Source organism: Paraburkholderia fungorum (assembly GCF_046027605.1).
GTDB lineage: Bacteria > Pseudomonadota > Gammaproteobacteria > Burkholderiales > Burkholderiaceae > Paraburkholderia > Paraburkholderia fungorum_F.
Window position 1 is genome coordinate 517,392 of the sequence record NZ_JAQQEF010000002.1, and the last position, 57,671, is coordinate 575,062.

Here is a 57,671-nt window from a genome sequence, read left to right on the forward strand (position 1 = left end):
TTGCGCCATAGCGATTGCTGCCGCCGACATTGATGACGTTGCGGCAATTAGCGGGCTCGAAATTGGTTGCGCTGGTCTGATCGTTGCCCGCTGCCGCGGTCACCACGGCGCCCTGACTGACGGCATAGTCGATCGCGTTCTGGAATGTCGTTTCGCAGATTCCGTTGCCGCCCAGGCTCACATTGATGATTCTCGCCGGGTGGGCGTTGGCGGGCACGCCCGGAATACTGCCGCCCGCGGCCCAGACGATGCCGTCGGCGATATCGGACGTATAGCCTTTCCCGCACCCGTTCATCACCCGGACCGGCACGAGCTTCGCGGCGGAAGCAATGCCGGCGATACCGAGGCCGTTGTTGGCCTGCGCGGCCATGATGCCCGCGACATGCGTGCCGTGCCACTGCACCGAACACGTCTCTGTTGTGATGCCCGGATTGCTGCCGTTGCCGCCGCGGTTGTTAGCGGTGAAATCGTAGCCGGGCAGGATGTTGGCATCCAGGTCGGCATGACTCGTTACGCCGTTGTCCACTAACGCGATCACGGACCCGGACCCGCTGGCAATATCCCACGCACCCTCAGCCCGAATTCCCGGATAGGGCGTGGAAGGTTTCAGGTTCGAGGCCAGACTCCACTGCCTGAAATACTCCGGATCGGTCGGAACCATGGTTGTCGACATTTCCGTATCGGGTTCGACATAGTCGACGTTGGGGTCCGATGCGATAGCGCGCATGAACGACCTGGCCTCTTTCGCCGTCAGCTTGCGTTCCGTTGTCAACACGTCGGCGCCGGTGCCCAGGCGGCGCATGTGGCGCGCCTTCGACGGGAAAGCGTTTGCCAGCCGGTCAAGTTTTGACTGGACCGCCGACGCCGCGCCGCGTTCGGCGGTGCCGGTTTTGTACTTGACAATAAAGCGGTCGCTGGACGCCTCTGGCGACAGGCTGGTCATATTCATCTTCAGCGCCGTTTCCAGTGGAAGGGTGTCCGAACTGACGCTGCTCGCCGCCGCCGCGACTGCCTCTTGAGCGGCGGGAGCCGTATCGCTGGCGCTGCTCGCACCGCACGCCGCGAGTGCGAGCGCAAGCGAAATACAGGCCGCGCCGGCTAATACACCGCGCGCGCCTGCTTTGGAGCACAGCATGCCCATGTAGGCCGTTGTTCTACGAGAGCCGTTCCGCACGCTCTCATCTCTCTTGTGTTTCACGTTTTATTCCTGGTACGACATACAGAAATGATTGCCCCTGTTTGATGAAGTAGTCGTACTGCGGTCATCAGTGGTGTCACAGCCCTGAGCCGCCATCTGATCAGACGGCGCAGACTGTTTTTAGACGGGATTAAGATTCCTAACTAATGACCGTTGGTGACGGCTGCGTGGTACGTGACCTTCTACGGCTGTTAGTCAGCCAGTCAGGTTCTTGTGTTTGGATGGGTGCAGGATAGCTTGACTAGGATCATAAATATCCTGATTGATTTAAACAATCAGGAGTTTCTATTTGTCCGTCAGATAACTTACTTGTCGCGTCAGACTATCGACGTGTGCGCACGCCAGCCAACGAATCAAATCGGTCGGGCGACTAAGGCGGGAAGGGGGAATGGCCGGAATGGCCGAGGGAATCGCGTGCAGTCGCGTGGAATTGCGCGTATGCGCACTGGGTGGCACGCGTTGCGCCGGCGAGGGCTAAACGAAGGCTTGCTCGCTGCCGCGTCCGCAAGCGAGCATCAAAGCAAAGTCCGTCCCATTCAATGCCATTTCGCGTAACTGCGTGGCGAAAAGAAGAGACTCACCATGATCATGGCGGCAATGCTAACGGCCAGCATGACCCAGGCGGCTCCGAACCCGCCCGTCCAGCTCCGGACCATGCCGGCAAAAACGGGCGCAATGGCCGCAACAACAAAGCCGACCCCTTGCGTAAACGCGACGAGTTTTCCGGCCACGCCGGGGTGCGTCGAATGGTCCATGGCAGTCACCAGCGTCAGGGAGAAGGTTCCGCCAAGTCCGGCGCCGGCAACCCCGACCCACACCAACGGCGCGGTATCGGGCCAGAAGATCAAGCCGAGCAAGCCGACCAGCTGCGCCGACAATCCGACGATTAACCAGGGGCGCCGGTCGCGAAACGGTGCGGCGGCAAGCGGCAGCAATAAGGCCGCAGCGGCCTGAAACACCGTCATGCCGGCAAGTAGCGAACCGCTATCCGCGACACTCGCGCCATGCTGTTGATAGAACGCCGGCAACCACGCGACGAGCGTCGTATAACCGCCGTTGACGATGCCAAAATACAAGCCAAGCGTCCACGCGCGCCGCTTGCGCCAAAGCGAAAAAGCCATCGTGTCTGCCGAAGCGGGCTGTGCCACGGGGCCATGCGAAGGTCCGCGGTTCAAACGCAGCCAGCACAGCAACGCCGCGACAGCGGGAAGTGCCCAGACCGCAAGCCCCGCATGCCACGACCCCAGCGCTGCGCTCACCCACGGACTCAGGCGCGCCCCGAGGCCACCACCGCCCATGATCGATGCCGAGAACACCCCCATCGCGAGCGGTACGCGTGCAGGGAAGCGCTGCTTCATGACGGCGGGCAGCAGCGCCTGGATCGCCGCGACACCGACGCCCGCGAGCACAGCCGTCGCGAGAAGCGCTGCGCCGCTGTCGGTCGACCAGCGGGCGCCGCAGGCCAGCGCGATCGCCAGCAAGCCGAGCGCAACGCCGCGCGTTTCACCGATTGACCGCCTGAGCGCGCCGGCGCCGAATGCACCGATACCCATCGCGACGACCGGCAAGCTGGTCAGCAACGACGCGCCGTAAAAGCTGAGCCCGGTGGCGTCGCGGATCGTCGTCATCAACGGGCTGATCGACGTCAGCAGGGGCCGCAGATTGACGCCGATCACGACAATCGCGGAGAGCCACAACGCGTCCCGCCACGTGAGCGCGCGAGATGCGTCGTTGGCGTGGGTTCGGGTCGGGCTGGCGCTGGAGTGCGAATTCACAATGATCCTGAATGCGGGAGTAAGCGATGTCTTGCCTGCGGAAGAAGGGCGCTGCGCGACCGGCGGCGGCAAGACGGTAACGAGGCTCGGACAGGTGGGAAAAAGCCTGTGTGAGTCCGTTTTGGTCAACCATAATAACTTAAAATGGTTAACCATTTTTCTGATGTCCGGTATAAGTCCCGGCACCTGCGGATGGCGTCCGCCACCTCGCGTCGCTACAATGCCGGGCGATATCTCCCTGTTCTCCGTCACTGAATTCATGGCAACCCGTTCCTCGTGTCCGCCGTCCGTCGATAGCGGCGCACCCATCCACAGCGCGCCAGGCGACGACTCGATCAGCGTCGAGGAGCGCATTTATGCGTCGATCACCGGCGCGTTGTTGCAAGGCCGTTTGCGGCCGGGCGCGCAACTGGTGGAGCGCGATCTCGCCGCGGCGTTCGGTTGCACACGCGGCGCACTGCGAAAAGTGCTGGCGCGGCTGGGCTTTGAGGGCAAGCTGGTGCTCGAGGCGAATCGCGGCGCGTTTGTGCCGTCGCCATCGGAAGAGGACATTCGCCAGGTGTATCGCGCCCGGCAGATTGTCGAGGCGGGCATCGTCGCGGCTTTATGCGGGAGTTTGAGTGCGGCGCACAAGCGGCGCCTGCGCGCTCATGTGCGCAGCGAAGAGAAGGCGTCGCACGCCGGCGCGCTAGAGGAATCCGTGCGGCTTGCCGGCCAGTTTCATGTGTTGTTGACGGAACTGGCAGGCGGCACGGAATTGCTGGGCCTTGTTGGGCAACTGGTCGCGAAGACCGAGTTGTACAAGGCGTTATTCGATCCGTCGAAGGGTTCGACCTGCTCTGCGGACGAGCACATGCAGATCGTGGAAGCGCTCGACGCCGGCGACCTGCATGCGGCACTGGCGGCGATGCGCGAGCACCTGTCGGAGTTGGAGGCGCGCGTGGTCGCGCAGGTACGCAAGCGTGCCGCCGAAGAGGATCTCGGTGCGGTGTTCGGGGTGTAAAGAAGGACGAAGCGAAGAGACGCAGCGAAGAGACGCAGCGAAGAGACGCAGCGAAGAGACGCAGCGAAGAGACGCAGCGCGGTGCGCGAGGGTGCGCAACTCATGCGACGCCGCAGCGCGCCGCTCAGGCTCGAGTCAACGAGTCCAGCCGGAGGAGGCGCGCGAAAGGCTTCGCGAACAACAAACCCACGATGGGCCACGCAAAAACCGATCAGAAATCTGTTAGATGAGCAGCTAAATCAGCAGCTCAATGAGCGGTCAGCGTGCCGCCAGCCTTAACGGCGACGGAATTGCGTATTGCGTGCGCCGCCGCCACCGGTGGCGCGCTCGTCTTTGTGACGGAAATTGATCCGGCCTTTGGTCAGATCGTAAACCGACAGTTCCAGCGTCACGCGGTCGCCCGCGAGAATACGGATATGGTTCTTGCGCATGCGTCCGGACGCGTAAGCGCCAACTACGACGCCGTTGTCGAGCGTCACACGGTAACGGCTATCCGGAAGTACTTCGTCGACGATACCGTCAAGTTCAAGCAGTTCTTCTTTCGCCATGCATAACTCCTGGTCGATGGGATAAGGGGTGTTGCGTCGTTTGGCGAGGCCGCCCGGCACAACATCTGATACGGTGGGCAGTTGGCTTTCAGGCCAGCTGCGTTGCGGTAACAGCCGATTCGCTGATATTACCGCTCAAAGATCGGCAACGGACTGGCCGTCTACACGGCCGTCGATCAATTGCTCGGCGTGGGCCATGCACGCAATGCGCGCCTTGCCCGTGCCGTCGAACGGAAACAGGTACTGCAGACGGAACACACGGCCGTCGGCCGCCGGATTGGCGCCTACGCGGCAGATGCGCACCGAAGCGTCGTAACCGGCGTCCGGATTGCGGCTCGTCTGGCCGTCCGCCGGGCGGCGCGGATAGACGAGCGGGTGAATTTCATAACCTTTGTACGTTTTGACCACTGAATTCATGAAGCACGTGTCCTGTATTACGTGGCCCTCGTGTCACGCGTGTTACGCGCGGCACGACGGGCCCGGCGGCGCAGCACCCTGGGGCGCGCCGCCATGGAAAAAGGTTGGCACAGGCCCGATGGCAAGGGCATGAGCGCGGCCGCGCAAAATCGCGGATTCGATGGAGAAGAAACACGCTGATGTCGCGCAGACATCGGGCGCGTAAAAGCTGAACAACTCAGCTGCACAACTCGCGACGGCGAATGCAGGCGGCGCATTGCCGGAGTGACGGGATCGCTGACAGGCAGCGGTCGAACAGTCGGGGGTGGTGCGGAGACGCCGATTGATACTGTGCTTGGTACTGCCGCTTGTATGGGCCGCGTATTGCTGATAGTACGGATGCGGAATACAGCTATTCCAATATGATGCACTAAATAGGGCTAATTGGATAGCAAAAAGTTCGACGGGCGGGCAAATCGCCCAGCCGGCGGGCTTTGGGCAAGAAACGGGCGCCGCGCGCGGCACCCCGGAGTATGACTGTCACGCCGCGTGGGAGGTCGCGCGTGAATGCAACGCGAACGCGAGGCACGAGTTTACCGCCAACACGGACGCTGAGGTGCGGATCGAGCTGCGCTGCAAAGGTGGAAGGAAACGCCCAGGCGGCCTTCAGCGGGCGGTTTCGGCGACGCGCTTCTGCAGCTCGCGTGAAGCGGCGAGCGGAATGCGCGCATCGTCCCAGCCGGCCAGCCACTCGACTTCCTTCGACGTAAAAATCTGCCCGTGATTGCGCAGCGTGTATTGCAACGAATCGATGATGTGATTGCGGATGATTTCCGGCGTGCCTTTGTCATCGAGCACGGCACGAAACGCTTCGAGCGTGGCCATCTTTTGCTCCGTGGAAGAGTAGGTTCTTTATCGCACGAAAAAAAATGGCTCGCCAAGCGGACAAAAATCGCCGGGTGCGGACGCAACAACTGGAACGTGTGAGCAGCATGCCGTCGAGCACCCATCAAAGCCCCGCGCGCGATGCGGCCCCGCAATAAAATAGCCGCCGCGCGTGTCAGGATGCCATCGCGGTCGCTGCCACCGATTGGGGTCGTTACAATGGCGAGTTGCCGCGCTTAGGCGCCCGGTATCGTTGTGCTTGTCCCTTGTGCTTGTCCCGTTTGCCGGCCATGATTTCGGCGCGCCGGTTGGACCGACCCGAGTTGCGTTTGGCTCATAGGTCAAAACCAGCGCCGCATCCCTCGAACACTGCGATTTCTCAATGCGCAAGACAACCGTCCCTTCTGTGAAAGACCTGCTGCTGGACCGCTACGCACCCATTGCGGATGGCATCGCGGCGTTGTTCTATCCGTGCGCCGAAGTCGTGATTCACGACCTGCGCGACCAGACCATCGCGTATCTCGTGAACAACCTGTCGAAGCTCGAAGTCGGCGGCCCCTCGGTGCTCGATGAAGTCCACTACGCGGCGCGCGGCCGGACCATCGGGCCGTATGAGAAGCTCAATTGGGACGGCCGCCGCATGCGCTGCGTGAGCAACATCCTGTTCGACGACGACGGCAAGCCGGCCGGCATGTTGTGCATCAACTTCAACATCGCGGTGTTCGAGGATGTGCGCTCCACGCTCGATCTGTTCATCAAGGGCGGCAATCTGACGGACGCGCCCGCGGAGGAACTGTTCCGCGATGATTGGCAAGACCGCATCAACACCTTCCTGCATACGTGGCTGCGCGAGCGGCAGATCGGCATCAATGCGCTCACGCGCGAACACAAGCGTGAAATCGTCGAGGCGCTGCACGGGCAAGGCGCGTTTCGCGGCCGCAGTTCCGCCAACTATGTGGCCGCCGTGCTGACAATGGGGCGTGCCACCGTCTACAAGATTCTGAAGCAGATGAAAGAGGGCGGCTGACGGCCCTCGAATCGCGGTGGCAATCGTCCATTGCCCCGCGCATTATCGCGGCTGGTTCGCCCCGCCTTCGGTCTGAGCGCGTAGACGCTCTTCCTGGGCCCGCAACTCCGGCGTCAGTTCCGTGCCGAAATCATCGGCATCGAACACCGGCCGGATTTCGATCTCGCTCTCGCCCTCCATTGGATTGGGGCAGCGCCTGACCCAAGCGACGGCTTCTTCCATCGACTCGACCTGCCACAGCCAGAATCCTGCGATGAGCTCCTTCGTTTCCGCGAACGGACCATCGATCACGCTCCGCTGGCTGCCTGAGAAGCGCACCCGCTTGCCTCTCGCACTGGGGTGCAAACCCTCGCCGGCGAGCATCACGCCGGCCTTGACGAGTTCCTCATTGAAATTGCCCATTGCCGCAAGCAGCTCCGTGCTGGGCATTTTGCCGGCCTCTGATTCGCTTGTAGCCTTCACGATCACCATGACGCGCATTGTCGTTTCTCCTTGAGTGAGTTGTGGGAGCCGCTCGGACCCGGAATCGAATCAGGATCATAGCGGCCCTTACTGCTACGACGAACTGGAACGTCTGAAATCGACGTCGTCCAGCACGCTTTCTGGATTTCATGAACAAGGTGAGCGCGCGGGAATACCGCCGGTGCCTGTAACCAGAGGTGCTTTTCATGGCCCAGGCAGCCATGCATCGCCGCTGTGAATGGCGTGAGCGCAAGCCTGCCTCAATGATCTTTCTCGCGCCGGCACGGGTTTAAAATGACGGTCCCAACAAAACCACGTGCTCTGTTCAGAGGACGTCGGTCCGTTCAGGAAATTCCGTTGATCAGGACAGGAGTAGTTAAATGGTGCGTTATCGACACTACAAAGGCGGCATTTACGAGCTGGTTTGCGAAGCCACGCTGGAGTCCGATCCGACGGTCACGATGATCGTCTACAAAGCGAGCAATGATACGATCTGGACGCGTCCGGCTTCGGTGTTTTTCGAGCTGGTTGAAATCGACGGCGTCAAGGTGCCGCGTTTTGCACCAATCAATTAGGCGGGCTCGTTCGAGCGATTTTTCAAGGGAAATCGGATCCGGAGAACGCGCACCGTCAGCTCAATACAAACAGGAAATCTGAATGCGTCTATTGCTTGCCATCATTCTGCCGTGGTTTCAGTTCTTCACGATTGGCCGGCCGTTCGCCGGCATCATCTGCCTGATCCTGCAGATCACACTGATCGGCTGGATTCCGGCCGCGATCTGGTCGGTGTACGCGTTGAGCCAATACAACACCGACAAGAAAATCGCCCGGGCAATGGGCAACGGCCGTTAAGGCTGAATGCGATGCGCCTGGCCGCGCTGCTGTCATTCAATCGCGTCCGGCGCTTCGATCACCACGTCGGTTTCCGCAATCGCCACGCACGGCAGGATATAGCCTTCCGCTTTTTCTTCGCGACTCAGTCCCGGCCACTCGATCGTGTAGCGCACCCGCCCCATCGTCATTTTGCACAGGCACGTGCGGCACGTGCCGTTGCGGCATGAGCGCGGCAGACGCAGGTTCGCAAAACCGGCGGCTTCGAGGATCGTGAGCGAATCGGGCGCTTCGAAGTTTTTGCCGAGGGGCTCGACGCGAACTGAAAAAGCGCGTGGGCTGTCAGTCATGAGTGAAATCGATAAGAATGCGCGAAAGGTCGGACTTCGACTGTACACGGTGGCGGGCAGTCGTGCGATGCGCCGGTACTGTGGTCGAAGCTGCAAGACGGCAACTGGTCAGCGCTGAGCGAACGCCAGGATCGACCGGTCAGCCGCGCAGACGCTTCTCGACGTGACCACGTCAATGCAAAACGGCGATCGTTGCGAATCGCCGTTTTTATTGCATGCAGGTTTTAACCCTTTATCGTCGGCGGCGCTGCCCGGCTCGCAGTGGTAATGGCCGATCCAGCCACCCACGCGGGACGCGCGTGCGCACCCATTCAATGCGCGCCGCTACGCCGTAAGTACTTGTACACCGTGTTGCGCGCCAGTCCCAATTCGCGTGCTGCCGCCGACACGTTGCCGCTATGCCTGGCGAGCGTTTGCGCGATCAGCGTGGATTGCCATTCATCCATACGGGCGGGCGTTGCAGGCCTATCGAGCGCGCGTGGCGCGCCGTCATTCGCACGTGCCGCACCGAACCGCGAAGCATTGCCGCCTGCTTCGGATGCACCGCTCGTGCCGCCGTGACTGACACAATCCTGCAGAAAATCCTCCGGCAAATCCTCGAGTTCGATCTGTCCCGTGCCTTCAGCCATGATGCTCGCGGTGCGCAGCACGTTGGCCAATTGCCGCAGATTGCCTGGCCAGCGGCATTGCGCAAAGCGTTCCAGCACCTCATCGGACACCCGGCGCGGCAAACGCTCGCCATCCGGCTGCAACGCCAGCATGCGCTCGACGAGCGCCGCCAGATCGCTGCGCTCGCGCAGCGCCGGCAAGGTGACCGCCAGGCCGTTGATCCGGTAATACAGATCTTCGCGGAAGGTGCCGCCCTCGATCATCGTGCGCAGATTGCGGTGGGTCGCGCAGACGATGCGCAGATCGACCGGAATCGCACGCGTCCCACCGAGCGGCACGACGGTACGCTCCTGCAGCACGCGCATCAGGCGTACTTGCTGGGCGAGCGGCATATCGCCGATTTCGTCGAGGAACAGGGTGCCGCCATCGGCCTGCACGATCTTGCCGACGCTGCCGCGTTTTTTTGCCCCGGTGAACGCGCCGTCCTCGTAGCCGAACAACTCGGCCTCGATCAGCGTTTCGGGCAACGATGCGCAATTCAGCGCGACGAAGGGCGCGGCTCGCCGCGGCGAATCGTGATGGATCGCGCGGGCAAGCCACTCCTTGCCGGTGCCGGTTTTGCCCAGGACGAGAATCGGAATATCGCGTCCGCGCAGTTTGGCGACGCGCCGCAGGATTGCGGAAACTTGCGCGTCGCCGGTATCGAGCGTTTCGAGTGTGGCGAGCGGCGTGGGTTCGCCGGGCCGGGTCGCGGCACGCGTGCCGCGGGACGTGGCCGTACGCGCCGCGTCGGAAAAGCTTTCTGCCGAGGCAACCGAACCCACATAGCGCGGCGCGGCGAATTCGCCGCGCGCGACCACGCGCACACCGCTCGGCAGCGTCAGCAGAATATTTTCGCCTGGCGCGCGCGCAATCTGCTGCAACAACCTGGATAACGCCACGCCGAACAGTGCGTCGAACGGCTGCCGTGTCAGCTCGGCGAGCGGCTGCCCGAATTGAAACAGTGCGCTGCGATTCGCCGACAGGAACGTGCCGTCCGACGCGAACGCGGCGAGCCCTTCGTACAGCGTGCCGATGAATTCCGCGCGCGCGTGAAAGTGGATGCGAATGGCGTCGACGAATTGATTGGAGAACAGATGATTTTCGATCATCTGCGCCGACATCCGCACCAGCGCGAGCGTGTGCTTGTGAAAGCCGCGTGTGTCGCCGCTGACGTCGAGCGCACCGATGGTGCGCCCGAACGGATCCGCAATGGGCGCGCACGAACAGGTGAGGATGCGGTTTGCGTGCAGGAAGTGCTCGCCGGCGTGCACGACAGTCGGCTGGCCGTCGACGAGCGCGGTGCCGATCGCGTTCGTGCCGCGATCCGCTTCGGCCCATGACACGCCCGGACACAACGCGACGCGATTGGCTTTTTCGACGAAGTCGCTGTCACCGAGACTGTGGAGAATCACGCCATGATTGTCAGTGAGCAGCACCATGCTTTGCGTGTCGACGATCTGCGCGTGCAGCGTCTCCATCACGGGGAGAGCATGGGTATAGAGCGACTGGTTGCGATCGACGAGCTCGCGCAGCGCGGGGCGGCGCAGCGGATGAAAGTCCGGCGTTTCCGACGCCCGCAGGCCGACTTCGAGCGAGCGTGCATGAGCTTGCGCGATGACATCTGGCCGACCGATGGTGGGCGGCGTGGCAGGACGATGGCTCAAGACATGTCTCCGGTTATCGGACCCGGCGGGTGCGTTGCCCGCCGTAGCGTTGCGCAGTGCAGCATAGGTGCGTGCGGCCGAACACCGATATTACAGGACGAAACAGGACCCTGGCGAAAGCCGCCCGGCGGGGACCAGCCGCGTCGCCCCGCAGGGGAGCGGTGCCTCAAAAGACCACGTCGGGCACCAAAATCAAGCAAACGAAAAGGAAAACTTGCGCCGCGCCCGAACTCGTCTACAGTGAATCAAATCACCTCCGCGGGGCGCGAAGTACGGCGGCTCGCACTGGGGGGTGACGGACCCGCGCCACCGGCATTCGACAGGGAGGAAAAAACGCCGCAGGTGCGACCAGACGCAACCAGCGTGCGCAGTACCCATCAACCCATGCGCAGCACCCAACCCATCAGGTGAACTCCCATGCAGATCCTATTCCCGAACGAAACTCCTGAATATTCAGGTCGCGAACTTACCTTGGCGTTCCCGGCGATGGTGGATGGGCAAAGGGTGGAGTGCATGATCACCGCGGAAGCGCTGGAAGATCACTTCGGCGCGGCCTCGCCGCGTCTGGAGGACATGGTCGGCGCGTTCGACGCGCACCGCGCGCGGATCGAAGCCGCGACGCGGCGTCTGCTATCGGAAACGCGGGCGCAATGTCTGGTGCTGAGGAGCGGCTACGTGCGTTTCTATGAAGCGAACTGGCGCAACTGAGCGAAGTCGCGCCGCCTGAGTCGCTACCCCGCGCGGCGGTGTGTTCCAGGTGCTGCGGCACAAGACCGGAAGCGGATCAAACCATCCGCCGCAGCGTCCGGTCCTTGAACACCACATGATGCGCAATCGCCGCCAGCGCGTGCAATCCGATCACCCAGTAAAACGCATTGCCAAGCCACACATGCGCCGTCTTGAGCAATGGCCGCGCAATCGGATCCGCGCCGATCAGGGTGTAATTGAAATTGATCCAGGCCAGCGTCACCGGATGTCCGCCGGCATTGGTCATCAGGATGCCGAGTAGCGGCTGCGCGAAGATAAAGACGTACAACGCGAGATGCGCGGCCCGCGCCAGAAACGCGAGCAGGCGATTACCTTCGATTTCCGCGGGCGCGCCGGCCCACAGTCGCCATAGCAGACGCAGGACCGCCAATCCCAGCACGAGGGTGCCGGCCCAGAAATGCACGCTGCTCCAGAAAGCCCGGCTGTCGGAGCCTTTCGGCCCGCGTATTTCGATTGCCAGATAGGCGAGTGCGACCAGCAGAAAGATCGCCCAGTGGAAGAAGATGGCAGGCGTCGAGTAGCGGGCCGAGGTGCGGTCCGCGGCGCGGTTGTAGGACATGCAGGGAACTCCTGTGACCAGTTCGTTGGTTTTTATCAATCATCAGATGATAAAGGGTGCCCGACCAGAACGGGCGCCTTCAATAAAACGATTGTTGATCCAGACCGAACCACTACCCATCACAGTGCCCCTGCCGCGATGCTTTGCGGCAGGCTGCGCCGCGTTGCACGGCGCCGCGCTTATTCGCTGCCGAGGTAGAAATACCGGAACAGGAAAATCGCCGCGATGATCCACACCACCAGTTTCACTTTGCGCGCCTGTCCGGTCAGCAGTTTCAGGCCGGCATACGAGATGAAACCGAACGCGACGCCATTGGCGATCGAGTAGGTGAACGGCATCAGCAGGGCCGTCAGGGCGGCTGGCACGACTTCGGTGGCGTCGTCCCACGGCAGGTCGAGCATTTCGCGCAGCATCAGGCACGACACGTACAGCAGGGCCGGCGCCGTCGCGTAGCCGGGCACCACGCCCGCCAGCGGCGCGAAAAACAGCGCCGCGAGGAACAGGATGGCGACGGTAATCGCCGTCACACCCGTGCGGCCGCCGGCCTGCACACCCGACGCGCTTTCGATATACGCCGTGGTCGACGAGGTGCCCAGCATCGAGCCGGCCAGAATCGCCGTGCTGTCGGCGAGCAAGGCGCGGTTCAGCCGGTGCATCTTGCCCTCGACCAGCAGCCCGGCGCGATTGGCCACGCCCATCAGCGTGCCGGTCGCGTCGAACAGTTCGACGAGGAAGAACACCAGGATCACGTTCAGCACACCGCCGGAGAGCGCGCCGCGAATGTCGAGCTGGAACAGCGTCGGGGTAATGGACGGCGGCGCGGAGACGATGCCGTGGAACTGATTGCCGCCGAAGAAAAAGCTCAGCACCGTCACGCCGACAATGCCGATCAGGATCGCACCGCGCACCCGCAGATAGTCGAGCGTGACAATTGCAAAGAAGCCGATCACCGCGAGGATCACATGCGGGTTGTGCAGATCGCCGAGCGTGACCAGCGTGGCCGGATTGCCGACCACCACACCGGCCGACTTCAGCGAAATGATCGCGAGAAACAGGCCGATGCCGCCAGTAATCGCGATGCGGATCGAATGCGGAATGCCGTTCACGATGACCTCACGCACACGAAACAGCGTGACGATCAGGAACAGGCAGCCGGAGATGAATACTGCGCCGAGCGCGGCCTGCCATGTGAAACCCATGCCTTTCACGACGGTGTAGGCGAAATAGGCGTTCAGGCCCATGCCCGGCGCGAGCGCGATCGGGTAGTTCGCGTAAAGGCCCATGATCAGCGAGGCCAGCGCGGCCACGAGGCAGGTGGCGACGAACACCGCGTCCTTCGGCATGCCGGCGTCGCCGAGAATCGCCGGGTTGACGAAGATGATGTAGGCCATCGTCAGGAAGGTGGTCAGCCCGGCGAGCACTTCGGTGCGCAGGTTGGTGCCGGCGGCTTCGAAGCCGAAGTATCGTTTTATGGAGTCCATGAGGCGGGTCTCTCGTTGTTCAAAAAGCGTTTCTTGTGGTTGATACGGCGATGCGCAGCAAACAGGCAGGCGACTGGTCCGTCCCGCTCCGCACGATACGGAATGGCATGGCGCCGAAGTGCCGCGCAGCCAGGCCTACCGGCGGATTGTAATCACGATTGACGGCGGTGCCCCTATCGCGTCACCGGGAGCCTGGCTGAAGGGGCGAGATGATACCTTGCCAGCGCGCGGGTCGGCGCGGCAAGCGAATTTACGATGTTGCGGCTGGGAACGGTGGGTTTTTTTCAGGGAAACGCCAAGCGGCAGAGCTTGGCTTGACAGCGCAGCTTGAAAAGATTCGGGCAGAAGCTAACCGCGCAAATCGTGCGGAAGGCGGGAGGGGCGCGAGAGGCAGACTAGTGATGCGCAGACGCGCGGGGCATGCAGAACCCACGGCGCCGGCGACCCTTGTGGTCGCGGGCGGCCCGACCTGCCGCTTCAGGACAACGATGAGACTGCTGCTTACTGCGTCATGCTCCCGCCCGCCTGCTGCGCCCGGCGCGCGGCGACGATGCGGCCCGCGCGTTGCGCATTCTCCGGATAGTCGATCCAGTCGAGCGGATCGTAGCCGGCGGCGCGCCATTCGGCCAGATCGGCTTTCACCTGAGCGCGTGTTTTCGGCCCGGACGGGTCGTAAGGCCGCGAAGTCTGCGCAAACGCGCTGTTCATGCCAACGACGGCCAACAGCGCGCCGAGTCCAACGAGAGAAGCGATTTTCATGATGAGCTCCCATGGAGCGGTTAAAAACGACCCCGACATTTTATTTTTCGTCAACCTTTCGAGTAAGGCGGTTGAAGGTAATGCACCGTTTCATCCAGCGATTCAATGCGGCCCCCTTGACCGCGCGCGCGATCCCGATTCAGGAGGGCGACGGTTTGCTGAAGCGATCCAGCACCGCGCTCAGCAGATCGATCGGCAGCGGAAACACGATCGTCGAATTCTTGTCGGCGGCAATCGTCGTGAGGGTTTGCAGGTAACGCAACTGCATGGCCTGCGGCTGCTTCGCGAGCGTCTGCGCCGCCTCCAGCAGATGCTGCGAGGCTTGCAATTCACCTTCCGCATGAATCACCTTGGCGCGCCGTTCGCGCTCGGCTTCGGCCTGACGGGCAATGGCGCGGATCATCGTTTCGTTGATGTCCACATGCTTGATCTCGACGATCGACACCTTGATCCCCCACGCGTCCGTTTGCGCATCGAGCACCTTCTGAATATCGGCGTTCAGTTGTTCGCGATCCGCCAGCAGTTCATCGAGTTCGTGCTTGCCGAGCACCGCGCGCAGCGTGGTTTGCGATAGCTGGCTGGTCGCCTCGAAATAACGCGCTACCTGGATCACGGCCTTCTCCGGATCGACGACGCGGAAATACACCACCGCGTTGACCTTCACCGAAACGTTGTCGCGCGTGATCACGTCTTGTGGCGGCACGTCGAACACGATGGTGCGCAAATCCATGCGCACCGCCTGTTGCACGATCGGGATGATCAGGACGAGGCCGGGCCCCTTGACCTTCCAGAAGCGCCCGAGCATGAACACCACGCCGCGTTCGTACTCGCGAAAAATCCGTATCGATGAAGCAATCAGCGCGATCACCAGCAGAATCAGAATGCTGCTGAAGCCGAATGTGAAACCGATCATGAGCGTTCTCCTTGTTGTCGTGTTTCCGCGGGCACCACGGTCAGCGTCAGTCCGCGACGCGCCGTGACGCGCACCGCGTGACCGGCCGCGACCGGGGCCGTGCTGGACACCCGCCAGCGTTCACCGTGCACCTGCGCCCAGCCGGCCAGCGTGGCGCCCGCTGGTGCGTCGACCGTTGCGTTGGCTGTTGCGTGCGCCGTAGCATCCCCCGACAACAGCGCACCTTCCGGCAGCAGGCCGCCGTCGAGCACGACGCCGACACTGCCGATCAGCCCTTCCGAACCGGTCACCACCGGCTGGCGCCGCGCCCGCAACGCAAGCCTCGAGACGCCGAACACAAACGCGACGCTGAACACGACCACGGCCGCGATCAGGGGCAGCGGAATGCCGTAGCCGGGCACGTCGGTATCGATCAGCATCAGCGCGCCGATCACGAAGGCGGCCACTCCGCCGAAGCCGAGCGAGCCGAAAGTCGGCAGAAACGCCTCGCCGATCAGGAAGGCGATGCCGAGAAAGATCAGGCCGAGCCCGACGTAATTGACCGGCAGCATCTGCATCGCGAAGAGCCCCATCAGCAGACTGATGGCGCCGACTACGCCCGGCAACACGAAGCCCGGATTGGCGAACTCGAAGAAGAGGCCGTACATGCCGATCATCAGCAGAACCAGCGCGACGTTCGGGTCGGTGATGACCGCGAGGAACTGGCTGCGCCAGTCGGCTTCGAGCGTGACCACCGCTGCGTTGGTGGTGCTGAGTTTGACGTCGCCGTGGCTCGTGCTGATCGTGCGGCCGTCCACCTGGCGCAACAGGTCGGGAATGTCGCGCGCGTTCAGATCGACCACGTGCTGCGCGAGGGCTTCGCTCGCCGACAGGCTGACGGCTTCGCGCACGGCGCGTTCGGCCCAGTCGGCGTTGCGTCCGCGCATTTGCGCGAGGCCGCGGATGTAGGCGGCCGCGTCATGGACCTGCTTGCGCAGTTCGGTCGATTGGGTGTCGAGTGGGAGGGCGGTGGTGGCGCTGGCTGAGTTGGCCGGATCGGTCGAGCTGGCTGACTTGGCTGCGTTCGCGGAGTTCGCCGACGCTGGCGCGCCAGGCCCGCTCTTTTGCGCGCCGCTTCCCGCTCCCGTTCCAGTGCCGGGCAATCCGGGCATGCCGCCGCCAGCAGGCGGCTCCGCACCGCCGATGCCCATCTGGATCGGCGTTGCCGCACCGAGGTTTGTACCTGGCGCCATCGCCGCAATGTGGCTGGCGTAAACGATGTAGGTGCCGGCGCTCGCCGCACGCGCACCGCTCGGGGCGATGAAGGTGGCGACCGGCACAGGCGAGCCGAGAATCGCCTTGATGATCTGCCGCATTGACGTATCCAACCCGCCGGGCGTATCGAGTTGCAGCACGGCGAGTTGCGCGCGTTCTTCGGTGGCGCGCTGCAGGCTGCGTACGATGAAGTCGGCACTCGCAGGACCGATCGCGCCGTTCACGGGGATCACGACCACGCTATTCGGCGCCACGGCGGCCTGAGCGGCTTCGGCGACCCAGCCACGCGGCGCGTTTTCGCACAATGCGAACCCGAGCGCCAAAACTACGCCGAACGCGGTCATGCCGCGCATCAACCGGCCCACGACTGTGCCACGGATAAGCGCAAGGCGCGGACCAGACTGCCGGAACGGGAGACGCGGATACGTGCTCATCGCTGACGGCTGCCGCGCTACGCCGATGGGTATCGGCCGGCGCGGGCCGATACCCCAAATAGGCTGGCCTGCTCCTTACAGCTTAGTCCGATTCCAGGCGATGCGTGAAATCCGCGCGCGCCGGCCGGTAATCGGTCGGCCGCATGCCGGTCCACTTGCGAAACGCGCGATGAAACGCGCTCGGCTCGGCGAAACCCACGGCGGAGGCGATGTCGGCGATCGTGCGGTCGGTGTCCTGCAATTCGCCGATAGCGACGTCGCGCCGCAAGTCGTCCTTGATCGACTGATACGTATAGCCTTCCTGCTTCAGACGTCGCCGCATGGTGGCCTCGGCGACGTGCAGGCGCTCGGCCATCTGATCGGCGGCGGGCCAGCCGGCCATCGGCAGCGCGCGCAGCATCTTGCGCACGCGCGCGGCGAGCGAGCCGGGATTGCGGTATTTGACGATGAAACTGCCTGGTGCATCACGCAGGAACGGCTTGACCGACTTGGCGGTCTGGATCACCGGCAGTTCGAGAAATGCCGGCGACAGGTCGACATACGATCCGGCCTGATCGAAGGTCATGTCGTCGCAGAACATCAGACGGTATTCATGCGCGGCAGGCGGCTCGGCGCAGCGAAAGCGCGCCTCGAGCAACGGAATGCGCCGCCCGACCAGCCAGCACAACAGGCCATAGACAAGGATGAAGTAAGTCGCATAGGCGAACATCGCGGGCGGCCGGGTGCCTTCGCGTTCCACGAACCTGAGCCGTACACGCTCGCCATCGGTTTCAATTTGCGCGCTGAGATCGTCCAGCACCAGGCGCATGAAACGGACCGCACGCGCGAGCGCCTGTGCGCCGTTGCGCGCGGTCAGCGCCGTTTGGGTCATCGCGATGAAGCTGCCGCTCTTCATGCGATGCGAGTCCTGGCCGAAGAACTCGTCGTCCAGCGCGCGGGCGATGCCGGCCCACAGCGCGCCGTACTGCGCCGACGACACGCGGCTCTTCGGCGACGCCAGCAGCGGCCCCGCAATGCCGGCGGCTTCGGCGAGCGGCAACGCATCGAAACCGCGCGCGCGTGCCAGCGCCAGGGTCTCCTCGACCAGACTGACGGAAATCGTGCCTTTATCGTTCTTGAGGTTCTTCATCTCTTCGTGACGTGCTGGCAAATGCGCTCAACATTTTCCTTGTGACGATCCGCTAAGCCTTTGAAAATGCGGCCCGAACCGGGTTTGTATGATACCTCCATGGCAAATGCGCTCAACCAGAATGATCGGGCTGAGCATCGAACATGGCCGGCGGCTTCCCTACACTTGGTGCGAACCGATCGCGGGCCGCATCGCCCGGAGGCATACGGCGAGGCCACGGAGAGGTCGCGGCGAGGTCGCGGCGAGGTCGATCAAGCCCCCGCAACGAGCCGCGGATGATGAGGCGACGCCACCGCGAGTCGATGCGTATGCGCTTCGTCGCCACGACCTGCTGCCGCACCGCGCCGCCGCGACTCGCCGCACCTAACAGGACCGAGCCCATGGACAGCTTCTACACCGACGAACAACGGATGATCCGCGACGCCGCCCGCGACTTCGCCACCGAACGCCTCGCGCCGAACGCCGGGCAGTGGGATCGCGACGCGAAGCTGCCGGCGGAAGTCGTCACGCAAATGGGCGAGCTCGGCTTTCTCGGCATGATCGTGCCGTCCGAGTGGGGCGGCTCCTATACCGACTACGTGGCCTATGCGCTCGCGCTCGAAGAGATCGCCGCGGGCTGCGCCGCCTGCGCCACGCTGATGAGCGTGCACAACTCGGTCGGCTGCGGGCCGATCCTGAACTTCGGCACCGACGCGCAAAAAGACCGCTATCTGCAAGACCTCGCCACGGGCCGACGGATCGGCGCGTTCTGTCTGACCGAGCCGCAAGCCGGCTCCGAGGCGAACAATTTGCGCACCCGAGCGGTGCTGCGCGACGGCAAATGGATTCTTAACGGCAACAAGCAGTTCGTGACCAATGGCGCGCGCGCCAATATTGCGATCGTGTTTGCCGTCACCGATCCTGACCGCGGCAAGCGTGGCCTGTCAGCCTTCATCGTGCCGACCGATACGCCCGGCTTCAACGTCGGCAAACCCGAGCACAAGCTTGGCATTCGCGCCTCCGACACCTGCCCGATCTCGCTCGACGATTGCACGGTGCCCGAAGCCAATCTGCTCGGCGAACCAGGCGAAGGTCTGCGGATCGCGTTGTCGAATCTCGAGGGTGGCCGCATCGGTATCGCGGCGCAGGCGGTGGGCATCGCGCGCGCCGCATTCGACGCCGCACGCCTCTACGCGAACGAACGCATTCAATTCGGCAAGGCGCTGAAGGATCACCAGACCATCGCCAACATGCTCGCCGACATGGCGACTCGGCTGAACGCCGCGCGTCTTCTGGTGCATCACGCGGCGCGGCTGCGCACGGCGGGCAGGCCGTGTTTGTCGGAGGCTTCGCAGGCCAAACTGTTTGCGTCGGAACTCGCCGAGGAAATCTGCTCGAACGCGATCCAGATCCACGGCGGCTACGGCTATCTTGAGGACTACGCGGTGGAGCGCCACTATCGCGACGCTCGTATCACCCAGATTTACGAAGGAACCAGTGAAGTGCAGCGGATGGTTATTGCACGCCACGTTTAAACGCGAGTTGGACGGCGTTTGAGCGCAAAATGGCGTGCTAGTAGTACAAAGCAGAAGCGAAAAACAGAGCGCATGCCGCGCCACCAGTACAGGAGACGACGATGACTGCAGCGAAGGGCTTTCTGGAAGCGCGCGATCTGTTATTGCGCCATCGAACCGACTACGAGCGCGCCTACCGCGAATTCGCGTGGCCGGCGCCGGGCGAGTTCAACTGGGCGCTCGACTACTTCGACGTGATCGCGCGAAACAACGACAACCCCGCGCTGTGGATCGTCGACGATCCGGCCAGCGAAGGCTTGCGCCTCTCCTACGCGCAGATGTCGGAGCGCTCGGCGCGCATGGCGAACTTCCTGCGCGGCCTCGGCGTGGGGCGCGGCGACAAAGTGCTGCTGATGCTGCCGAACCGGGTCGAACTCTGGGACGTGATGCTCGCGGCCATGAAGCTCGGCGCGATCGTGTTGCCCGCCACCACCCAGCTTTCCGCCGACGACGTGCGCGACCGCGTGCAGATTGGCGGCGCGACGTTCGTGGTCGTGGATAGCGCGGAGCTGGCCAAGTTCGATGCACTCGACGTGCCGCTCACCCGCATCTCCGTAGGCGCGCCGCGCGACGGCTGGATCGATCTTGCCGCGGCCTATGACGCATCACCCCAATTCACGCCTGAGGGCGTCACGCATTCCACCGATCCGCTGCTGCTGTATTTCACTTCGGGCACGACGTCCAAACCGAAGCTGGTCGAGCATACGCACCAGAGCTACCCGGTCGGGCATCTATCCACGATGTACTGGATCGGCCTGCAACCGAACGACATCCACTGGAACATCAGTTCGCCGGGCTGGGCCAAGCACGCGTGGAGCTGCTTCTACGCGCCGTGGAATGCGCAGGCCTGCGTGTTCGTTTTCAACTTTCCGCGCTTCGTGCCGAAAGAAACGCTCGACGTGCTGGTGCGTTTCAACGTCACCACGTTATGCGCGCCGCCGACCGTCTGGCGCATGCTGGTGCAGGAGCACCTCACCGACTATCCGGTGAAGCTGCGCGAGATCGTTGGCGCGGGCGAGCCGTTGAATCCCGAGATCATCGAACGCGTCAGGCACGCGTGGGGCATCACGATTCGCGACGGTTTCGGTCAGACCGAAACGACCTGCCAGATCGGCAACCCGCCGGGGCAACCGGTGGTGCCGGGCTCGATGGGCCGTCCGCTGCCGGGCTATAAAATCGAACTCCTCGATGCCGACGATCAAGCCGTCACCGAGGGCGAAATTTCGCTGCCCTTAGCCGAACGTCCGCTCGGTTTGATGACCGGCTACGCGAACAATCCCAACGCCACCGCGCAAGCCATGCGCAACGGTTTCTACCACACCTCCGACGTCGCGATGCGCCGTGAGGACGGCTACTACGTCTACGTCGGCCGCGCCGATGACGTTTTCAAATCGTCCGATTACCGGCTGAGTCCGTTCGAACTCGAAAGCGTGTTGATCGAGCACGAGGCGATTGGCGAGGCGGCCGTGGTGCCGAGTGCCGACGCGGTGCGTTTGTCGGTGCCCAAGGCGTTCGTCACCGTCCGTCAGGGTTACGAAGCGAGTCCCGAACTCGCCCGCGCGGTGTTCGCGTTCTCGCGCGAAAAACTCGCACCGTATAAGCGGATTCGCCGCCTGCAATTCAGCGAGCTGCCGAAAACCATCTCCGGCAAGATTCGCCGCGTCGAATTGCGGCGCCGCGAAATGGAGCGCGAGGCCGAGCCCGCGCGCCTGCCCGGTGAGTATTGGGAAGAAGATTTCCCGGACCTGCGTTGATTATTTTTATTTCCCGTCACTGTTCGGCCGCCGAGCGGCCACTGCACAGGAGTTCCAGCATGAGCGCAATTGCTTCGAACGATGCCGCCACCGTCAAACTGCTGATCAACGGCGAGTTCGTCGAATCCAAGACCACCGAATGGCGCGACATCGTCAACCCGGCCACGCAGGAAGTGCTGGCGCGCGTACCGTTCGCCACCGCCGACGAAGTGAACGAAGCGATCCGTTGCGCGCACGCCGCGTTCAAAACGTGGAAGGACACGCCGATCGGCGCGCGCATGCGCATCATGCTGAAGTTCCAGGCACTGATTCGCGAGCATTCGCCGCGCATCGCGAAGACCCTCAGCGCTGAGCAGGGCAAGACGATTCCGGATGCGGAAGGCGACATCTTCCGTGGGCTGGAAGTGGTCGAACATGCGTGCTCGATCGGCACCTTGCAGCAGGGTGAATTCGCGGAAAACGTGGCGGGCGGTGTGGACACGTATACGCTGCGTCAACCGATCGGCGTATGCGCCGGCATCACGCCGTTCAATTTCCCCGCCATGATTCCGCTGTGGATGTTTCCGATGGCGATCGTCTGCGGCAATACGTTTGTGCTGAAACCGTCCGAGCAGGATCCGATGTCGACCATGCAACTGGTCGAACTGGCGCTCGAAGCCGGTGTGCCGAAGGGCGTGCTGAATGTCGTGCACGGCGGCAAGGACGTGGTCGACGCGCTCTGCACGCACGATCTGGTGAAGGCGGTTTCGTTCGTCGGCTCGACGGCGGTTGGCACGCACGTCTATCGCCTCGGCAGCGAACATGGCAAACGCGTGCAATCGATGATGGGCGCGAAGAATCACGCGGTCGTGCTGCCCGATGCGAATCGTGAGCAGACCTTGAACGCGCTGGCCGGTGCCGGTTTCGGCGCAGCGGGACAGCGTTGCATGGCGACCTCGGTGGTCGTGCTGGTGGGCGCCGCGCAGCAATGGCTGCCCGACCTGGTCGCGAAGGCGAAGACGCTGAAGGTCAACGCGGGCCACGAGCCGAATACGGACATTGGCCCGGTGGTCTCACGCGCGGCGAAGCAACGGATTCTCGGCCTGATCGAGACGGGCGTGAAAGAGGGCGCCACGCTGGCGCTCGACGGCCGCGGCGTGACGGTGCCGGGCTATGAGCAAGGCAACTTCATCGGCCCGACGGTCTTTACCGATGTCACCACCGACATGGAGATCTACCGCCAGGAAATCTTCGGCCCGGTGCTGGTGGTGCTGAATGCCGCGACGCTCGATGACGCGATCGCGCTCGTCAACAGCAATCCGTTCGGCAACGGCGTGGGCCTGTTCACGCAGAGCGGCGCGGCGGCGCGCAAATTCCAGAGCGAGATCGATATCGGCCAGGTCGGCATCAACATTCCGATTCCGGTGCCCGTGCCGTTCTTTAGCTTCACCGGCTCGCGTGGCTCGAAACTCGGCGACCTCGGACCCTATGGTAAGCAGGTCGTGCAGTTCTACACGCAGACTAAAACCGTCACCGCCCGCTGGTTCGACGACGACACCGTCAACGACGGCGTCAACACGACGATCAGCCTGCGCTGATCCCCAAGGTCGATTGCTTTGCATGGAATGGGAGTACGCGCTATGAAAATAGGTTTTATCGGACTCGGCAACATGGGCGCGCCAATGGCGCTCAACCTGCTCAAGGCGGGCCACGCGGTCAATGTATTCGACCTCAACGCGCAGGCGGTACAGGCGCTGGTCGACGCCGGCGCCAAAGCGGGGGCTTCGCCGAAAGCGGCAGTAACCGACGTCGAGTGCGTCGTGACGATGCTGCCCGCTGCCGCGCACGTGCGCAGCGTGCTGACAGCGGACGACGGCGTGTTCGCCGGCATTGCGAAAGGTGTCACGATCATCGATTCGAGCACCATCGACCCGGCAAGCGTGAACGCGTTCGCCGAACTGGCCGCGCTGCACGGCAACACCTTCGTCGATGCGCCCGTCTCGGGCGGCACCGGCGGCGCGGCGGCGGGCACGCTGACTTTCATGGTCGGCGGCAGCGCGGCGGCTTATGAGCAGGTGAAACCGGTGTTGTCGTCGATGGGCAAGAACATCGTGCATTGCGGTGAGACCGGCACGGGCCAGGTCGCGAAGATCTGCAACAACCTCGTGCTCGGCATCACGATGGCCGGCGTGGCCGAGGCGATGTCGCTGGGCGAGGCGCTCGGTATCGATTCGAAAGTGCTGGGCGGCATCATCAATACCTCGACGGGCCGCTGCTGGAGTTCGGACACGTATAACCCGATGCCCGGCGTGATCGAAACCGCGCCGTCCACGCGCGGCTATACCGGTGGCTTCGGCACGGATCTGATGCTCAAGGACCTGGGCCTCGCCACCGACGCCGCGAAATCCGCGCGTCAACCGGTGTATCTCGGCGCGCTCGCGCAGCAGCTTTATCAGACGATGAGCACGAAGGGCGCGGGACGTCTGGACTTCTCGGCGGTGATCAAGCTGTATCGCCAGGACGGCAAGGACCGAGGCGCGTGATGATCGAGCTCGACTACGCACACGACGGCGCCGTCGCGCTGCTGACGCTCAAACGACCGCCCGCGAACGCGTTCACGCCGGAGGGTTTGCTGCAGTTACAGCAGACCGTCGAGCGTCTGAACGGTGAAGCGCGCGTGCGGGCTATCGTGATCACGGGCGATGGCCCCAGGTTCTTCAGCGCGGGCGCCGACCTGAACACCTTCGCCGACGGCAATCGCGAAGTCGCGCGCACGGTGGCGACGCGCTTCGGCGCGGCGTTCGAAACCTTGCAGAACGCGCGGCCGGTGGTCATCGCGGCGATCAACGGCTATGCGATGGGGGGTGGACTCGAATGCGCGTTGGCCTGCGATATCCGCATCGCCGAGCAGCATGCAACGATGGCCTTGCCTGAAACCGCGGTTGGCTTGCTGCCCTGCGGCTGCGGCACGCAAACGCTGCCGTGGCTGGTCGGCGAAGGCTGGGCCAAGCGGATGATCCTGACGGGCGAACGCGTCGATGCCTCTACCGCATTGCGTATCGGTCTCGTCGAAGAAGTGGTGGAGAAGGGCGCCGCGCGCGAGGCCGCGTTGACGATGGCAGCGCGTGTCGGAACGTTGAGTCCGCAAGCGGTCGGCTTCAGCAAGACGTTGATTCATCAGGGCCGTAACGGCGTGCCACGCGCGGCGGCTCTCGCGGTGGAACGCGAACGCTTTGTCGATCTGTTCGACGGCGCCGACCAGCGCGAAGGCGTCAACGCGTTTCTTGAGAAGCGCGCGCCACGCTGGCAGGTGACGCAAACTGGACGGGCGGAGCATGCAGCGCACGCCGGGCAGGTTGCAAACCCCGCGCAGGAGATTCATCGATGAGCACGTTGCCAGGCGTCGCGCTAGATACCAGCGTCGAAGCGGAGCGCGAGATTCTGTTTCGCGTCGTCAACCGGGTGGCGATCATCACGCTGAACCGGCCCGCGGTGCTCAATGCGCTATCACACGCGATGGTGCGTGAACTTGCCGTGCTGGTCGAACATTGCCGTACCGACGACGGCATTGTTGCGCTCGTGCTGAAAGGCGCGGGCGACAAGGGTTTTTGCGCCGGCGGCGACGTGCGCGAGGTGTACCGGCTCGCGAAGAATGGCGACAGCCGGTGGCTGGCGTTCTTTGTCGACGAATACCGGCTCGACTATGCGCTGCACACGTTTCCGAAGCCGGTGGTTGCCTTGCTCGACGGTATCTCGATGGGCGGCGGCATGGGGCTCGGTCAGGCGGCGCGGCTGCGCATCGTCACCGAACGCAGCAAGATCGCGATGCCGGAGACCCGGATCGGCTTTCTGCCGGACGTCGGCGCGACGCGTTTCCTGAGCGTGATGCCGGCGGAGGTCGAACTGTACGTCGGGCTGACCGGCGTGAGCTTATCCGGTGCTGATGCGCTGCGCCTGCAACTGGCGGATCTGTGTGTGCCGGCCGAATGGCTTGGCTCTTTCGAAGAGCGCCTGCAGCGCATGTCGCACGCGGGGGATTTGATGGCTGCATTGCGTGGGGTGTTCGAGCCGCCGTGCAATGTGATTCCGCATGCTGCGTTGGGGCCTTTTACCCCGTTGATTCTGAGGCATTTTGACTGGCGTTCGAGTGTCGAGCGGATTGTGGCGACGTTGCGTCATGATCTGGAGCGTGAGCCGCCGCGCGAGGTTAAGCAGTGGCTGCAGGCTACTTACGATGCGATGGTTGGGCATTCGCCCACGATGTTGTATGTTGCGCGCGAGGCGCTGTTGCGTGGTCGGCAGATGAGTTTGGCCGAGTGCTTCCGGATGGAGTTGGGAATCGTCAAGCGGGTGATCGAGGAGGGCGATTTTTGCGAGGGTGTCAGGGCGCAGTTGATCGACAAGGACCGTAGATGTCGGTGGGCGCCGGCGACGCTCGCTGAAGTTAGGCCCGAAAGAGTTCGGTGGTTTTTGGCTTCGCCGTGGGGGAGGGGGGCGCATCCGCTTGGTGGGTTGGGGTGATTGGTGGGGTTCTGGATTGCCTACGGTGTTGGCCTTTCCTTGATCTGACTCTTTGGCCTTTCCTTGAGTTGATATTGGTCTATTAGTGTCGCCCCTGTGCGGGGCGGCACTTACTTTCTTTGCCGCGGCAAAGAAAGATAAGCAAAGAAAGCCGCTCACACCGCCAGCTCACAAGCGGGACCCCCGCACAGCCACGGTAGTGGTGCATCTGGAATCCGCGTTCTCGCACATTCGGCGCGAGTGACAAGGCAGTCATGCTTCCCGCCTCGCACTGCGTGCTCGCCGGAAGGGTTCATCGAGAACCCACGGTTTTCGTGACGCGTGATGGGGACCGTCGGCTTCGCCTCGCCTAGACGCCCAGGTAACATGTGACGAAGCCGCCGGCGAATGAACGCGGCCAGCGAATGAACGTGGCAAACACGAACCAAACGAAACGGGCACATTGAGGCTGCGGAGGTGGCAATCGCGCTAACGGTAGTAAGGCCTGTGACGATTCGATGCGAGCGACGGTACTGAGCATGAACGCGAGTGTGAAAACGCGGCGATCGGTTTGTGCGGTACCTTCGGCGCGCGGAGCGCCGCCGGAAGTATGACGGCGTTGCGAAGAGACAGAGATGACTGCCACGGGTCGGGAGCGAAGCCGCTGATTCCATCACGCGCCAAGGAAACCGTGGTTTTTCGATGAACCCTTCCGGCGAGCACGCAGTGCGAGGCGAGAAGCATGACTGCCTTGTCACTCGCGTCGAATGTGCGAGGGCACGGATTCCAGATGCTCCACTACCGTGGCTGTGCGGGGGACCCGCTTATGAGCTTGCGGTGTGAGCCCCACTTCCATCTCGCGTACAAACTCGCTTGATGCAGTGGGGCTTAAGTTGAGAGCATTGACGGCGGGAGGACTGCCAGCGGCAAATAATTTACCTTGGAATGTCTCCGTTAGATCGAGCAGTTCTGCTATTTGGTCGACGCTCGCAGAGCCGAGAAATGGGCCATCGATCACCAGGCAGCAGTGCGTCTCCGGGGTGTCATAATAATCGATCCATACCGCGAGACGAACCTCGTGGTCAGTCGATTGCACCGGATAGAAAAACGCACCCTTCAACTTGTCGCCACTTGTCAGCGCGCTCCAGATGTTCGAAAAGCCGAGCAGGTTTTGCTGTGCGATGCCTGAATTCGTAAATTCATGAAGGCACGCCAGGCTGAGTCGCGGCGAATTTGACGTAAGACTTGTGTCCGACGGACACACAACGGCCACCAGGAGTCGCGTATGGATCGACAATCGGTTCGTCGAATGTGTACGACCCGACCATTCGTCAATATGAGCGGGAGTGAACCCGAATAGGCTGCCTCCAGAGACGCCGACCGCGCAGCATCTGGCCGCTTTGGAGCATGTTGGTGACGTTCGCAGAAATTAGCTGAGGGGGGAACGGGTCGGCTACTGTCCTCTGCGCGATGCGCGGTTGGAGAGTTCTGGCACGCGCCGGCATCGGGCTGAGTTCGGCCAGTTTCGGACGTTCCGCGACCGTCCACCAACGGCCGCAATGCCTCCCGAAGTAGCCATCCAACGCGCTTATCTCACCAAGTTTTTTTATCGGACTGGGACGCATCTTCCTCGGCTTCGAGTGCCGTCACCATCTCGTCCGCGGCCCGTTTTAGTTCGGGCACATAGCGGCGCTTCGCTTCCGCAAGCGTTACTGCGCGCGACAGAAAAACGACGTTCAGGCTCGCGAGTACCCGCTCGCGCGAAACGATCGGAACCGCAACGGCGCCGATCTTGTTCTGAGCCGTCCAATCGCCGTGATTCGAACCGAATCCATCAGCGCGCACGCGTCGAACGAGATTGCGAACGAGCGCATCGCTGGAGGCCAGCGCCTTTTGTTCATCGCCGCCGGCACCCGATCGCAGCATATCGAGAATGTCCTCTCGCTCACCGTCGGGGCACAGCGCGAAATAGGCACGGCCGGAAGCCGTCAGCAGAATGGGCAAGCGTCGACCGACCATTGACCGATGAAAAGATAGCTGACTGAACCGGTGCGTCGTCTCGCGAATGATCATGGCGTCGCCGTCGGGCGTCGTCAGGTCGGATGGCCACGCGACTCTCTGGAGCAATCGACCCATGATCGGCGGGGCGATGGTCGCGATGCGTTCATCGTCCGTGAAGCCTTCGCTCAACGAACGGACGTCGAGCGTCAGGCGAAAGCTGTCGTCCGACGTACTCCGTCGAACGAACCCCTCTTCGACCAACGTCTCCAGCAAGCGACGCACTGTCGTGCGGTGCAAGCCAATTGCATCGCTGATCTGCTGGCTCGTGGCGCGACCGCTTTCGATCGAATTCAGTGCACGCAGGACCTGGAGGCCGCGCGCCAGCCCACGAACGTTCGTGTATTTCGTCACCGCTGAAAAATGTCCTTGTAAATCAACTATGTGCATTCTATGCACATTTTTCAGATTTTGTTGAGCGGTTTGGGCGTGCTCCATAGACTGCATCAAAACCAACTATTCAAGGAGACGCGTGACGCATGTCACGCATGTTCTCCTGACTGTGACTGAACCAAACAGTACCGGACGCGACCACGAACCCCATCCGTCGCGAACCTTAGGAGACAGACATGCATCCCGCCATCGACACGGCGGCCGTCAGCGGCCGTCCCGAGATTGTGTCAACCGACATCGCCATCATCGGCGCCGGACCCGTCGGCCTCATGATCGCCAACTATCTGGGACTGCAGGGCGTACGCGTCGTGCTGATCGAAAAGCTCGACCAGATCATCGACTACCCGCGCGCTATCGGCCTCGACGATGAAGCCTTGCGTGTGTTCCAGTCGGTCGGCCTGGCAGAGGAACTGCTGCCCCATACGACGTCGGACCACTGGATGCGCTTCGTCACGCGCACGGGCCGCTGTTTCGCATCAATCGAGCCACGCACTGACGAATTCGGCTGGTCGCGCCGCAACGCGTTCATTCAGCCGCTTGCCGATCGCATCCTGTTTCAGGGGCTGCAACGCTTCCCGCACGTTCGCGTGCTATTCGGACACACCGTATCGGGTTTTGCACAAGACGACACTGGCGTGACGATCGACGCGCAGGATGCGAGCGGCGCGATCAAGTCGATCCGCGCTGCCTACATGATCGGTGCGGACGGCGGCAACAGCTTCGTGCGCCGCGTGCTCGACGTCCCGTTCGAAGGGCGCACCAAGCCGAACCAGTGGATCGTCGTCGACGTGCGCAACGATCCGATCGGCTCGCCCCATGTCTATATGCATTGCGACCCGGCGCGCCCCTATGTGTCGGCGGCGTTGCCGCACGGCATCCGGCGCTTCGAATTCATGGTCATGCCGGGGGAAACGGAAGAAGAACTCTCGAAGCCAGAGAACATGGCGGCGCTGATCCGCAAGGTGGTCGCCGATCCGGACAAGGTCGATTACATCAGGAAGCGCGTGTACACGCACAACGCGCGTCTTGCCAGCACGTTCCGCGTGAAGCGCGTGCTGCTCGCGGGCGACGCCGCACACATCATGCCGGTGTGGCAGGGACAAGGCTACAACAGCGGTATTCGCGACGCGAACAATCTCGGCTGGAAGCTGGCGATGGTGGTCAAGGGTCTCGCCGGCGACAGCCTGCTGGATACATATACGACGGAGCGGCGCGCGCACGCGCGTTCGATGATCCACTTGTCGGAGGTGGCCGGGGACATCTTCGCGCCGACTAGCAGGCTCGGCACGAAGTTCCGTGACGGCTTCGTCCGGTCGCTCGGCATGCTTCCTTCGCTCAAGCGATATTTCGTCGAGATGCGTTTCAAGCCGATGCCGCGTTATGAATCGGGCGTAGTGCTATTGCCCGAACGCGAGCAGCGCGACGGCTTCCTCGCGCGCCTGCTCGAACGTTCCGGTCATACGGCGCTCGGACGAATGCTCGGGCTGATGAGCGAGAAGCGTGAGTCGTTGCTCGGCCGTCTCGTATACGGGCGCGACTCCGCCAGTCAGTCGCCCGTGGGCCGCATGTTCATCCAGCCGCGCGTGCGTTCAGTCGATGGCGCCGTCTTGCGTCTCGACGATGTAATCGGCAATCGTTTCGCGATCATCGGATGGGGTTCGGACCCGACCTTCGGATTGACGCCGGAGGCACGCGAAACGTGGAAGAGACTCGGCGGTTGCTTCGTGATCGCCAAGCCAGATACGCAGTTGATCTATCGCGAGGACGTGCCGGCAGGCGTGATCGCCATCGGCGACGTGAGCGGCCGACTGAAGGACTGGTTCGCACGCGTGCCGGCATCGGTCATGCTGCTGCGCCCGGACCGCTTTGTCGCGGGCATGTGTTCGCCGCAGCAAGTGTCGTCGGGCATCGAAGAACTCGCCGGCAAGCTGGGTTCGCAAACGCTCGCTTTCCCGGACATCCATCCCGCGCATGAAGTTGCGGGTGAAACGGCCATAGCGGTCGAAACGGGAGTCTGACATGCCGATCCTTCTCGAATGCCTGTCTCACACGCCGCTGCACGGCTATCACGATCCCGCGCCCGAGATCGTCGTGGAAGTGGAGCGAGTGCAGCGTGCCGCCCGCGCCCGCGTCGAATCCTTCGATCCAGAACTGGTAATCGCATTCGCGCCTGATCACTACAACGGCTTCTTCTACGACGTAATGCCGCAGTTCTGCATCGGTATTGCGGCGACGGCCATCGGCGACTTCAACAGTCTTGCCGGCCCGCTTGACGTGCCAGAGGAAGTCGCGCTCGCTCTGGCGGAGGCCGTGCTTGCGAGCGAAGTTGATGTGTCCGTGTCGTACCGCATGCAGGTGGATCACGGTTGCGCGCAAGCGCTCGACGTGCTGACCGGCGGTCTTGATCGCTATCCGGTCGTGCCGGTGTTCATCAATTCGGTAGCATCGCCGATGGCATCGTCCCGCCGCTCGCGCCTTCTCGGCGATGCGATCGGCCGCTTTCTCTCGCGCACAGCCAAGCGCGTGCTCGTGATCGGTTCCGGCGGCATCTCGCACGAACCGCCCGTGCCGGAGATCGCCGGTGCGAACGCCGAGGTCGCCGAGCGGCTGATCGCCGGGCGCAATCCGTCTGCCGAATCGCGCGAGGCGCGGCAGGCGCGCACGGTGGCGGCTGCGAAGTCTTTCACCGCTGGCGACAGCCATCTGCATCCACTCAATCCTGAGTGGGACCGCAGATTTCTGGATCTCCTCGCCGCCGGCGACCTCACCGCCGTCGATGGCATGACCAATTCGGCGATCACCCGCGACGGCGGCAAGTCCGCACACGAGATCCGCACCTGGATCGCCGCGTTTGGCGCGCTTGCCGCTTACGGCTCTTATCGGGCGTCGCTCGATTACTACCGGCCTATCCCCGAATGGATCGCGGGCTTCGGCGCGATGCATGCACAACCCGAGACCCAAGGAGACTTTCATGTCCAATGAGCAAACCGTGCTTGCGCTGGCCGCGCGCCTTCGCGATGCCGAATACGCAAGACAACCCGTCGCACCCGTACGCGATGAGATTCCCAGCGGCGATGCCGCGCTCGCGTATGCCGTGCAGCGCGCCCGCGTCGACGCGCGATGCGCGCAAGGCGAACGCGTGGTCGGCCGCAAGATCGGTCTCACGTCGGTTGTGGTGCAACGCCAGCTTGGCGTGGACCAGCCGGACTTCGGCACGCTCTTCGCATCGATGGCCTACGGCGACAATGCCCCGATTCCGCTCTCGCGCCTGATCCAGCCGAAGGTCGAGGCGGAGATCGCGCTCGTGCTGCAGCGCGACCTCGTGCTTGAGAAGCACACGTTCGCCGACCTGATCGACGCGAGCGCTTACGCGCTTGCCGCGATCGAAGTGGTCGACAGCCGCATCCGGGACTGGGACATCCGCTTCGTGGACACGGTTGCTGACAACGCATCGAGCGCAATGTTCGTGCTCGGTAGCCGTCCCGTACCGCTCGCAGAACTCGATCTCGCAGCCTGCGCGATGACGCTCTCGCAGGACGGCGAAGTGCTTTCTCGCGGCAACGGCTCGGCATGCCTAGGCAATCCTCTCAACGCAGCCGTGTGGCTTGCCGATCGCATGGCGCAACTCGGCACGCCGCTTCGTGCCGGCGACATTGTGCTGACGGGTGCGCTCGGGCCGATGGTGGCTGTCACCGGATCCGGCACGTTCACCGCGCAAATCGACGGACTGGGCAGTGTCCGCGCCACTTTCACCGACTAAGGAACTCACATGGCAACCGACAAACTCAAGGCCGCGATCATCGGCTCCGGCAATATTGGCACCGATCTGATGATCAAGATCATGCGACACAGCAAGCATCTGGAGATCGCCGCCATGGTGGGCATCGACGCGGCATCCGATGGTCTCGCGCGCGCTGCGCGCCTCGGTGTCGCGACGACACACGAGGGCGTTCAGGGACTTGCGCGCCTGCCGGTGTTCGATGAGATCGAATTCGTGTTCGATGCGACGTCCGCCAGCGCGCATGTGAAGAACGACGCGTTTCTGCGCACGCTCAAGCCCGGCATCCGCCTGATCGACCTGACGCCTGCGGCGATCGGCCCGTACTGCGTGCCGGTCGTGAATCTGGAGGCGCACCTCGACAGTCGCAACGTCAACATGGTGACGTGCGGCGGGCAAGCGACCATTCCGATGGTGGCGGCCGTGTCGCGTGTGGCGAAAGTGCATTACGCGGAGATCGTTGCGTCGATCAGCAGCAAATCGGCCGGACCAGGCACCCGCGCGAACATAGACGAGTTCACGGAAACCACGTCGAAGGCGATCGAAGTGGTGGGCGGTGCGCACAAGGGCAAGGCCATCATCGTGCTCAACCCGGCCGAGCCGCCGCTCATGATGCGCGACACCGTCTATGTCCTCTCCGAACTCGCGGACCGCGCGAAGATCGAGGCATCGATTGAGGCCATGACCGCAGCCGTGCAGGCCTACGTGCCGGGCTATCGCCTCAAGCAGAAGGTGCAGTTCGACGAGATCACCGCCGATGCGCCACTCAACATTCCGGGCCTTGGCCGCTTTAGCGGCTTGAAAACTTCCGTGTTCGTTGAAGTGGAAGGCGCTGCACACTATCTGCCAGCGTACGCCGGCAATCTCGACATCATGACATCGGCCGCGCTCGCCACTGCCGAACGCATGGCGCAATCTCTCGCGAACGCATAAGGGAGCATCAGCATGAGCAAGAAACTCTATATCTCCGACGTTACGCTGCGCGATGGCATGCATGCGATCCGTCATCAGTATTCGATCGCGAACGTGCAGGACATCGCCCGCGCACTGGACCGGGCGAAAGTCGACAGCATCGAGGTCGCGCACGGCGACGGTCTGCAAGGATCCAGCTTCAACTATGGCTTCGGTGCGCACAGCGATCTCGAATGGATCGAAGCGGCGGCGGATGTCGTGAGCCACGCAAAAATTGCCACGTTGCTTTTGCCGGGCATTGGCACCATCCACGATCTCAAGGCCGCATACGACGCAGGCGCGCGCATCGTGCGCGTCGCCACCCATTGCACCGAAGCCGATATCTCGAAGCAGCATATCCAATACGCACGCGAACTCGGCATGGACACCGTCGGCTTCCTGATGATGAGCCACATGACGACGCCCGAGCATCTCGCCGCTGAAGCGAAGAAGATGGAGACCTACGGCGCGACGTGCATCTATGTGGTCGACTCGGGCGGCGCAATGAACATGAACGACATCCGCGCACGCTTTCGCGCATTCAAGGAGTTGCTCGATCCCGCCACCCAAACGGGCATGCACGCGCATCACAACCTGAGCCTCGGCGTCGCAAATTCGATTGTCGCGGTGGAGGAAGGGTGCGACCGCATCGACGCGAGCTTGGCGGGCATGGGTGCGGGAGCGGGCAACGCCCCGCTCGAAGTCTTCATCGCGGCAGCCGAGCGCCTCGGCTGGAATCATGGCACTGAGCTCTACACGCTGCTCGACGCCGCAGACGATCTCGTGCGGCCGTTGCAGGATCGCGCGGTTCGCGTGGATCGCGAGACGCTGGCGCTTGGTTACGCGGGGGTCTATTCGAGCTTCCTGCGCCATTCGGAAGTGGCGGCGAAGAAGTACGGCCTGAAGACTGTCGACATTCTCGTCGAGCTTGGCCGTCGCCGCATGGTGGGTGGGCAGGAGGACATGATCGTCGATGTCGCACTGGACCTGAAGCGCGAACTCGAAGCGCGCGTCTGAACGAACACAACCATACCCACGGCACGATCGCCACCAAGAGCGATGCCGAACCTACATCGGAGACTTTTCATGAACACCTCAGCACCGCGCCGCGCAAGCGGCGCCATCACCATCGGACTGTGCCTCGTCGTCGCGCTGCTCGAAGGACTCGATCTTCAATCGACTGGCGTCGCCGCCCCGCGCATGGCGCGCGAATTCCACCTCGCTGTCGCGCAGATGGGCTGGGCCTTCAGCATCGGTGCGCTGGGGCTCCTGCCGGGGGCCGCGATCGGAGGACGCCTCGCCGACCGGATGGGCCGCAAGCGCGTGCTGATGTTGTCGGTTGCGCTCTTCGGCCTCTTCTCCATCGCGACGACGCAGGTCTGGAACTTCGAGAGTCTGCTCGCCGCCCGCTTCGTGACGGGTCTCGGGCTCGGCGCCGCGATGCCCAATCTGATCGCGCTCTGTTCCGAGGCCGTGCCGCCGCAGCAACGCAGCACGGCGGTGGGCGCGATGTATTGCGGCATGCCTTTCGGCGCGGCAATCGCGGCGGTCATCGGCATCGTGAGCCCGGGCGATGAAGGATGGCGGCATATCTTCTACGTCGGCGGCATCGGACCGTTACTGACCCTGCCGTTGCTCGCGCTCTTCCTGAAGGAATCCGCGCAATTCATCGCGACCAGGTCCGACGAAGCTGCGCATCATGAGGCGGCACCGGGGGTCACGCAGGCGCTGTGGAAGGAAGGTCGCGCCGGCACCACTCTCGCGCTGTGGGTCAGCTTTCTTGGCACGCTGATCGTGTTGTACTTCCTGATCAACTGGCTTCCGTCGATGGTGCTAAGCCGGGGGCTCACGCGTACGCAGTCGGGCGTCGTGCAGATGATGTTCAACATCGGCGGCGGTATCGGCGCGATCGTCATCGCGGGTCTGATGGACAGAATCGGCCGGCGGCCCACGGTTATGGGTATGTACGTCGGCATAGCCGGGGCGCTTGCGGTGCTCGCCAGCGCGAGCACCGGCGCCACGATGGCGTTCGGCGGGCTGCTGGCGGGTCTCTTCCTCGTCGGCGGGCAGTCGGTGCTGTATGCGCTCGCCAGCAGCATCTATCCGACGCAAGTTCGCGGCACGGGCGTGGGCGCCGCCGTCGCCGTGGGCCGCATGGGCTCGATCCTCGGGCCGTTGATCGCGGGCCAGTTGCTTGCGATCGGGCAGAGTGCGTCGGTGCTGGTGGCCGCGAGCATTCCGCTGATCGCGGTGGCGGCCGTCGCGGCGCTGCTCGTAGTGGCCCGGTTTCCGCGCGGGCAGTTCATGGCTGTCGCGCACTAGCGCGCGTGCCTGCTAGACACACACGCGGGCCTTCGTCACGTAGCGCCTTCTCCCGGTACGAACACAAACGAGGTAACTGAAATGACAGCAGCGACGAAACTTCAAAGCGAAACCGCAACCAGCAAATTCGTGAGCATCGGCGAAGGCGATGCCGAACTGCGCCTGCATTACAACGATACCGGCCTGGGTGATGAGACGGTCGTGATGCTTCACGGGTCGGGCCCAGGCGCGAGCGGATGGGCGAACTTCAACCGCAACGTCGACGCGTTCGTCGATGCCGGCTACCGGGTGATTCTGCTGGACTGCCCAGGGTGGGGCAAGAGCGACTCCGTCGTATGCAGCGGCTCGCGTTCCGATCTGAATGCGCGCATGCTCAAGGGATTGCTGGACGCGATCGGCGTTGCACGCGTGCATATCGTCGGCAATTCGATGGGCGGCCATAGCGCGGTCGCTTTTGCTCTGGCGAATCCCGAGCGGGTCGGCAAGCTGGTGCTTATGGGCGGCGGCACAGGCGGCCCTAGCCAGTTTGTGCCGATGCCCACCGAGGGCATCAAATTGTTGCAGGCGCTCTATCGCGAGCCGACCCTCGATAACCTGAAACGGATGCTGAACGTCTTTGTGTTCGACACCACCACGCTGACCGAGGAACTGATGCAGGCACGTCTCGCGAACATGCTGGCGCGGCGCGATCACCTTGAGAACTTCGTGAAGAGCCTCGCTGCGAACCCGAAGCAGTTTCCGGACGTCGGTCATCGTCTTTCCGAGATCGCGGCTCCAGCACTCGTCATCTGGGGTCGTGACGACCGCTTCGTCCCGATGGATGTCGGCTTGCGTCTCGTGTGGGGCATGCCCAACGCAGACTTTCACGTTTTCGGTCGATGCGGCCACTGGGCGCAGTGGGAGCATGCCGCGAAGTTCAATCAAATGGTGCTTGAGTTCCTGGGGCAGTGAGGAGCTTCACGATGAGCAGGCGCGTGAAGCCGGTGCAAGATCAAAAGATGAAGCGTCGCCGTGCGGTGATCGTCGGCTCCTCCTCGGACAAAGGACAGTCACGAACGGTACTTGAAAGGCCGCAAGGGGTCGATCTCGGTCCTTCGAGCCCTGCAACGGGCGGCTGCAACCCCTCGGTTCTCGTATGTTTAGATATGGGAGATGGCTTGCGGCGATAACGCGGGTTATCACCGCTATCGTTATGCGGGTGGGATGCAATTCTGATCTCCGGTTTCGGCCGTGCGTTGCTGACTATGTCGAGGCGAAGCCGTCGACCTTCAGCGCTGCCGTCCCGCCTAATGAGTCCGCGTTCTTTGCGCCCTTTGCCTGGGCCGCCAGATTCGCATGCCCACGCTTTGGGTTTCCTGACCACCATTGAACGCAGTTTTGCTAATAGCAGTTACCAAAACTGAGGGAGACCTAAAATTCGTCCCTTTCGTGTTCATCTTCGCGGTCCGCGCGGCAGCGCGGCGTCACGAACTGATTCAATGCGCAGTAGCGACGGAATCTGCGATCGGACAGGTAGCACGGAACCGTGTCGGCGAAACAAGTCCTTAAGGCACCGGCATTGACAGACAGAAACGGGAGGATCTGCTGCGGCAACGAAACGAACCGGTCGCGGCAGTCTTCATTTCACGCCGATCGGGCAGGGTGGCGACATCACCACTACCTCAAACAGGAACGACAATGAACAAGCAGGAACTCGTCGATGCAATCGCCACTAAAACTGGCGCCAGCAAGGCAGCGGCCGCCGACACACTTGATGCGCTGATCGGCACCATCACAATGGCCGTGACGAAAGGCGACTGATTTTCGGACTGGCTGACGGCCGCGTGATCGACGACAGCGTCAGCGGCAACAGCGCTCGCTGGCTGAACCACGCCTGTCAGCCGAACCGCGAGCTCGATCGAGGACGAGCGGGGTCGGGCTTTCTTCGAGACGCTCAGAACAGTGATGCCGGGCGATGACCTTTTTATGGCCTACGGACTCACTATCGATGACGCGATCACGCCCGATTGGCCGCCGACTGCTCCGGTTCGATGCTGGCCCTGGCAAGCGAATATCGGTCCCGCCGGACGCGTTCGCGATGCCGGTTCGACTTTTACTTCAGTATTGCTATTACTTTTCCTTCAACGCACGCCGTCGAGCCAAGCGCGGCGGAGCGCAAAGTCCTGGCGGGTGAGCCGTTGCGGGGCGCAGGCAGGGAGCATGAGAAACGCTTGTCTGACTTGGATTTACGGGCAGCGTAGCCGTATTGCGATTTGCGCTGCTGTGGCGGGAAGACGACGCGTATCGTTGCCGATCCCGTATCAGCGGTCGGCGAAAAAGTGCTGCTGGTCACTTATACGCGTAACAACGAATGAGAATTCAAGGATCATCTGCATAGTCACAGCCCGGCTATTCCTTCGAACATCGAGGTGATGACCTGGTTCGGTTTCTTGCTGAGGGAGCTAGCGCGTCCCTACCGCCGCACAATGCATTCGCAGCGGATCGAGAGCATTTGTTTCGCTGAAGGAATTTCTGTCCCCTACGTTGCTGAAAGCAAGACATCGAAGCATTACTTCCTCGACGATAGACATTAATGAAGAAGCGGGCACTCGCGATTGCACTGACTGAGCTGACGGGCGGATGTGTGACTGGCCAAAAGATGGGCGACATTCATAAGGGCATGTCCAAACATGAGGTCGAATCAACGTTAGGAAAGCCGGACGGGTATCGGAGCGGGGAATACGAGGCGTTGCGCTACACGGATCGTCTAATCAGTGGATGGTCGTGGAACCGCACAGACTACACGGTGGTGCCGCAAAATGGTCGGGTGATCGAGTATGGCCCCGGTCAGGTGCGGCAGGAAGGGCCATGACGCCGAGGCCCAGAAAAGCATCGCTGTCGCCGCGTTTTCGGCCGCGCGATGCGGGTGGAGGGGAATGGCGTGAGGTTAACCGGCTGTGCTGCTGCGCGCGTCGATCTGGCGCAGGTCCGGTTTGAGTGCGTCCGACAGCGGCGCGGCGCCGCCCGCACGGGTCAACTGCCACTTCGGAAAGACGCCCGATGAATCTACGCTCCACGATTGGCCTGCGCCGTCCGCGACGATCGCGCGCGCGCCGCGCAGTTTGGAGGCGGGCAGCCGGTGTGTGCCGACAGGCGCTTCGCGCTCGAATGACAGGCTGCCTTGCTCATTGAAGACGACGGCAAGCGGACGCTCCGCCTGCCCGCACGCGCCGAGTGTCACGACCGCGGGCCCGGCGGAGGGCGCGCGCAGCACCGCGTCGGCGGGCTTGCGGCCGGCGAGGATCGCTGCAAGCAGCGCAGACGGGCCGGCCGGACCGGCTTGCGGATCGGACTTGCTGGCGGTATCGGCGGCGCTGACCGTGTCGGTGGGCACTGCGTCTTCGGACGCCTCGCCGATGCGCGTGCGCACGAGAGGCGCCGGCGAGTCGAGTGCGACCGGTGCGGCCATGCCATCGGCCTGCACGACGAGCATCACATGCCAGTCGTCGGGCGTATTGTTGTAGCGCGGCGCGAGCGAGACGAGGCGCAATTGCGACGCGTCGAAGCCCGCTTCGCGCAGCAGCAGGTACTTGGCGACCGCAAAGTCCTTGCAGACGCCGCTCTCGGCGAAGAAGCGCGCGGGCGGATAGTAGCTGCCGTCGGTGCCGTCGCGATAGCGGATTTCATTGATCAAGGCGTTGGCCAGCGTCAGCGCGGTGTAATCGCCCGCCTTCGCGCGCGCGTCGCGTACCTGCGTCACGAGCCGGTTCCAGCCTGCGGGCTTAAGTTGCCGATGCGCACGCATCGCGTCGCGCAGACGCTGCACGCGCGACGCGCCTTCGGCGGACGGTCGCGTTTCGCCTTCGAACGACGTCGCAACGAACATCAGGTCGCCGACCTGCGCAAGCTGAGGCCGCAGCTTGCGGTTCGCTTCCCACCACGTCGCGCTGCGCAGCCGTTCGATGCCAGGATCGAACGCGTCCTGTGCCGCTTCGGAGGCGTTTTCCCGGCCGGGTTCGGGTTGCGCGGCAGCCGGAATGACCGCTGCCGCGGGCGGTGTGGACTCGACGGCCGCTACGACGGGACGAACGATCACGCCACCCTGAATCGTCAGCGAAGACGGCTCACCGCGCGAAGGGCAGACGCTGTCGATCACCGTGATCGCAACGATGCTGCACAGTAATCGACGATGCAATCGCCCGCACATACGATCCCCACAATTCGGGCGAGTACGGAACGTGCCGACCCGCTTCAAGGTTGCCCGGGCTGTTCATACGGCCACCGCCGGGTGTCGCCAGGAACACTGCACATGACGTGCCAATCGTTAGTGTGAACGTGCAGGAAACTGACGGACAGGCGGTGCTCGGCGCGCACGCCGATTGTGCAGAGCTATGATGTGGATCGTCAGGGTGCAGGATGGTGGCTCAAGGCCGACAGGTTGCAGCGTAATGTCGTTTGGGACGCGGCATGTGTTCGGCAGCATACGGTGAGAAGCGATCGGGGGAGGAGGCGTTGCGGGGGGAGCGCGAATTCGCCGGCTTCATGCTGGCGTTAGCGGTCTTGAAAGCCGCTGGATTGCTTTCGCGATCCAGCGGATGTGGCTGTCGTGTTGTCATGCCGGGGCGGGGTGCTGGACTGACAGAGCGCTAAAGCGCATGGCCACTTTCGCCGAGGAAGCGTTGTCGCGACGTTTTACGCCGGCTTGCGCAGTAATGCCGTCAACGAACCTATATCTTTCGCGCTCTCCAGCTCCCGCACCATCGCAACGATTCGCTCGGCGCGTTCACGCGATACGCCCGCGTAACGCGCGCAGCCGTTGAATTTGTCGATGACGTCATTGAAACTGGCGGGATCTTGCGGGCTACCTTTGCCATAGTCGGCCTGACCGCTCAGCGTGCGACCGTCTTTCAGATGCAGATCGATAATCGTGCGCATCTTGTCAAGGCCGGCTGCATCAGCTACGGGGCTGTCATAGAAGTCCACACGGCTGATCATCTGCTGCACGTCGGGCCGCTGCACGACGCTGTCCTGAAACTCGGCGAGCGAGGCTTCGCCGCCCGTGACGAGTAGGATCGCCATGCAGAACTCCATGCTGAATTTCGCCTCGAGTCCAGTCTGTGGATGGTGGTGGATCAATGTGTTCAACATCTGTGCACTCGTGCCGACGCGCAATTGCTCGACCTGGTCGGCACGGATGTGATTCTCGCGAATCATCTTCTGCAGCAGGGTCATGCCGGGGTGGCTGAGCGACCCGGACGGAAACGGCTTGATCGATACGCCCGGCGACACCAGGGTCCAAGGATGACCGAGACGGTCGAATACGGCTGCGTCGAAGCCGCCGCCGGCTGCCTCGAAAAAACCGCGCTTCGCTTCGAGGATGTTCAGTGCGGCAGTCCACCCCAGTGCAGTCAGATCGTCGGCGACGATGCCAGCCTCTGCAGCGTGCCCTGCCTGGAAGGGTTTGGTCATCGTGCCGAAGTTTTCGCGAAGCCCGCTCGATTGCGCGCCGGCCAGACCATACGCGTTACGCACCTGTCTGACGTCGAAGCCGCGCAACTTCGCGCCGCTTGTGGCGGCGCCGAATACGCCGCAAGTTCCGGTCGAATGAAAGCCCTCCTCGTAATGGCGCGGCGCGATCGATTCGGCGATCTTCGTTTCCACCTCGACTGCAAGGTGATACGCGAGCATCAGGTCACGGCCCGTGGCATGCAGTGCTTCCGCGACGGAAAGCGATGCGGGCAGCGCTGTTACGCTCGGATGCGTCAGTAGTCCATACACGCGTGTCGGATTGACGGCGAGCTGGGTATCGTCGAAATCGTCCGCGTGAATTGCCACGCCGTTTGCGAATGCGGCGAAACGTGCGGGCACGCGCAGGTTCGTGCCAATTACGGTCGAAGATGCGCTGTGCGTCGGGCTGGACTCGGCGACGCCGAGTTGTGCGAGATAGCGTTGTACGATCGGACCGCTTTCCGCGCGGTTCGAACCCGCGAGCGCGAGGCCCAGGGCGTCCAGAATGGATTTTTTGCCGAGCTCGAGTAAATCGGCCGGTAGATCTTCATAACGCGTGCGCACGACAAAATCAGCGACCTGCTCAGTAATATGAGGCTCCGCGTTGCTGCTGGTCGCGCCAGGAGCCGTGGCGCTCGCGCCGCCCGTCGCGCTGGCCGCGGTCATTGCCCCCGAGGCTGTATTCTTTGCTCGCGCCAATGGCAGCATGCTGGTGGCCGCGGCCAGTCCGGCTACGAATTGTCTGCGCTTCATACTATCTCCATCGTTTGTTATTCGGGGCGTGTCGGGGAATGCGCTGTATTTATCGCAAGCCACAGTTTTCCGCGATGGATTCTAAAAGTTCATTGCAGCCAGTGCCTGCGATGACATTCAATTCGACCTTAACTCCAGGTTAACAATCGACTCGTAAGGAGCCCACAGATGAGAGATCGGCGAAGCCCTGCGGAAATACAGGTCAGGTCTAAGTGGTATAGGGTCAACCTATCGGCCCGCCGATTTTCCCCCGAACCTTCCAGCAGGAACTGCGTACCTATGGACGTCAGGCAACTCAAATATTTCATCGCTATCGTCGATGCAGGCCGCTTGTCCAAAGCATCGCAGAAGCTTTATGTGGCACAGCCGTCGCTCCCACGCGCGAGCATCAGCCATACACCAAAATATGATCTCCAGAAACGGGCTGGATTCAGATGTCCGGTGCCTGCCGCGATAACACCCGCAAACGGCGCTCGTGCCTTGGGCTAATTGAATACATCGCTCAATTCCTTGTTCGGAGCATGTCGCTTGCCGGGCGTACGTCAGTCGTCGAGCGACTCATGTACCGCTTCGGCCCCCTGCTTCCAGTAGCTGGCCGCGCGAATCCGTGACTTGTCGACGCCCCGTTCCGCGCACAGGTGGTAGCGCACCGCACGCATCGTCGCGGATTCGCCGGCGGCCCACACGTAGCCTTCGCCGTCTTCGGGCAGGTAGATTTCACGGACCGCTTGCAGCAAGGCCTCGCCGCGATAGCCCGACTCGCTGCGATGGCGCCAGACGATATGCAGTTCGGCCCGCGTCGCGAATTCGATCTGGGCCGACGGATCGGCCACTTCGATCACCGCCGCGGCGCGCGTGCCGGCAGGCAACTCTTCGAGGCGGCGGGCAATCGCCGGCAGCGCGGTGTCGTCGCCGATCAACAGATGCCAGTCGAAGCTGGTTGGGATCACCAGCGAGCCGCGCGGGCCGCCAATGCCGAGGTACTGGCCTACTTTGGCTTGCGCGGCCCACGTTGCAGCCGGGCCGGCCTCGTGCATGGCGAACTCGATGTCGAGTTCGCGCGCCTCGGCGTCGAAGCGCCGCGGCGTGAAATCGCGCGCGATCGGCCGCGGCTGGCCGGCGGGGAACACAGGGCCGTCAGGGCCGGCTTCCGGCAGAGCGGGTTTGTCGGTGCCAGGTTCGGGAAAGAACACTTTGATGTGATCGTCGAACGACGCAGAGACGAAATCGCTCAGATCCTCACCCGTGAAGGTGACGCGAATCAGATGCGGAGTCAGTGCGCGCACCGCTTTGACCTGCAACAGACGGAACTTCAGCGGATGGCGCACGCGATGGACTGCCAGATCGGCTCGATTGTCATTTGTCAGCATAAGGGTGCCACTCCTATTGGTTTGATTGGCGCGCGACGGTGCCGATGGGCACTCTTCCGCGCGCGTGTCGCGAATGTCCGGTAGCGCGAACTCAAGCAGCCGGTTCGCTGCCGGGCGTGCCGTCGCCTTCGATCTCATGTGCCGCGCGCATCAGAATCGCGGCGATGCGGCGCTGTTCGGCAGCCGGTGCGTTGTCACGGCGCAGGAGCGCATGCTTCAGCGCGCGGCGCGCTTCGTTCAGTTCAGGCAGCCAGCCGCCTTCGCTGATATCGGCCGGCTCTTCACCGGCAAACGCGCGGCGCACTGAATCCATCTTGCGGGCGATATGCGCCAGTTTGGCGAGCATCAATTCGACGCGATCGCGGTTGGTCGCCAGATATTCGCGGCCCGTTTCCGATAGCTCGTAGCGCTTGCGGTTGCCTTCGAGCTGCACCGTCACGTAGCCGAGTTCTTCCAGATACGTGAGCGCCGGATAGACCATGCCGGGGCTCGGGCTATAGAAACCGTTCGAGCGCGTTTCGAGCGCCTTGATCAACTCGTAACCGTGGCTCGGCTGTGCGTCGATCATCGAGAGCAGCAACAACTGGAGGTCGTCGGAACTGAATTTGCGGCCGCGCGGAAAACCGTCGCCGTCGCCACCGAAGCCGCCGGGCCCACCACCGCCGAAGCGCCCGCCGCGACCGCCGCCGCGATGCTCGTGATGGCGGCCGATTGCGTGCCACAGTGCATGAAACGAGAAGCGGGCGTGGCCGTGGTGGCCGAAGCGATGGCCGTGGTCGAAGCCGCCGCGGTCGTCGCGGTCGTCGCGTCCACCGTGGAGGTCGTCAGGGCGGCCGTGGCCGCGTTCGTCGCCGTGAAATTCTTGTTGGCCGCGGCGGCCGCGTTCGTCGTCGTGGAATTCGTGCCGGCCGCCACGGCCAGGCTCGTCGCCATGAAACTCGTGCCAGTCGCCGCGCGAGCCGTGGCGGCGGTCGAAACCTTCACCCCGAGCCTCGTGCTCGTATTGCCGGGCGAACGCATGCCAGAGCGCGTGCAGGGACGGGCGGTCACGCCCGCTTAGGAAACCGTCGTCCGGCCCACGCGAACGGGAAAAGCGATGATGATGACGCATCTTGGGAACTCCCATTTGTGTCTTAAGATGTGTCGTAAGATATATATCTAAAGATAGTTTGTCAAACTTCTTTTTGCATCGCTATCGGCAGACAACAAAGGCTGCGGCATTCAAGAAAAGGCGTTGAGAGACAACAAAGTCCGGTGCATCGGATAAATTAATTGTGCGGCGCAGCATTTTTTGTGCGCTCTGGGACCTCTTCAATTATCAACGGTAGGGGTGGACCCGCCGCTACTCACGCGCGACCCGAGAGAGCCCGGACGCGACGCTGTCAGTAGCAAACGCTGGCACGACAGGTCTCCGGGTTCTTCTGGTCGGCGACGATCTTGGGTTACTTGAAGCTACGAGCGAGCGGGTAAAAATGCCTGGGCACGCTCCGGCTACGACTGGCTCGCCGGAAGAGGCGCTGCGTTGGCTTGGGGACCAGCCGTTCGACGTATTGCTTGCCGATATCGCGATTCCTGGCATGTCGGGAATCGAACTCGCCGAAAAAGCGGTTCAGTTACGGCCGGCGCTGCGCGTTATCTTCGCCTCGGGCACGAGATGCCTGATGTTCCAGCGCTGACGTTTCGCTGGAAGGCGTTGCGCTAGCCCTATAGCCTGGACGAACGGGGCAGAGTAGTGGACAGCTCCGTGCTCTAAGCCCGCTCATCGACGTCTCGGCCGGACAAAGCGGCCGGCCCGGCGTGCCCATATTCCGCACGCCATGCATGGTCGTGTCCCCCCGATCATCGACGGGCCATTGTCGCGACGAAAGTCGGCGATCGTCTTGAAGTCTGGCGCCAGACGTCCTGTCAACCAGAGCGGAAATGTGCCGCTTCGCGCGACACTGCATCCGCTGCTTGCACTTGAACAAGCGTGTGATGACGCGCGAATCAGACCAGCGTCAGCTTGACGTCGATGTTGTTGCGCGTCGCGTTCGAGTAAGGACAGACGACGTGCGCTTTCTCGATCAGAGCTTGCGCCTGCGATCGGTCCATGCCCGGCAGCGAGATTTTCAGTTCGACTTCAATGCCGAAGCCATTGGGGATCCGTCCGATCCCGACGCTGCCGTCGATGGCCACGTCCTTCGGCAAGACGATCTTGTCGCGCGCGCTGACGGTCCTCAGCGCGCCGATGAAGCACGCGCTATATCCCGCAGCGAAGAGCTGTTCGGGGTTCGTGCCGTCGCCGCCTCCGCCGCCGAGTTCCTTCGGCGTGGTCAGCTTAAGATCAAGGTGGCTCTCGGGATCCGTCGCACGTCCGTCGCGCCCGCCGGTGACGTGCGCATGCGCACGGTATAAGACTTTTTCAATTTTCATTCTGGATTCCTTTCGTATCAGGGTGGTCGCGGGGACGTGGTTTTAAGTCACGCGTTTGCCGGGTGGCAACTCAACTCCCCCGCGCATGGAATCAATCTGGTAGGGCGGAAAGCAGCCCCGCCGTCAAGACAGCGTCGGCGCAACGCTTACTTTCCGGAGGCCAATCGCGCCAGTTCAAAGAAAGTTTTCACGCACCATTTCCAGCACATCCGCCCCGCGGCCATTAAGTACGGCGCGAACGGAGTACAGCGCCATGCCGATCGCGGGCTTTGCTTCAAAGAAAGGCGGTTTGACCAGTTCCAGCGGGTTGACAACGACATTAAGAAGCGCGGGGCCGGGTTGCGACAGCCACTCTTGCACGGCCGTTGGAAGCTCGGTGGCGTTTCGAACCGTTTTCCCCCAAAGGCCAATCGCGGCAGCCACTTTGCCGAAGTCCGGATTCTTCAGGCGCGTGAAAGTGTCGAGCATGCCCTCCGACTTCTGTTCGATTTCCACAAAGCCCAGCTTGCTGTTGTTGAACACGACGATCTTGATCGGCAAGTCTTCCTGGACCGTGGTGAGAAGTTCGCCGAAGAGCATGGAAAGGCCACCGTCTCCGCACATGGCGATGACCTGACGTTGGGGACATGCCTTTTGTAGTCCCAATGCACTCGGGAGGGCGGTCGCCATGGTGCCGTGCAGAAGGCTACCGAAGATCTGGCGTTTGCCGTTGACCTCAAGCAGGCGAATTGCCCACACCACCGGCGTGCCATCGTCCGCGCAAAAGAGCGCATCGTCGGCGGCATATTGGTTGATCACCGACGCCAGATATGAGCCGGGGATGGTGTCGTTGTGTCCGGGTACGAGATGCTTTCTTGCCGATGCCATGGTCTCGGCGTATCGCTTGACGTATTTCTCCTGGAACGAAGCGTCGTCCTTGCGCTCCAGGTGCGGCAGCAACGCCTGCAGCGTAGGTTGAATGTCGCCGACTGCACCCAGGGTGACATGATGTCGCCGGCCTAGATGCATCGGGTCGATGTCGATCTGAATAATCCTGGCCTCGTCGGGATAGAACTGACGCCACGCAAAGTCGGCACCCAGCAACAACAGAGTGTCGCATTCGAGCAGGGCGTTGTAGCCGGCTTCGTTCCCCAGGATGCCCGTCATGCCAATGTTGTAGGGATTGTCCGGCTCGAGAAAGCACTTTCCGCGAGAGGTGTGGGCCACCGGTGCCTTGAGCCGCTCAGCCACCGCCATGATTTCGTCGAGTGCCCCCTCGCAGCCGGATCCCGCATAAATTGCGATCTTTTTGCCGGTGTTGAGCGTCCGCGCGATCTCTTCGATCTCCGCGTCGCTCGGCCGGATGACCGGGCGACTATGATGAACGCGATAAGGGAAATCTTCTTTCACTTCGCCGTGCGACACGTCGACCGGTACGATCAGCACTGCGACGCCTCGCCTGGCCAAGGCGGCCTGGCAAGCCATCGCCGCTTTTTTCCTGGCCTGTTCGGGCGTCAGGATCATTTCGCAGAATACCGAGCACTCCTTGAAGATCGACTTGAAGTCCACCTCCTGGATGAACTCAAAACCCATCTCACTCATCGCCACCTGACTTGCGATCAGGACGACAGGAGCGCGATTACGATTGGCTTCATACAGTCCGTTGATGAAGTGCAAGCTCCCTGGACCGCAACTACCCGCACACGCAGTCAGGTTACTCGTGTACAGCGCCTCCGTGCCCGCCGCAAAGGCACCCGCTTCTTCATGACGAACGCTGACCCATTCAATGGAGCTGCGCTCCAGGTTCTCAGCAAACAGATTTAGCGTGTCGCCCACGATGCCGTAGCAGCGCTTGACTCCCGCCTGTTCGAGCACTTCGACAATGATTTCCGCAACTTTCTTGCCCATGTACGTCTCCGGGACGTGAGGTAATAAACAGGGAGAGAAAAAGCCCTGGGGATGGAGAGTGAGCAGGGGGAACGCCGTCGCCCCCCTCTCTGATTTCGCCGACGTGCAGATCGGGCACCTTCACCGCGTCAGCCATTCGGGCTTGCTCGAACCCCGTGGCACCAGCACCGTCCTGAAGGTCCCGGGCGTCTTCGACAGGACCACCTGGTCGGTCATGCCCTGATAGGTGCCCAGCGGGGTCTCTGCCGTGAACAGATCGGGGGCGACGTAGGCGTGCTCGTCGGAAGATCCGGCGGTCGCCCGGGCATAGTCCCTGTCGAAGATGCCGAGCGAGAACAGCCACAGCACGGTTCGGGTCAGAGAAACGGTGACGCGATAGCTGCCACCCTCGATCGCACGCCGGCGCAGCGCGGCGAGTACGCCGACCGTGCCGAGCCAGCCCACCACGTTGTCAACAATGGGGATGATGGGCGGCGATTTCGGACGCGCGAGCGTACCTTCGACGGCGAACAGCCCTGAGACGGCCGCGCCGATTTCGTCGAATCCCGGGCGATACTTCCAGGGGCCCCTGGCGCCGTGAAGCAGGACACTCGCATGGATCAACCCAGGCTTCCTGCCGCAGAGCTCCTCGGCTTCGAGACCATGGCGTTCCAGATAGCCCGGACGCTTGTTCGCGAAGAAGACATCGGCATCCTTCAGCAGCAGATCGAATTTCGCGCGATCCTCCTTCGAGTAGTCCAGGATCGTCGAACGCATCCCAACCTGAGTGTCCCACGCGAACGCCTCGATCTCGCTGTCGTCGAACGGCCGCCAGATGTTGAGGACATCGGCCCCGTGCAAAGCGAGGTCTCTCCCGATGGCCGCGCCGGCAATCACGTGACCCATTCCAAGTGCGCGAATGCCGTCCAGCGGACTGGTGCCCTCTTTCCGGAACGGGATTGGCTCGCTTTCACCGATCTTTTCCACGTTGATCAGCGACATGCTCGAGAGGACCTCGGTGTACTGAAGCTCCTTGCTGAATTCCTCGAAAGTTCGCACCTTCGCGATGACGATCCCGGCTTCCGCCGCCGCATTCTCCAGGTCGTCCGCGCGCCATTGCAGAATCGCGTTGCGCACGGCTTCCGGGCTGGAGTCGCAGCGCAGCAGGCTGAGCTCGCGGGCAGCCAGCTTCGGATAGATGTTCAGGGGCACGACGTGCCGTCCGTCGCGGGTTTCGCGAAACAGATTCGTATCGACTTTGAGGGCCGGAGGACGTCCATTGATCGTCTCCCATTTCAGATCGAAGAACCCGGCGAAGCGCCGCAACGCTTTACGAACGTCCACTTCGATGTCCTGTTCCTCGCCGCTGCGCAGTCGCCATAGCGCAGCGACACCGACAGCCTTGGCGGCGAGAGCGATCGCGGACAACGAGCCGAAGCGGAAGAGCGCGGGAATGATCGGATCCCGGCCGTGGAAAGTGATCTTGCCACCGCTGTCCGCCGTCGATAACCCGACGTCTTTCAGTACGTCATTGAGCGCGCCGTGCAGATCGATATCCGCGTTCCGTGCCGGATTCGCGAGATTCGATTGAATGATTCCGGTGAGCCGATCCGGATCGTTTTCGATTGGAAGATTGGTCGAGTCTGTCATTTGAGGAATTGTTTTCGATAAGGGAGTGTCAACGGCCCGCGGCCACTCCACGCGGGCCTCGGCCACGCGTGGAGTGGCCGCACCGTACCTTTAACGCGCCTTTCCTTTGGTGCGCAGTTCGATGAGGCCGAGCAGCATCTCGTCGCGCTCGGCCTCCAGCTCCTCGATGGAGCGCGATCCCACTTCGGCATGAACGCCGTCGATGAGCTTCTTCTGCACTTCCGGCGTCAGCTCGGGCGAGCCGAGATCCTTCCACCCAGCCGTCATCGGACCGCTGAACTGATGGAAGAAGTGTTCGATTCCGCCCGGGCCGCCGCCGAGGTGATTGAGCATCATGTTGCCCATCACGCCCCAGCGCAGACCCGGCCCCCATGAGAGGGCGGTGTCGACGTCGGCGGCGCTCAGCACACCCTCCGCCACCAGGTAATAGACCTCGCGCGCCACCGCGAACTGCAGGCGGTTGGCGACGTGCCCCTGCAATTCCTTGTGCAGGCGCACCGCCTGTTTCCCGATCGACGTATAGAACTCCGTGGCGCGCCGGATCGTCTCTTCCGAGGTCTTGGTCCCGCCTACGATCTCGACCAGCGGAATCAGGTGTGGCGGATTGAACGGATGGCCGACGACGCAGCGCTCGGGATGCCGCACGGCGCCCACCTGGATGCTGCTCATGGGCAGGGTCGACGTGCTCGACGCGATGATCACGTGGGGAGGCAGCAGCTCATCGAGTTGCCGATAGAGATCCTGCTTGAATTCGAGCCGCTCGGGGCCGTTTTCCTGCACGAGGTCCACATCGGTGAGCGCTTGTGTGAGCACGGGCGTGAACGTCAGGTTTGCTTGCGACGCTCCGGGCGTCAGGCCCAATCTCGTGAGCGCCGGCCAGGCAGCCTCCACGAACGCCATGAGCTGGGCTTCGGCATTCGGCGCGATGTCCGTCGCAACGACCTTCAGCCCCTTGGCGAGAAACAGCGCGGTCCAGCTGGCACCGATCACGCCGGTGCCGATCACGGCGATGCGGCGAATGGGCTTGGTTTCAGTCATGTCATGTCTCCAATGCGTGGGTCAGACTTCGGCATAGGCGATGCCGGTGAGGTTGCCTTGGGCGAAGAGGAAGTTGCGCTGGTTCTTGCCATCGAGATCGGCGGAATAGACGGAGCCGCCCAGGTCCGTGACGAACATCCGATTACCGGAAATGTCGAGTGCGATACCGATTCCCTCCATCAGGTGCGTCACGAGGATTTCAGACGTTGCCGTTCCATCGATCGGCGCGCGGTTGACGGTGTTGCCGCGCGGAGGATCGCCGCGGTCGGTCCAGTAGAGGACACGCTTCGCGAGGTCGAGCTCAAGGTCGATGGGCTCCGGCAACCGGTCGAACAGCACTTCGATGTCGGAGCGGTTGGTCGGGTCTTCGCCCTGCGGGATGTTGAGATTGGCGCGGAAGATGCGGCCCAGGCCGGCGTTGTCCGGACCTTTCTGCGTCCAGTAGAGCTTCCCGTGCTTCGGATCGATCGTGATTCCGACGCACCATCGGGTCTGGTCGAGCCGGTCCTTATCGCCATGCCCCGTCGCGACCAGCGTCTCGACTTGAGAGCCGTCGAGGTTGGCGCGCATCACGCGCATGCCTTCCCGATCGCACCAATAGAGCTTGCCACCAGCCTTGTCGAGATGAATCTGCTTCGGTGTGTGCGTGACGCCTTGCGGGACGATGACCACGCGGTTCTTGCCATCCAGATCGGCGCGTTCGATCGAGCCGTCATGGAGGCCGATCGAACCCATGTTGGTCCAATAGATTTGACCGGCATCCACGTCCACGACGATGCCGTCGGGGAGGCGGCATTCCGCGACGATCGTCTTGAGGTCGGATCCGTCGGGATTGATCGAGTGAATGCGGCCACCGCTCAATTCGAGGAAAAACAATCGGCCGGAGTGGGGCGCTTGCGCGGAAACATGTGTTCCGCTAATGTGGGGCACAGTCATGGTGCGTCCTTTCGTGTCACTACCATTGGAAGAGAGACTGAATGTCGGGCGCGACTGTGTACCGCCGGGTATTGGTCTTGTCGGTCATCGCGAAGGGGACCGGAAAACCAGCGGTCGGCGCTAAAAGCTTCCGCCGCAATCACCAAGCCGTGGTGTCTGAGTTGCACGGCTCAAGTGCCAACTTTCTGATGATAGTTGGGGGGGGCGAAGGGCGGCTATTACATGAATCTGGAATTGCCCTCCCTTCCTTCGACTGCATCGAGCGAAGCATTCAAATTGGGGCGCGTCAACGCCTCGACTTTTCGGTCCAATACGTCGATAGAGAGGAATGGCTGATTACCGCAGATGTGCTTCTGCACGAGGAGGACAATTTTGCGCGTGCGATAGAAATGTCTGCGTTCCCACTACGCGTGGTTGCGCGAGCAGAACGTGTAGCTGCTCGCACGTGGATCGATAACTGGCGTCGGATGCGCCCTGAACCCGATCATTCCACACGCTCCTCTCTCATCCGCGCCGGCTTTGCTGCGCGACGTTTGCGACGGCTGCGCCTTCCACGAGCAGGTCCTCTATCTCGCTTGATGAGTAGCCAATCTCTTCGAGAACAGCGAGGGTTTCCCAGCCTCGTGGCTGCGAGTACGAGCGAAGCGGAGGGTAGGTATCGTCGAAGCTGATGGTCGACCGGATCGCCACAGTCTTGCGCAAACCACTCCGCGACGTTTTTTGCGCGGCCAGCGACGGTCGTAAAGCGCGCGTCATCGAGGAGTTCCTCTCGCCCGACAGCCTTCAGGAATGCGCGGACCTGCTGATCGGTGTTGATCGTGAAGGCGATCCAGCCATCTGCGGTCTTCACCGGCTTGTTATGCGGACTGAGGAGCCGAAGGTCGCCAGGAGGTCCGACAGGCGGATCGAAACTCTGCTGCGCAAGATGTTCCTGCAGGACGAAGGCTGACATCGTCTCGAACATCGGCACCTCAATCGTGGAACCGTTGCCCGTCGCCCTTTGCTGCATGATGGCGGCCAGGATCGATCCCGCCGCGATCTCGCCCACGACATGATCGCAGATCAACATCGGCACATATGAAGGAACTCCGTCGCGAGCAAGCGTAAGGCCCGTCATGCCTGTTGCCGCCTGCACGACGCTGTCATAAGTAGGATGGCCGGCATACGGGCCTTTGGTCCCGTATCCCGTGATCAGACAGTAGATCTTGTCCGGATGGTTCTGCCGGAACGAGTACAGCGTGAGTTCCGATCAGAGCGCGGTTCACGTTTTTGAGCGTTACCGCGACTCGGCAGCTGTCGTGACGCACATCGACCAGACATTCGGACGCTTCGCAGAGAGGTTCATGTCACTCGTCACTCCGACTGGCTTCGTTGTCTACGGCACACCGGACGAAGAGGCCCGGGGCAAGCTCGATGGAATGGGCGCCGTGTACATGACGCTGTTTGATGGCTTCAGACGATGGGAATGAGCGACAGAGGGCTCGACCGCTGAACGACGCGACGGAGCAGGCAGATCTGATCAGGCGGCGCCCCTGCTCGGCGAAGCTTTTCAGTTCACAAACACTGTCCATCCTCCTACGATACGCAATGTTGGCGACTTCAGACATAGCGTGGGACCGTGGCATCGGTCCGTCAAGGGGGACAAAGGCATGGAAGATTTTCAAGTGCTCGACCACATCACGGACGGGGTGATGTCGCTCGACCGGGAGTGGAAGTTTCGAAACATCAACCGCACCGCTGCGCGACTGCTGAAGCGCCGGCCGACGGATCTGCTGGGTCACGAGATCTGGGCCGAATACCCGGACCTCATTGGGTCGAGCTACGAGACGGCCTATCGGCAGGCGGCCGAGACCGGTGAGCCTGGCACCGCGACTGACTTCTACGCGCCGCTCGGTACCTGGTTCGAAGTGCGGGCGTTTCCCTGCGAGGACGGCGTCACCGTGCTGGTTCGCGACGTCACCGAAGCACGTGCGATCTCCGAACTCTTGTCGCGCCAAGCCACGCATGATGAACTGACCGGGCTCATCAACCGGCGCGAACTGCTGCTGCGCCTGAACCGTCTCGTCGACGAAGGCGCGGCCGATTCCGTCGATCTGCTCTTCATCGACCTCGACCGCTTCAAGGACATCAACGATTCGTTCGGCCACGCGGCGGGCGATGAAGTGCTGCGTGTCGTCGGCGAGCGTCTTTCGGACTTGCTCACCGAACGCGCCCATGCATCGCGTATCGGCGGCGATGAATTCGTGATCTTCCTCGTCGACGCGCCCGAGGGCGAGGCCGCGCGTGTCGCGCGCGACGTCATGGTACGCATGCGCGAGCCTATCCAGACGCCTTCAGTGCGGGCGTCGGTAGGCGCGAGCATCGGCGTGGCGCGCTACCCCGTATCGGCGTCGGATGCGGGCGAGTTGCTACGCAACGCGGACACTGCGATGTATCACGCGAAGCGCGCAGGCGGCTCGCACGTGTGGTCGTTCGGTAAGGAGGATGCGCAGCGCCTCTCGCATCGCCTGCGGCTGCGCGCCGATCTGGAAAGCGCGAGCACCGCGCATCAGTTCGAACTGCACTACCAGCCACAACTGGACTTGGGCACGGGCCGTATCTACGGCGCCGAGGCGCTTCTGCGATGGAACCATCCCCAATTGGGCCTGCTCATGCCGGCCCACTTCCTCGACGTGCTGCTTGAATCGCCAGCCTATGAGGCGACGGGCGAATGGCTTATTCGTCTCGCGTTCCGTCAGGCGGCGCAATGGCAGGCAACGGACCACATGCCGTTCAAGATTGCCGTCAATCTCTCGGCCACGACGATCCAGAATTGTGATCTCGCCGCACTGGTTTCGGAGGCGGCCGAGGCGTCGGGCGTGTGCGCTTCCGTACTCGACATCGAAGTAACGGAGACTGCCGTCATGAGCGACTTCGTCGCGGCGTCGCGCTCGCTTTCTGCCGTACGAGGGCTCGGCGTGACCGTCTCGCTCGACGACTTCGGCACCGGCTACTCAAGCCTCGCGTACCTCACACAGCTGCCCGTCGATCGCATCAAGATCGACAAGTCGTTCGTGCAGGGGCTCACCGTCGAGGAGACCTGTCACCGGGCACGCGCGATGGTCGAAACGATGGTGGCGCTCGCGCGCACGCTCGGCATAGGAACGGTCGCGGAAGGCATCGAGACCGAAACACAACTCGTTCTCGTCAGGGAACTTGGGTGTGATGCCGCGCAGGGATACTTCATCGGCAAGCCGGTGTCGGCAGTATGCATCGAACCTTATGCACAGACGCGGTTTGGCCCGGCGCCGACTGCGCTTTCGTCGTCGCAGGGCACACGAAGCGGATCGCGCTAGCGGTCAACGCGTAGTCGCCCGGTTCGCATTGCTTCTGGTTATGCCCGATGAGCTGGCATCTGCCTCCGCGCGTCCTGAAAGAAACATCGTCAGGTTCTGGAAGCGCGGCATCGTTTCTGAGTGACGGCGACTTCGCCCATGGTCCGTAACTCTTTTAATGGCATCGGTGCTGGGGTAGCGATGGTCATTACACTTGATTATTCGGTCCGGCAGTTGTCGAGATCGGCGGACACCGCACGGTACGCTCGAACCATGCTCTATCTCGCGGGCCCGCGATACGTTAATTCTTTCATCGACACCGCGTCGTCCGTCTTTCATTGACTGGAGTTTAACCATGTTGCCATTTCTCTCGCTTCACGCTCTCGCAGCCCAAAGCGGTGACGGACTACGCCCTGAACTTCTAGCGTTATTTGAGCGCCATGCCGGCTCATGTGCTGGTCTCGCTGCCATCATCGAACCTGACTACGTCGACATCCTGCGAGTCGACGAGCCGCTCGCCAGCCGCATGCCCGCTCTCGTTCACCACATTGACCGCGCCCTTCGGCAGCGCGGTGCCGTCTAAGCAGTGCATCATCGCCGCGTTCAGCAGGCTCGTCTGCGCCGCCGGTTTGACGATGCTCGTGCAGCCGGCGCGAGCGAGCGCACCAGCAGCACTGCGGGCGCGTTCCACGGGACGATGATCGCCGCGACGCCGGCGGCTTCGCGCAGCATCGTGGAGATCGTACCCGGTTCCGGCTCCAGCACGTGGCCCGGCAAATGGCGCGCAAGACCCGCGTAATAGCGGACCTCCGAGATTGCCGCACCGATTTCGCCGCGCGCCTGCGCGATCGCTTTGCCATTCTCGCGCGCCATTAGCGTCGCCAGTTCTTCCCGCTTTGCATCCAGCGCCGTGGCCCAGTCAAGCAGCACGTTCTGCCGCAGCCGCGCGTCCTGTGCCCACGTGGTGCGATCGAACACAGCGCGCACGGCGGCAACACCGCGTCCGCCTCTGCCGCGCCTCCATCGGCATAGAGTCCGATCGGCTCGCCGGGGGCCGGGTCGATTGCGGGCTGCGTCGGCGTGCCGGTCCAGATGCCGGCGATCAGTGTTGTGCGTTCATCAAATTTTCCTGGTCGGGGTAGGGGTGTCCTTCGTCGCATCCAACGGCGCGGCGTTCAGCACCTGGCGCAGTTCGTCGGCGATGATCGAGATCAGCGCGTCCGCGGCGGCGCTTAGCGGCCGGCGCGGATGCGTGATGCAGATGATGTGGCGCACGATGCGCGGCGCCAGAATCGGATACGCGCGGAGCGTGCCCGCCCGGACTGCGCGCTCGACCACGATACGCGGCAGGATGGTCGCGAAGCGCGTATTGCCGACCAGTTGCACGATGGAGCTGAGCACATCGATTTCGAAGCGCGGCGCCAGCAGCACGTCCTCGTGCTGCGCGGCGGTATCGAGCACGCCGCGCAGGCCGTGCCGCTTGGTCGGCAGCACCAGTTCGAGTTCGGGCAGCTTGGCCAGCTCAATCGCGTGCGGCAGGTCTGGACCGTGGGCCGCACTGGTGGCGAGCACCATTTCTTCGTCGAGGATCGCTTGCGCATCGAGCGAGAGCTTGCCGCGCGGTTTGTTGATCAGCGCCGCATCGAGCTGGCCGCCGGCGACCCAGTCGATGAAGGTCGCGCTGTAGCCGTCGGAGACGGTGACTTCGACGTACGGATATTTCTCGTGATAGCGCGACAGTGAATCGGCCAGCACGCTTTCGCTGATCGACGCGATCAATCCGATCGACACACGCCCGGTGATGATCTCGTCGCGCTGGATCAGCTGCTGCCGCGCGTGCGCAAGGTCGCGCATGATCGGCAGGAAGAGCCGGTACATGAGCCGCCCGGCGGCGGTCGGCGTCATCCCGTGCGAACCGCGCTCGAACAGTTGCTGATGCAGTTCTTCCTCGAGCTTCGCAATCTGCATGCTGAGCGCTGGTTGCACGATATTCAGACGCTTGGCCGCGCGGGTGACCGAGCCGTCTTCGAACAGCGCGATGAAATATTGAATCTGCCTCAGGTCCATGGGTGTGCTCGATCAGGGTTTCCCGCTGTCATTGCTTTTGATGTCAACTGGCACCGTTATCAATTCCAATGCACTCGTGGCGCAGTATTTCCTATGCGCCGGCCTCGTCGATCCACCACCAGATGCCCCTAACAGTATGGTTATGGAAGGTCGCTGCTATTAATACTCATGGCGCTGACCAACGTCATCAGGGGTAATACCCATATCAGGGTAAATTATGTTAAGGATCAAAAAACACTATTAGAAGTTATACACCGTTCTGGCTACGCTCCTTCAAAACCCACTGTGCGCTCACCAGACAAAGTAACGGGCGGACATCGACACGACACATGGAGACCTAGATGAGCTCTCGCGGTACCGCTTCCCTCGATACAACAGTTTCTCCAAGCGCCGGAGCGCGTCCCGCCCGCTCGCTGCGAAGCTGGCTCGAGCACCTGTCGGCGAGCGGGCGGGTGGCCACCATCGAAAAGCCCGTCGCGCTCGAGCACGAACTCGCAGCGATCGCGAAGAAGCTCGACGGCTCGCGTGCCGCAGTATTCGTGCAGCCAGGCGGCCATCCGATTCCGGTGGTCAGCGGTTTCATGTCGAGGCGTGCGTGGATCGCCGAAGCGATGGGCGTGAGCGAGGACCAGCTACTGCAACGCTTTCGCGAAGCCGCCGAGCATCCGCTCGCGTGGCAGGAGGTGCCGGCGGATACCGCGCTGTGTCAGCAGGTCGTCCATACACAAGGGATCGATCTACACAAGCTGCTGCCCATTCCGACACATAGCGAACACGATAATGGCCCGTACATTACCGCCGGTCTCGTGATTGCGCGCAATCCGCGCACCGGCATTCAGAACGTGTCGATCAACCGGATCCAGGTGCATGGACCAGGCCGCATGGCGATCCTTCTGCTGCCGCGCCATCTGTACGCGTTTCACCGAACCGCGGAAGCCGCGGGAGAGCCGCTCGACGTCGCCGTGGTGATTGGCGTCGACCCGCTGACGATGCTCGCCTCGCAGGCGATTACGCCGATCGATCACGACGAGCTGGAGATCGCAGGCGCGCTGCATGGCGCGCCGCTGCCAGTCGTGAAGTGCGTGAGCAACGGCGTGAACGTGCCGGCCTTCGCAGAGATCGTGATTGAAGGGCGCATCCTGCCGAACGTGCGTGAGATGGAAGGCCCGTTCGGCGAATTCCCGAAGTACTACAGCGCGCAGGAAGCGCGCGAGGTGATCGAAGTCACTGCGCTGACGCATCGCCGGAATCCGATCTTTCATACGATTGTGCCGGCCGAAATGGAGCATTTGCTGCTCGGTGCGATTCCGCGTGAGGCGACGCTGCTCGCGCATCTGCAGCGCAGCCATCCGAACGTGAAGGACGTGCATCTGTCGGTCGGCGGCGTATGCCGTTATCACCTG

The 57,671-nt window shown here is 62.6% G+C and carries 50 protein-coding genes and 3 pseudogenes (2 of these 53 cut by a window edge); 25 read left to right on the top strand and 28 right to left on the bottom strand.

The genetic code is table 11. The annotated features are described in order from the left end of the window. Window positions 1-1,198 carry the 5' portion of a S8 family serine peptidase gene (locus tag PQR53_RS05665; RefSeq protein WP_408451597.1) on the bottom strand. Its footprint begins 908 nt before the window's first position, so the window shows 1,198 of its 2,106 coding nt (coding positions 1-1,198); the start codon lies at window positions 1,196-1,198; its stop codon lies off the left edge, out of view. A gap of 536 nt (window positions 1,199-1,734) precedes the next feature. Beyond that, the gene (locus PQR53_RS05670) at window positions 1,735-2,973 is read right to left on the bottom strand and encodes a cyanate transporter (protein WP_408451598.1); all 1,239 of its coding nucleotides are present in this window, start codon (window positions 2,971-2,973) and stop codon (window positions 1,735-1,737) included. 259 nt (window positions 2,974-3,232) lie between these two features. Between PQR53_RS05670 and PQR53_RS05675 the strand changes: the two genes are divergently transcribed. Further along, on the top strand, window positions 3,233-3,976 hold the full coding sequence (locus PQR53_RS05675) for a GntR family transcriptional regulator (RefSeq protein ID WP_408451599.1): 744 nt from the start codon (window positions 3,233-3,235) through the stop codon (window positions 3,974-3,976). 275 nt (window positions 3,977-4,251) lie between these two features. Here the strand turns inward: PQR53_RS05675 and infA are convergent, their stop codons facing one another. The 3 genes from infA to PQR53_RS05690 form a co-directional block, all read right to left on the bottom strand. Then, window positions 4,252-4,524: a translation initiation factor IF-1 gene (gene infA / locus PQR53_RS05680; protein WP_012427521.1), complete on the bottom strand. Its 273-nt coding sequence runs from the start codon at window positions 4,522-4,524 to the stop codon at window positions 4,252-4,254. A gap of 135 nt (window positions 4,525-4,659) precedes the next feature. Further along, window positions 4,660-4,941: a hypothetical protein gene (locus PQR53_RS05685; RefSeq protein ID WP_035557986.1), complete on the bottom strand. Its 282-nt coding sequence runs from the start codon at window positions 4,939-4,941 to the stop codon at window positions 4,660-4,662. Window positions 4,942-5,586: 645 nt separating this feature from the next. Then, entirely contained in the window at window positions 5,587-5,805 is a 219-nt protein-coding gene (locus tag PQR53_RS05690) for a hypothetical protein (protein ID WP_323045116.1), read from the bottom strand. 382 nt (window positions 5,806-6,187) lie between these two features. On the opposite strand from PQR53_RS05690, the gene PQR53_RS05695 reads away from it, so the two are divergent. Further along, on the top strand, window positions 6,188-6,832 hold the full coding sequence (locus PQR53_RS05695) for a helix-turn-helix transcriptional regulator (RefSeq protein WP_408451600.1): 645 nt from the start codon (window positions 6,188-6,190) through the stop codon (window positions 6,830-6,832). A 42-nt stretch (window positions 6,833-6,874) separates the two neighbouring features. Here the strand turns inward: PQR53_RS05695 and PQR53_RS05700 are convergent, their stop codons facing one another. Next, a complete protein-coding gene (locus PQR53_RS05700) occupies window positions 6,875-7,312 on the bottom strand; it encodes a YciI family protein (RefSeq protein ID WP_408451601.1) in 438 nt (145 codons plus the stop codon). 362 nt (window positions 7,313-7,674) lie between these two features. On the opposite strand from PQR53_RS05700, the gene PQR53_RS05705 reads away from it, so the two are divergent. Then, window positions 7,675-7,869, top strand: coding sequence for a DUF1653 domain-containing protein (locus PQR53_RS05705; protein WP_408451602.1), 195 nt, complete (start codon window positions 7,675-7,677; stop codon window positions 7,867-7,869). An 82-nt stretch (window positions 7,870-7,951) separates the two neighbouring features. Further along, on the top strand, window positions 7,952-8,146 hold the full coding sequence (locus PQR53_RS05710; protein ID WP_028194701.1) for a YqaE/Pmp3 family membrane protein: 195 nt from the start codon (window positions 7,952-7,954) through the stop codon (window positions 8,144-8,146). 32 nt (window positions 8,147-8,178) lie between these two features. Here the strand turns inward: PQR53_RS05710 and PQR53_RS05715 are convergent, their stop codons facing one another. Continuing rightward, window positions 8,179-8,475: a 2Fe-2S iron-sulfur cluster-binding protein gene (locus PQR53_RS05715; RefSeq protein ID WP_408451603.1), complete on the bottom strand. Its 297-nt coding sequence runs from the start codon at window positions 8,473-8,475 to the stop codon at window positions 8,179-8,181. A 311-nt stretch (window positions 8,476-8,786) separates the two neighbouring features. Then, the gene (locus PQR53_RS05720) at window positions 8,787-10,790 is read right to left on the bottom strand and encodes a sigma-54-dependent Fis family transcriptional regulator (RefSeq protein WP_408451604.1); all 2,004 of its coding nucleotides are present in this window, start codon (window positions 10,788-10,790) and stop codon (window positions 8,787-8,789) included. Between the two features lie 417 nt (window positions 10,791-11,207). Here PQR53_RS05720 and PQR53_RS05725 point away from each other — a divergent pair, with 417 nt between their 5' ends. Beyond that, window positions 11,208-11,498 (top strand): DUF1488 family protein, encoded by a 291-nt coding sequence (locus PQR53_RS05725; protein ID WP_028194698.1) that lies wholly within the window; start codon window positions 11,208-11,210, stop codon window positions 11,496-11,498. A 76-nt stretch (window positions 11,499-11,574) separates the two neighbouring features. On the opposite strand, the gene PQR53_RS05730 is transcribed toward PQR53_RS05725, so the two are convergent. The 6 genes from PQR53_RS05730 to PQR53_RS05755 all read right to left on the bottom strand — a co-directional run bounded on the left by PQR53_RS05730 (window position 11,575) and on the right by PQR53_RS05755 (window position 18,087). Next, the gene (locus tag PQR53_RS05730) at window positions 11,575-12,117 is read right to left on the bottom strand and encodes a cytochrome b (RefSeq protein ID WP_408451605.1); all 543 of its coding nucleotides are present in this window, start codon (window positions 12,115-12,117) and stop codon (window positions 11,575-11,577) included. A gap of 179 nt (window positions 12,118-12,296) precedes the next feature. After that, on the bottom strand, window positions 12,297-13,598 hold the full coding sequence (locus PQR53_RS05735) for an NCS2 family permease (protein ID WP_179741052.1): 1,302 nt from the start codon (window positions 13,596-13,598) through the stop codon (window positions 12,297-12,299). A gap of 501 nt (window positions 13,599-14,099) precedes the next feature. Continuing rightward, on the bottom strand, window positions 14,100-14,357 hold the full coding sequence (locus tag PQR53_RS05740) for a DUF4148 domain-containing protein (protein ID WP_408451606.1): 258 nt from the start codon (window positions 14,355-14,357) through the stop codon (window positions 14,100-14,102). Between the two features lie 139 nt (window positions 14,358-14,496). Continuing rightward, complete coding sequence (locus PQR53_RS05745; protein ID WP_408451607.1) at window positions 14,497-15,270, bottom strand: slipin family protein; 774 nt, start codon at window positions 15,268-15,270, stop codon at window positions 14,497-14,499. Then, window positions 15,267-16,958 carry an NfeD family protein gene (locus PQR53_RS05750; protein ID WP_408451608.1) on the bottom strand — a complete coding sequence of 564 codons (1,692 nt, stop codon included), beginning with the start codon at window positions 16,956-16,958 and terminating at the stop codon, window positions 15,267-15,269. Before PQR53_RS05750 ends, PQR53_RS05745 begins: the two co-directional genes overlap by 4 nt. An 82-nt stretch (window positions 16,959-17,040) precedes the next feature. Then, entirely contained in the window at window positions 17,041-18,087 is a 1,047-nt protein-coding gene (locus tag PQR53_RS05755) for an AraC family transcriptional regulator (RefSeq protein ID WP_408451609.1), read from the bottom strand. Window positions 18,088-18,467: 380 nt separating this feature from the next. On the opposite strand from PQR53_RS05755, the gene PQR53_RS05760 reads away from it, so the two are divergent. The 6 genes from PQR53_RS05760 to PQR53_RS05785 all read left to right on the top strand — a co-directional run bounded on the left by PQR53_RS05760 (window position 18,468) and on the right by PQR53_RS05785 (window position 25,894). After that, window positions 18,468-19,601, top strand: coding sequence for an acyl-CoA dehydrogenase (locus PQR53_RS05760; protein WP_408451610.1), 1,134 nt, complete (start codon window positions 18,468-18,470; stop codon window positions 19,599-19,601). A gap of 101 nt (window positions 19,602-19,702) precedes the next feature. Beyond that, the gene (locus PQR53_RS05765; protein ID WP_408451611.1) at window positions 19,703-21,394 is read left to right on the top strand and encodes an AMP-binding protein; all 1,692 of its coding nucleotides are present in this window, start codon (window positions 19,703-19,705) and stop codon (window positions 21,392-21,394) included. Window positions 21,395-21,453: 59 nt separating this feature from the next. Beyond that, window positions 21,454-22,971, top strand: a complete 1,518-nt coding sequence (locus tag PQR53_RS05770) for a CoA-acylating methylmalonate-semialdehyde dehydrogenase (RefSeq protein ID WP_408451612.1) — start codon at window positions 21,454-21,456, stop codon at window positions 22,969-22,971. Between the two features lie 42 nt (window positions 22,972-23,013). After that, window positions 23,014-23,916 (top strand): 3-hydroxyisobutyrate dehydrogenase, encoded by a 903-nt coding sequence (gene mmsB / locus PQR53_RS05775; protein ID WP_408451613.1) that lies wholly within the window; start codon window positions 23,014-23,016, stop codon window positions 23,914-23,916. Then, complete coding sequence (locus tag PQR53_RS05780) at window positions 23,916-24,761, top strand: enoyl-CoA hydratase (RefSeq protein ID WP_408451614.1); 846 nt, start codon at window positions 23,916-23,918, stop codon at window positions 24,759-24,761. The genes mmsB and PQR53_RS05780 overlap by 1 nt, the downstream gene beginning before the upstream one ends. Continuing rightward, window positions 24,758-25,894, top strand: a complete 1,137-nt coding sequence (locus tag PQR53_RS05785) for an enoyl-CoA hydratase/isomerase family protein (protein WP_408451615.1) — start codon at window positions 24,758-24,760, stop codon at window positions 25,892-25,894. The genes PQR53_RS05780 and PQR53_RS05785 overlap by 4 nt, the downstream gene beginning before the upstream one ends. Window positions 25,895-26,627: 733 nt before the next feature. Here the strand turns inward: PQR53_RS05785 and PQR53_RS05790 are convergent. Further along, a complete protein-coding gene (locus PQR53_RS05790) occupies window positions 26,628-27,170 on the bottom strand; it encodes a hypothetical protein (RefSeq protein WP_408451616.1) in 543 nt (180 codons plus the stop codon). A 296-nt stretch (window positions 27,171-27,466) separates the two neighbouring features. Then, window positions 27,467-28,285 (bottom strand): DNA-binding transcriptional regulator, encoded by an 819-nt coding sequence (locus PQR53_RS05795; protein ID WP_408451617.1) that lies wholly within the window; start codon window positions 28,283-28,285, stop codon window positions 27,467-27,469. Between the two features lie 215 nt (window positions 28,286-28,500). Here PQR53_RS05795 and PQR53_RS05800 point away from each other — a divergent pair, with 215 nt between their 5' ends. The 9 genes and pseudogenes from PQR53_RS05800 (at window position 28,501) to PQR53_RS05840 (ending at window position 38,226) form a co-directional block, all read left to right on the top strand. Next, window positions 28,501-30,342 (top strand): bifunctional 3-(3-hydroxy-phenyl)propionate/3-hydroxycinnamic acid hydroxylase, encoded by a 1,842-nt coding sequence (locus tag PQR53_RS05800; protein WP_408451618.1) that lies wholly within the window; start codon window positions 28,501-28,503, stop codon window positions 30,340-30,342. A gap of 1 nt (window position 30,343) precedes the next feature. Continuing rightward, complete coding sequence (locus PQR53_RS05805; protein WP_408451619.1) at window positions 30,344-31,306, top strand: 3-carboxyethylcatechol 2,3-dioxygenase; 963 nt, start codon at window positions 30,344-30,346, stop codon at window positions 31,304-31,306. After that, window positions 31,296-32,084 (top strand): 2-keto-4-pentenoate hydratase, encoded by a 789-nt coding sequence (mhpD, locus tag PQR53_RS05810; protein WP_408451620.1) that lies wholly within the window; start codon window positions 31,296-31,298, stop codon window positions 32,082-32,084. Before PQR53_RS05805 ends, mhpD begins: the two co-directional genes overlap by 11 nt. A gap of 9 nt (window positions 32,085-32,093) precedes the next feature. Then, window positions 32,094-33,035 (top strand): acetaldehyde dehydrogenase (acetylating), encoded by a 942-nt coding sequence (locus PQR53_RS05815; protein ID WP_408451621.1) that lies wholly within the window; start codon window positions 32,094-32,096, stop codon window positions 33,033-33,035. Window positions 33,036-33,047: 12 nt separating this feature from the next. Further along, window positions 33,048-34,070, top strand: coding sequence for a 4-hydroxy-2-oxovalerate aldolase (gene dmpG, locus PQR53_RS05820; protein ID WP_408451622.1), 1,023 nt, complete (start codon window positions 33,048-33,050; stop codon window positions 34,068-34,070). Between the two features lie 69 nt (window positions 34,071-34,139). After that, window positions 34,140-35,375 carry a 3-(3-hydroxy-phenyl)propionate transporter MhpT gene (mhpT, locus tag PQR53_RS05825; RefSeq protein ID WP_408451623.1) on the top strand — a complete coding sequence of 412 codons (1,236 nt, stop codon included), beginning with the start codon at window positions 34,140-34,142 and terminating at the stop codon, window positions 35,373-35,375. Window positions 35,376-35,456: 81 nt separating this feature from the next. Further along, on the top strand, window positions 35,457-36,326 hold the full coding sequence (locus PQR53_RS05830; protein ID WP_408451624.1) for an alpha/beta fold hydrolase: 870 nt from the start codon (window positions 35,457-35,459) through the stop codon (window positions 36,324-36,326). Window positions 36,327-37,052: 726 nt separating this feature from the next. After that, a pseudogene (locus PQR53_RS05835) lies at window positions 37,053-37,172 on the top strand (HU family DNA-binding protein); the annotation flags it as partial. Window positions 37,173-37,947: 775 nt separating this feature from the next. Continuing rightward, complete coding sequence (locus PQR53_RS05840; RefSeq protein ID WP_408451625.1) at window positions 37,948-38,226, top strand: hypothetical protein; 279 nt, start codon at window positions 37,948-37,950, stop codon at window positions 38,224-38,226. 75 nt (window positions 38,227-38,301) lie between these two features. Here PQR53_RS05840 and PQR53_RS05845 read toward each other — a convergent pair whose 3' ends face one another. Further along, window positions 38,302-39,549, bottom strand: coding sequence for a transglutaminase domain-containing protein (locus PQR53_RS05845; RefSeq protein WP_408451626.1), 1,248 nt, complete (start codon window positions 39,547-39,549; stop codon window positions 38,302-38,304). Window positions 39,550-40,046: 497 nt separating this feature from the next. Further along, window positions 40,047-41,615, bottom strand: coding sequence for an MmgE/PrpD family protein (locus tag PQR53_RS05850; protein ID WP_408451627.1), 1,569 nt, complete (start codon window positions 41,613-41,615; stop codon window positions 40,047-40,049). Between the two features lie 279 nt (window positions 41,616-41,894). On the opposite strand from PQR53_RS05850, the pseudogene PQR53_RS05855 reads away from it, so the two are divergent. Continuing rightward, window positions 41,895-41,990: pseudogene (locus PQR53_RS05855) on the top strand (LysR family transcriptional regulator); the annotation flags it as partial. A 167-nt stretch (window positions 41,991-42,157) separates the two neighbouring features. On the opposite strand, the gene PQR53_RS05860 reads toward PQR53_RS05855, so the two are convergent. Next, complete coding sequence (locus PQR53_RS05860) at window positions 42,158-42,985, bottom strand: siderophore-interacting protein (RefSeq protein WP_408451628.1); 828 nt, start codon at window positions 42,983-42,985, stop codon at window positions 42,158-42,160. A gap of 91 nt (window positions 42,986-43,076) precedes the next feature. After that, complete coding sequence (locus PQR53_RS05865; RefSeq protein ID WP_408451629.1) at window positions 43,077-44,096, bottom strand: PadR family transcriptional regulator; 1,020 nt, start codon at window positions 44,094-44,096, stop codon at window positions 43,077-43,079. Window positions 44,097-44,457: 361 nt separating this feature from the next. Between PQR53_RS05865 and PQR53_RS05870 the strand changes: the two genes are divergently transcribed. Continuing rightward, entirely contained in the window at window positions 44,458-44,661 is a 204-nt protein-coding gene (locus PQR53_RS05870) for a response regulator (protein WP_408451630.1), read from the top strand. Between the two features lie 310 nt (window positions 44,662-44,971). On the opposite strand, the gene PQR53_RS05875 is transcribed toward PQR53_RS05870, so the two are convergent. The 6 genes from PQR53_RS05875 to PQR53_RS05900 all read right to left on the bottom strand — a co-directional run bounded on the left by PQR53_RS05875 (window position 44,972) and on the right by PQR53_RS05900 (window position 52,124). Then, window positions 44,972-45,397 (bottom strand): organic hydroperoxide resistance protein, encoded by a 426-nt coding sequence (locus PQR53_RS05875; protein WP_408451631.1) that lies wholly within the window; start codon window positions 45,395-45,397, stop codon window positions 44,972-44,974. Window positions 45,398-45,571: 174 nt separating this feature from the next. Next, entirely contained in the window at window positions 45,572-47,284 is a 1,713-nt protein-coding gene (locus PQR53_RS05880; RefSeq protein WP_408451632.1) for a thiamine pyrophosphate-dependent enzyme, read from the bottom strand. A 120-nt stretch (window positions 47,285-47,404) separates the two neighbouring features. Then, entirely contained in the window at window positions 47,405-48,979 is a 1,575-nt protein-coding gene (locus PQR53_RS05885; RefSeq protein ID WP_408451633.1) for a CoA transferase, read from the bottom strand. A gap of 24 nt (window positions 48,980-49,003) precedes the next feature. Continuing rightward, window positions 49,004-49,951 carry a 3-hydroxyacyl-CoA dehydrogenase NAD-binding domain-containing protein gene (locus tag PQR53_RS05890; RefSeq protein WP_408451634.1) on the bottom strand — a complete coding sequence of 316 codons (948 nt, stop codon included), beginning with the start codon at window positions 49,949-49,951 and terminating at the stop codon, window positions 49,004-49,006. 21 nt (window positions 49,952-49,972) lie between these two features. Further along, complete coding sequence (locus tag PQR53_RS05895; RefSeq protein ID WP_408451635.1) at window positions 49,973-50,887, bottom strand: 3-hydroxyacyl-CoA dehydrogenase; 915 nt, start codon at window positions 50,885-50,887, stop codon at window positions 49,973-49,975. A 484-nt stretch (window positions 50,888-51,371) separates the two neighbouring features. Further along, window positions 51,372-52,124: a CoA transferase gene (locus PQR53_RS05900; protein ID WP_408451695.1), complete on the bottom strand. Its 753-nt coding sequence runs from the start codon at window positions 52,122-52,124 to the stop codon at window positions 51,372-51,374. A gap of 1 nt (window position 52,125) precedes the next feature. On the opposite strand from PQR53_RS05900, the gene PQR53_RS05905 reads away from it, so the two are divergent. Then, complete coding sequence (locus PQR53_RS05905) at window positions 52,126-52,356, top strand: hypothetical protein (RefSeq protein ID WP_408451636.1); 231 nt, start codon at window positions 52,126-52,128, stop codon at window positions 52,354-52,356. Window positions 52,357-52,536: 180 nt separating this feature from the next. Then, complete coding sequence (locus PQR53_RS05910; protein WP_408451637.1) at window positions 52,537-54,222, top strand: putative bifunctional diguanylate cyclase/phosphodiesterase; 1,686 nt, start codon at window positions 52,537-52,539, stop codon at window positions 54,220-54,222. Between the two features lie 427 nt (window positions 54,223-54,649). Here PQR53_RS05910 and PQR53_RS05915 read toward each other — a convergent pair. Further along, window positions 54,650-55,188, bottom strand: a pseudogene (locus PQR53_RS05915) (aldehyde dehydrogenase family protein). Between the two features lie 132 nt (window positions 55,189-55,320). After that, entirely contained in the window at window positions 55,321-56,268 is a 948-nt protein-coding gene (locus tag PQR53_RS05920; RefSeq protein WP_408451638.1) for a LysR family transcriptional regulator, read from the bottom strand. 341 nt (window positions 56,269-56,609) lie between these two features. On the opposite strand from PQR53_RS05920, the gene PQR53_RS05925 reads away from it, so the two are divergent. Continuing rightward, window positions 56,610-57,671, top strand: partial view of a UbiD family decarboxylase gene (locus tag PQR53_RS05925; protein WP_408451639.1) — the 5' portion only. It continues 423 nt past the right edge of the window; the window shows 1,062 of its 1,485 coding nt (coding positions 1-1,062); its start codon is at window positions 56,610-56,612; the stop codon falls past the right edge of the window.

Coding starts and splice junctions, on each gene's coding strand:
- PQR53_RS05675 (WP_408451599.1), top strand. CDS start 3,233: ATGGCAACCCGTTCCTCGTGTCCGCCGTCCGTCGATAGCGGCGCACCC.
- infA (WP_012427521.1), bottom strand. CDS start 4,524: ATGGCGAAAGAAGAACTGCTTGAACTTGACGGTATCGTCGACGAAGTA.
- PQR53_RS05685 (WP_035557986.1), bottom strand. CDS start 4,941: ATGAATTCAGTGGTCAAAACGTACAAAGGTTATGAAATTCACCCGCTC.
- PQR53_RS05690 (WP_323045116.1), bottom strand. CDS start 5,805: ATGGCCACGCTCGAAGCGTTTCGTGCCGTGCTCGATGACAAAGGCACG.
- PQR53_RS05695 (WP_408451600.1), top strand. CDS start 6,188: ATGCGCAAGACAACCGTCCCTTCTGTGAAAGACCTGCTGCTGGACCGC.
- PQR53_RS05700 (WP_408451601.1), bottom strand. CDS start 7,312: ATGCGCGTCATGGTGATCGTGAAGGCTACAAGCGAATCAGAGGCCGGC.
- PQR53_RS05705 (WP_408451602.1), top strand. CDS start 7,675: ATGGTGCGTTATCGACACTACAAAGGCGGCATTTACGAGCTGGTTTGC.
- PQR53_RS05710 (WP_028194701.1), top strand. CDS start 7,952: ATGCGTCTATTGCTTGCCATCATTCTGCCGTGGTTTCAGTTCTTCACG.
- PQR53_RS05715 (WP_408451603.1), bottom strand. CDS start 8,475: ATGACTGACAGCCCACGCGCTTTTTCAGTTCGCGTCGAGCCCCTCGGC.
- PQR53_RS05725 (WP_028194698.1), top strand. CDS start 11,208: ATGCAGATCCTATTCCCGAACGAAACTCCTGAATATTCAGGTCGCGAA.
- PQR53_RS05730 (WP_408451605.1), bottom strand. CDS start 12,117: ATGTCCTACAACCGCGCCGCGGACCGCACCTCGGCCCGCTACTCGACG.
- PQR53_RS05735 (WP_179741052.1), bottom strand. CDS start 13,598: ATGGACTCCATAAAACGATACTTCGGCTTCGAAGCCGCCGGCACCAAC.
- PQR53_RS05740 (WP_408451606.1), bottom strand. CDS start 14,357: ATGAAAATCGCTTCTCTCGTTGGACTCGGCGCGCTGTTGGCCGTCGTT.
- PQR53_RS05745 (WP_408451607.1), bottom strand. CDS start 15,270: ATGATCGGTTTCACATTCGGCTTCAGCAGCATTCTGATTCTGCTGGTG.
- PQR53_RS05750 (WP_408451608.1), bottom strand. CDS start 16,958: ATGAGCACGTATCCGCGTCTCCCGTTCCGGCAGTCTGGTCCGCGCCTT.
- PQR53_RS05755 (WP_408451609.1), bottom strand. CDS start 18,087: ATGAAGAACCTCAAGAACGATAAAGGCACGATTTCCGTCAGTCTGGTC.
- PQR53_RS05760 (WP_408451610.1), top strand. CDS start 18,468: ATGGACAGCTTCTACACCGACGAACAACGGATGATCCGCGACGCCGCC.
- PQR53_RS05765 (WP_408451611.1), top strand. CDS start 19,703: ATGACTGCAGCGAAGGGCTTTCTGGAAGCGCGCGATCTGTTATTGCGC.
- PQR53_RS05770 (WP_408451612.1), top strand. CDS start 21,454: ATGAGCGCAATTGCTTCGAACGATGCCGCCACCGTCAAACTGCTGATC.
- mmsB (WP_408451613.1), top strand. CDS start 23,014: ATGAAAATAGGTTTTATCGGACTCGGCAACATGGGCGCGCCAATGGCG.
- PQR53_RS05780 (WP_408451614.1), top strand. CDS start 23,916: ATGATCGAGCTCGACTACGCACACGACGGCGCCGTCGCGCTGCTGACG.
- PQR53_RS05785 (WP_408451615.1), top strand. CDS start 24,758: ATGAGCACGTTGCCAGGCGTCGCGCTAGATACCAGCGTCGAAGCGGAG.
- PQR53_RS05800 (WP_408451618.1), top strand. CDS start 28,501: ATGCATCCCGCCATCGACACGGCGGCCGTCAGCGGCCGTCCCGAGATT.
- PQR53_RS05805 (WP_408451619.1), top strand. CDS start 30,344: ATGCCGATCCTTCTCGAATGCCTGTCTCACACGCCGCTGCACGGCTAT.
- mhpD (WP_408451620.1), top strand. CDS start 31,296: ATGTCCAATGAGCAAACCGTGCTTGCGCTGGCCGCGCGCCTTCGCGAT.
- PQR53_RS05815 (WP_408451621.1), top strand. CDS start 32,094: ATGGCAACCGACAAACTCAAGGCCGCGATCATCGGCTCCGGCAATATT.
- dmpG (WP_408451622.1), top strand. CDS start 33,048: ATGAGCAAGAAACTCTATATCTCCGACGTTACGCTGCGCGATGGCATG.
- mhpT (WP_408451623.1), top strand. CDS start 34,140: ATGAACACCTCAGCACCGCGCCGCGCAAGCGGCGCCATCACCATCGGA.
- PQR53_RS05830 (WP_408451624.1), top strand. CDS start 35,457: ATGACAGCAGCGACGAAACTTCAAAGCGAAACCGCAACCAGCAAATTC.
- PQR53_RS05840 (WP_408451625.1), top strand. CDS start 37,948: ATGAAGAAGCGGGCACTCGCGATTGCACTGACTGAGCTGACGGGCGGA.
- PQR53_RS05850 (WP_408451627.1), bottom strand. CDS start 41,615: ATGAAGCGCAGACAATTCGTAGCCGGACTGGCCGCGGCCACCAGCATG.
- PQR53_RS05860 (WP_408451628.1), bottom strand. CDS start 42,985: ATGCTGACAAATGACAATCGAGCCGATCTGGCAGTCCATCGCGTGCGC.
- PQR53_RS05865 (WP_408451629.1), bottom strand. CDS start 44,096: ATGCGTCATCATCATCGCTTTTCCCGTTCGCGTGGGCCGGACGACGGT.
- PQR53_RS05870 (WP_408451630.1), top strand. CDS start 44,458: ATGCCTGGGCACGCTCCGGCTACGACTGGCTCGCCGGAAGAGGCGCTG.
- PQR53_RS05875 (WP_408451631.1), bottom strand. CDS start 45,397: ATGAAAATTGAAAAAGTCTTATACCGTGCGCATGCGCACGTCACCGGC.
- PQR53_RS05880 (WP_408451632.1), bottom strand. CDS start 47,284: ATGGGCAAGAAAGTTGCGGAAATCATTGTCGAAGTGCTCGAACAGGCG.
- PQR53_RS05890 (WP_408451634.1), bottom strand. CDS start 49,951: ATGACTGAAACCAAGCCCATTCGCCGCATCGCCGTGATCGGCACCGGC.
- PQR53_RS05895 (WP_408451635.1), bottom strand. CDS start 50,887: ATGACTGTGCCCCACATTAGCGGAACACATGTTTCCGCGCAAGCGCCC.
- PQR53_RS05910 (WP_408451637.1), top strand. CDS start 52,537: ATGGAAGATTTTCAAGTGCTCGACCACATCACGGACGGGGTGATGTCG.
- PQR53_RS05920 (WP_408451638.1), bottom strand. CDS start 56,268: ATGGACCTGAGGCAGATTCAATATTTCATCGCGCTGTTCGAAGACGGC.